The sequence below is a fragment of the Qipengyuania sp. genome, assembly GCF_048550555.1.
Taxonomy (GTDB): Bacteria; Pseudomonadota; Alphaproteobacteria; order Sphingomonadales; family Sphingomonadaceae; genus Qipengyuania.
Genome location: NZ_JBLYYF010000007.1, coordinates 1 through 55,687, shown reverse-complemented (window position 1 = coordinate 55,687; position 55,687 = coordinate 1). Strand labels below are relative to the sequence as shown.

General features: G+C 65.3%; 52 protein-coding genes and 4 tRNA genes (1 of these 56 cut by a window edge). 27 read left to right on the top strand and 29 right to left on the bottom strand.

Going from position 1 to position 55,687, the window contains the following annotated elements; all coding sequences use genetic code 11:
• From ACN4E0_RS01175 to ACN4E0_RS01155, 5 genes are all read right to left on the bottom strand, one after another.
• Positions 1-1,495, bottom strand: the beginning of a protein-coding gene (locus ACN4E0_RS01175) for a beta strand repeat-containing protein (RefSeq protein WP_419564644.1). 5,168 nt of this gene lie to the left of the window's left edge; 1,495 of the gene's 6,663 nt are visible here — the first part of the coding sequence; it begins with the start codon at positions 1,493-1,495; its stop codon lies beyond the left edge, outside the window.
• Between the two features lies 1 nt (position 1,496).
• Positions 1,497-3,317, bottom strand: coding sequence for a ShlB/FhaC/HecB family hemolysin secretion/activation protein (locus ACN4E0_RS01170; RefSeq protein WP_419564642.1), 1,821 nt, complete (start codon positions 3,315-3,317; stop codon positions 1,497-1,499).
• Positions 3,318-3,517: 200 nt separating this feature from the next.
• Positions 3,518-7,042, bottom strand: coding sequence for a beta strand repeat-containing protein (locus ACN4E0_RS01165; RefSeq protein ID WP_419564639.1), 3,525 nt, complete (start codon positions 7,040-7,042; stop codon positions 3,518-3,520).
• A 274-nt stretch (positions 7,043-7,316) separates the two neighbouring features.
• Positions 7,317-7,392 (bottom strand) — tRNA-Thr (locus ACN4E0_RS01160).
• Between the two features lie 23 nt (positions 7,393-7,415).
• Positions 7,416-7,489, bottom strand: a tRNA-Cys gene (locus ACN4E0_RS01155).
• Positions 7,490-7,613: 124 nt separating this feature from the next.
• On the opposite strand from ACN4E0_RS01155, the gene ACN4E0_RS01150 reads away from it, so the two are divergent.
• On the top strand, positions 7,614-8,393 hold the full coding sequence (locus ACN4E0_RS01150) for an acyl-CoA thioesterase (protein ID WP_419564636.1): 780 nt from the start codon (positions 7,614-7,616) through the stop codon (positions 8,391-8,393).
• Positions 8,394-8,525: 132 nt separating this feature from the next.
• Here the strand turns inward: ACN4E0_RS01150 and ACN4E0_RS01145 are convergent, their stop codons facing one another.
• The 4 genes from ACN4E0_RS01145 to ACN4E0_RS01130 all read right to left on the bottom strand — a co-directional run bounded on the left by ACN4E0_RS01145 (position 8,526) and on the right by ACN4E0_RS01130 (position 12,975).
• Positions 8,526-9,095, bottom strand: coding sequence for a hypothetical protein (locus ACN4E0_RS01145; RefSeq protein WP_419564634.1), 570 nt, complete (start codon positions 9,093-9,095; stop codon positions 8,526-8,528).
• 1,064 nt (positions 9,096-10,159) lie between these two features.
• Positions 10,160-10,954: a crotonase/enoyl-CoA hydratase family protein gene (locus ACN4E0_RS01140; protein WP_419564631.1), complete on the bottom strand. Its 795-nt coding sequence runs from the start codon at positions 10,952-10,954 to the stop codon at positions 10,160-10,162.
• Entirely contained in the window at positions 10,951-11,601 is a 651-nt protein-coding gene (locus ACN4E0_RS01135; RefSeq protein ID WP_419564629.1) for a winged helix-turn-helix domain-containing protein, read from the bottom strand. Before ACN4E0_RS01135 ends, ACN4E0_RS01140 begins: the two co-directional genes overlap by 4 nt.
• A gap of 186 nt (positions 11,602-11,787) precedes the next feature.
• Positions 11,788-12,975 carry an LL-diaminopimelate aminotransferase gene (locus ACN4E0_RS01130; protein ID WP_419564626.1) on the bottom strand — a complete coding sequence of 396 codons (1,188 nt, stop codon included), beginning with the start codon at positions 12,973-12,975 and terminating at the stop codon, positions 11,788-11,790.
• A gap of 135 nt (positions 12,976-13,110) precedes the next feature.
• Here ACN4E0_RS01130 and ACN4E0_RS01125 point away from each other — a divergent pair, with 135 nt between their 5' ends.
• The 8 genes from ACN4E0_RS01125 to ACN4E0_RS01090 all read left to right on the top strand — a co-directional run bounded on the left by ACN4E0_RS01125 (position 13,111) and on the right by ACN4E0_RS01090 (position 20,841).
• Complete coding sequence (locus ACN4E0_RS01125; RefSeq protein ID WP_419564622.1) at positions 13,111-14,976, top strand: PHA/PHB synthase family protein; 1,866 nt, start codon at positions 13,111-13,113, stop codon at positions 14,974-14,976.
• A 20-nt stretch (positions 14,977-14,996) separates the two neighbouring features.
• Entirely contained in the window at positions 14,997-16,124 is a 1,128-nt protein-coding gene (locus ACN4E0_RS01120; RefSeq protein WP_419564619.1) for an FG-GAP repeat domain-containing protein, read from the top strand.
• Between the two features lie 114 nt (positions 16,125-16,238).
• A complete protein-coding gene (locus ACN4E0_RS01115) occupies positions 16,239-17,027 on the top strand; it encodes a phasin family protein (RefSeq protein ID WP_419564615.1) in 789 nt (262 codons plus the stop codon).
• A gap of 186 nt (positions 17,028-17,213) precedes the next feature.
• Complete coding sequence (clpS, locus tag ACN4E0_RS01110) at positions 17,214-17,576, top strand: ATP-dependent Clp protease adapter ClpS (RefSeq protein ID WP_419564614.1); 363 nt, start codon at positions 17,214-17,216, stop codon at positions 17,574-17,576.
• A gap of 91 nt (positions 17,577-17,667) precedes the next feature.
• Positions 17,668-18,888, top strand: coding sequence for an LPS export ABC transporter permease LptF (gene lptF, locus ACN4E0_RS01105; protein WP_419564611.1), 1,221 nt, complete (start codon positions 17,668-17,670; stop codon positions 18,886-18,888).
• A 10-nt stretch (positions 18,889-18,898) separates the two neighbouring features.
• Positions 18,899-19,996: an LPS export ABC transporter permease LptG gene (gene lptG, locus ACN4E0_RS01100; protein ID WP_419564609.1), complete on the top strand. Its 1,098-nt coding sequence runs from the start codon at positions 18,899-18,901 to the stop codon at positions 19,994-19,996.
• Positions 19,993-20,511: a GNAT family N-acetyltransferase gene (locus ACN4E0_RS01095; RefSeq protein ID WP_419564606.1), complete on the top strand. Its 519-nt coding sequence runs from the start codon at positions 19,993-19,995 to the stop codon at positions 20,509-20,511. The genes lptG and ACN4E0_RS01095 overlap by 4 nt, the downstream gene beginning before the upstream one ends.
• 69 nt (positions 20,512-20,580) lie before the next feature.
• Positions 20,581-20,841 carry a hypothetical protein gene (locus ACN4E0_RS01090; RefSeq protein ID WP_419564603.1) on the top strand — a complete coding sequence of 87 codons (261 nt, stop codon included), beginning with the start codon at positions 20,581-20,583 and terminating at the stop codon, positions 20,839-20,841.
• Between the two features lie 95 nt (positions 20,842-20,936).
• On the opposite strand, the gene ACN4E0_RS01085 is transcribed toward ACN4E0_RS01090, so the two are convergent.
• The gene (locus ACN4E0_RS01085; protein WP_419564600.1) at positions 20,937-22,034 is read right to left on the bottom strand and encodes a fatty acid desaturase family protein; all 1,098 of its coding nucleotides are present in this window, start codon (positions 22,032-22,034) and stop codon (positions 20,937-20,939) included.
• A gap of 149 nt (positions 22,035-22,183) precedes the next feature.
• Here ACN4E0_RS01085 and ACN4E0_RS01080 point away from each other — a divergent pair, with 149 nt between their 5' ends.
• Entirely contained in the window at positions 22,184-23,350 is a 1,167-nt protein-coding gene (locus ACN4E0_RS01080; RefSeq protein ID WP_419564597.1) for an N-acetyltransferase, read from the top strand.
• A 125-nt stretch (positions 23,351-23,475) separates the two neighbouring features.
• Positions 23,476-23,907, top strand: coding sequence for a response regulator (locus tag ACN4E0_RS01075; protein WP_419564594.1), 432 nt, complete (start codon positions 23,476-23,478; stop codon positions 23,905-23,907).
• 235 nt (positions 23,908-24,142) lie between these two features.
• Here ACN4E0_RS01075 and ACN4E0_RS01070 read toward each other — a convergent pair whose 3' ends face one another.
• Positions 24,143-24,889 carry a Crp/Fnr family transcriptional regulator gene (locus tag ACN4E0_RS01070; RefSeq protein WP_419564591.1) on the bottom strand — a complete coding sequence of 249 codons (747 nt, stop codon included), beginning with the start codon at positions 24,887-24,889 and terminating at the stop codon, positions 24,143-24,145.
• Positions 24,890-25,024: 135 nt separating this feature from the next.
• On the opposite strand from ACN4E0_RS01070, the gene ACN4E0_RS01065 reads away from it, so the two are divergent.
• Entirely contained in the window at positions 25,025-25,816 is a 792-nt protein-coding gene (locus ACN4E0_RS01065) for a response regulator (RefSeq protein ID WP_419564588.1), read from the top strand.
• 69 nt (positions 25,817-25,885) lie between these two features.
• Here ACN4E0_RS01065 and ACN4E0_RS01060 read toward each other — a convergent pair whose 3' ends face one another.
• Positions 25,886-27,475 carry a CHASE domain-containing protein gene (locus ACN4E0_RS01060; protein WP_419564586.1) on the bottom strand — a complete coding sequence of 530 codons (1,590 nt, stop codon included), beginning with the start codon at positions 27,473-27,475 and terminating at the stop codon, positions 25,886-25,888.
• Positions 27,476-27,756: 281 nt separating this feature from the next.
• On the opposite strand from ACN4E0_RS01060, the gene ACN4E0_RS01055 reads away from it, so the two are divergent.
• Genes ACN4E0_RS01055 through ACN4E0_RS01045 form a run of 3 tightly spaced genes read left to right on the top strand, consistent with a single transcriptional unit; the run spans position 27,757 to position 29,802 of the window.
• Positions 27,757-27,963 (top strand): NepR family anti-sigma factor, encoded by a 207-nt coding sequence (locus ACN4E0_RS01055; protein WP_419564584.1) that lies wholly within the window; start codon positions 27,757-27,759, stop codon positions 27,961-27,963.
• Entirely contained in the window at positions 27,963-28,568 is a 606-nt protein-coding gene (locus ACN4E0_RS01050) for a sigma-70 family RNA polymerase sigma factor (protein WP_419564582.1), read from the top strand. Before ACN4E0_RS01055 ends, ACN4E0_RS01050 begins: the two co-directional genes overlap by 1 nt.
• 58 nt (positions 28,569-28,626) lie before the next feature.
• Positions 28,627-29,802 carry an AI-2E family transporter gene (locus ACN4E0_RS01045; RefSeq protein ID WP_419564580.1) on the top strand — a complete coding sequence of 392 codons (1,176 nt, stop codon included), beginning with the start codon at positions 28,627-28,629 and terminating at the stop codon, positions 29,800-29,802.
• 54 nt (positions 29,803-29,856) lie between these two features.
• On the opposite strand, the gene ACN4E0_RS01040 is transcribed toward ACN4E0_RS01045, so the two are convergent.
• Positions 29,857-30,468, bottom strand: coding sequence for a superoxide dismutase (locus ACN4E0_RS01040; protein WP_419564577.1), 612 nt, complete (start codon positions 30,466-30,468; stop codon positions 29,857-29,859).
• A 171-nt stretch (positions 30,469-30,639) separates the two neighbouring features.
• Between ACN4E0_RS01040 and glmM the strand changes: the two genes are divergently transcribed.
• Genes glmM through thiD form a run of 3 tightly spaced genes read left to right on the top strand, consistent with a single transcriptional unit; the run spans position 30,640 to position 33,022 of the window.
• Positions 30,640-31,977: a phosphoglucosamine mutase gene (glmM, locus tag ACN4E0_RS01035; protein WP_419564574.1), complete on the top strand. Its 1,338-nt coding sequence runs from the start codon at positions 30,640-30,642 to the stop codon at positions 31,975-31,977.
• The gene (locus tag ACN4E0_RS01030) at positions 31,977-32,201 is read left to right on the top strand and encodes a DUF1272 domain-containing protein (protein WP_419564572.1); all 225 of its coding nucleotides are present in this window, start codon (positions 31,977-31,979) and stop codon (positions 32,199-32,201) included. The genes glmM and ACN4E0_RS01030 overlap by 1 nt, the downstream gene beginning before the upstream one ends.
• Positions 32,198-33,022: a bifunctional hydroxymethylpyrimidine kinase/phosphomethylpyrimidine kinase gene (thiD, locus tag ACN4E0_RS01025; RefSeq protein ID WP_419564571.1), complete on the top strand. Its 825-nt coding sequence runs from the start codon at positions 32,198-32,200 to the stop codon at positions 33,020-33,022. Before ACN4E0_RS01030 ends, thiD begins: the two co-directional genes overlap by 4 nt.
• On the opposite strand, the gene ACN4E0_RS01020 is transcribed toward thiD, so the two are convergent.
• The gene (locus tag ACN4E0_RS01020) at positions 33,019-33,903 is read right to left on the bottom strand and encodes an LOG family protein (RefSeq protein ID WP_419564569.1); all 885 of its coding nucleotides are present in this window, start codon (positions 33,901-33,903) and stop codon (positions 33,019-33,021) included. The two genes, thiD and ACN4E0_RS01020, sit on opposite strands and share 4 nt — an antisense overlap.
• 54 nt (positions 33,904-33,957) lie before the next feature.
• A tRNA-Trp gene (locus ACN4E0_RS01015) sits at positions 33,958-34,033 on the bottom strand.
• An 85-nt stretch (positions 34,034-34,118) separates the two neighbouring features.
• Between ACN4E0_RS01015 and aat the strand changes: the two genes are divergently transcribed.
• Positions 34,119-34,802 carry a leucyl/phenylalanyl-tRNA--protein transferase gene (gene aat, locus ACN4E0_RS01010; protein ID WP_419564567.1) on the top strand — a complete coding sequence of 228 codons (684 nt, stop codon included), beginning with the start codon at positions 34,119-34,121 and terminating at the stop codon, positions 34,800-34,802.
• Here aat and ACN4E0_RS01005 read toward each other — a convergent pair.
• From ACN4E0_RS01005 to ACN4E0_RS00990, 4 genes are read right to left on the bottom strand one after another with little or no spacing between them, the layout of a single operon-like run.
• Positions 34,706-35,239 (bottom strand): DUF2155 domain-containing protein, encoded by a 534-nt coding sequence (locus ACN4E0_RS01005; protein ID WP_419564564.1) that lies wholly within the window; start codon positions 35,237-35,239, stop codon positions 34,706-34,708. The genes aat and ACN4E0_RS01005 overlap by 97 nt on opposite strands.
• 2 nt (positions 35,240-35,241) lie before the next feature.
• Complete coding sequence (locus ACN4E0_RS01000) at positions 35,242-35,640, bottom strand: NADH:ubiquinone oxidoreductase subunit NDUFA12 (RefSeq protein ID WP_419564561.1); 399 nt, start codon at positions 35,638-35,640, stop codon at positions 35,242-35,244.
• 49 nt (positions 35,641-35,689) lie between these two features.
• Positions 35,690-36,220 carry a DUF192 domain-containing protein gene (locus ACN4E0_RS00995; protein WP_419564559.1) on the bottom strand — a complete coding sequence of 177 codons (531 nt, stop codon included), beginning with the start codon at positions 36,218-36,220 and terminating at the stop codon, positions 35,690-35,692.
• On the bottom strand, positions 36,187-36,771 hold the full coding sequence (locus tag ACN4E0_RS00990) for a regulatory protein RecX (protein WP_419564556.1): 585 nt from the start codon (positions 36,769-36,771) through the stop codon (positions 36,187-36,189). Before ACN4E0_RS00990 ends, ACN4E0_RS00995 begins: the two co-directional genes overlap by 34 nt.
• Before the next feature lie 132 nt (positions 36,772-36,903).
• Here ACN4E0_RS00990 and ACN4E0_RS00985 point away from each other — a divergent pair, with 132 nt between their 5' ends.
• The 7 genes from ACN4E0_RS00985 to ACN4E0_RS00955 all read left to right on the top strand — a co-directional run bounded on the left by ACN4E0_RS00985 (position 36,904) and on the right by ACN4E0_RS00955 (position 44,929).
• Positions 36,904-38,637 carry a fatty acyl-AMP ligase gene (locus tag ACN4E0_RS00985; protein ID WP_419564554.1) on the top strand — a complete coding sequence of 578 codons (1,734 nt, stop codon included), beginning with the start codon at positions 36,904-36,906 and terminating at the stop codon, positions 38,635-38,637.
• A 163-nt stretch (positions 38,638-38,800) separates the two neighbouring features.
• A complete protein-coding gene (locus tag ACN4E0_RS00980; protein ID WP_419564552.1) occupies positions 38,801-39,184 on the top strand; it encodes a response regulator in 384 nt (127 codons plus the stop codon).
• 213 nt (positions 39,185-39,397) lie between these two features.
• A complete protein-coding gene (locus tag ACN4E0_RS00975; RefSeq protein WP_419564549.1) occupies positions 39,398-40,606 on the top strand; it encodes a toxic anion resistance protein in 1,209 nt (402 codons plus the stop codon).
• Between the two features lie 10 nt (positions 40,607-40,616).
• A complete protein-coding gene (locus ACN4E0_RS00970) occupies positions 40,617-41,375 on the top strand; it encodes a hypothetical protein (RefSeq protein ID WP_419564546.1) in 759 nt (252 codons plus the stop codon).
• Positions 41,375-41,677 carry a polyhydroxyalkanoic acid system family protein gene (locus tag ACN4E0_RS00965; protein WP_419564544.1) on the top strand — a complete coding sequence of 101 codons (303 nt, stop codon included), beginning with the start codon at positions 41,375-41,377 and terminating at the stop codon, positions 41,675-41,677. The genes ACN4E0_RS00970 and ACN4E0_RS00965 overlap by 1 nt, the downstream gene beginning before the upstream one ends.
• Before the next feature lie 166 nt (positions 41,678-41,843).
• On the top strand, positions 41,844-42,386 hold the full coding sequence (locus tag ACN4E0_RS00960) for a biliverdin-producing heme oxygenase (protein ID WP_419564541.1): 543 nt from the start codon (positions 41,844-41,846) through the stop codon (positions 42,384-42,386).
• Positions 42,383-44,929, top strand: a complete 2,547-nt coding sequence (locus ACN4E0_RS00955) for an HWE histidine kinase domain-containing protein (RefSeq protein ID WP_419564539.1) — start codon at positions 42,383-42,385, stop codon at positions 44,927-44,929. Before ACN4E0_RS00960 ends, ACN4E0_RS00955 begins: the two co-directional genes overlap by 4 nt.
• 20 nt (positions 44,930-44,949) lie before the next feature.
• Here ACN4E0_RS00955 and ACN4E0_RS00950 read toward each other — a convergent pair whose 3' ends face one another.
• From ACN4E0_RS00950 to ACN4E0_RS00935, 4 genes are all read right to left on the bottom strand, one after another.
• Positions 44,950-45,672, bottom strand: a complete 723-nt coding sequence (locus ACN4E0_RS00950) for an energy transducer TonB (protein ID WP_419564536.1) — start codon at positions 45,670-45,672, stop codon at positions 44,950-44,952.
• A 132-nt stretch (positions 45,673-45,804) separates the two neighbouring features.
• Positions 45,805-48,279 carry a TonB-dependent receptor gene (locus tag ACN4E0_RS00945; protein ID WP_419564534.1) on the bottom strand — a complete coding sequence of 825 codons (2,475 nt, stop codon included), beginning with the start codon at positions 48,277-48,279 and terminating at the stop codon, positions 45,805-45,807.
• Positions 48,280-48,529: 250 nt separating this feature from the next.
• Complete coding sequence (locus tag ACN4E0_RS00940; RefSeq protein ID WP_419564532.1) at positions 48,530-49,471, bottom strand: isopenicillin N synthase family dioxygenase; 942 nt, start codon at positions 49,469-49,471, stop codon at positions 48,530-48,532.
• A 14-nt stretch (positions 49,472-49,485) separates the two neighbouring features.
• Positions 49,486-50,832: a NupC/NupG family nucleoside CNT transporter gene (locus ACN4E0_RS00935; protein WP_419564530.1), complete on the bottom strand. Its 1,347-nt coding sequence runs from the start codon at positions 50,830-50,832 to the stop codon at positions 49,486-49,488.
• A 125-nt stretch (positions 50,833-50,957) separates the two neighbouring features.
• Here ACN4E0_RS00935 and ACN4E0_RS00930 point away from each other — a divergent pair, with 125 nt between their 5' ends.
• Positions 50,958-51,647 (top strand): queuosine precursor transporter, encoded by a 690-nt coding sequence (locus ACN4E0_RS00930; protein ID WP_419564528.1) that lies wholly within the window; start codon positions 50,958-50,960, stop codon positions 51,645-51,647.
• Here the strand turns inward: ACN4E0_RS00930 and ACN4E0_RS00925 are convergent.
• The 6 genes from ACN4E0_RS00925 to ACN4E0_RS00900 all read right to left on the bottom strand — a co-directional run bounded on the left by ACN4E0_RS00925 (position 51,644) and on the right by ACN4E0_RS00900 (position 55,667).
• Entirely contained in the window at positions 51,644-52,159 is a 516-nt protein-coding gene (locus ACN4E0_RS00925) for a DUF421 domain-containing protein (RefSeq protein ID WP_419564526.1), read from the bottom strand. The two genes, ACN4E0_RS00930 and ACN4E0_RS00925, sit on opposite strands and share 4 nt — an antisense overlap.
• A 50-nt stretch (positions 52,160-52,209) precedes the next feature.
• Positions 52,210-53,055: an S-formylglutathione hydrolase gene (gene fghA / locus ACN4E0_RS00920; protein WP_419564524.1), complete on the bottom strand. Its 846-nt coding sequence runs from the start codon at positions 53,053-53,055 to the stop codon at positions 52,210-52,212.
• Between the two features lie 2 nt (positions 53,056-53,057).
• Positions 53,058-53,699 (bottom strand): CoA transferase subunit B, encoded by a 642-nt coding sequence (locus ACN4E0_RS00915; RefSeq protein ID WP_419564522.1) that lies wholly within the window; start codon positions 53,697-53,699, stop codon positions 53,058-53,060.
• Complete coding sequence (locus tag ACN4E0_RS00910; protein ID WP_419564519.1) at positions 53,699-54,424, bottom strand: CoA transferase subunit A; 726 nt, start codon at positions 54,422-54,424, stop codon at positions 53,699-53,701. Before ACN4E0_RS00910 ends, ACN4E0_RS00915 begins: the two co-directional genes overlap by 1 nt.
• A complete protein-coding gene (locus tag ACN4E0_RS00905) occupies positions 54,424-55,536 on the bottom strand; it encodes an S-(hydroxymethyl)glutathione dehydrogenase/class III alcohol dehydrogenase (protein WP_419564517.1) in 1,113 nt (370 codons plus the stop codon). Before ACN4E0_RS00905 ends, ACN4E0_RS00910 begins: the two co-directional genes overlap by 1 nt.
• 55 nt (positions 55,537-55,591) lie before the next feature.
• Positions 55,592-55,667 (bottom strand) — tRNA-Lys (locus ACN4E0_RS00900).
• Between the last annotated feature and the right edge of the window lie 20 nt (positions 55,668-55,687).

Sequence of the window (55,687 nt, the reverse complement as noted above, 5' to 3'; positions counted from 1 at the left end):
TGCCGGCGTTGCGCGCGAGCAGGCGGGTGGTTCCGCCGAAACTGTCGCCCAGCGTTCCGGTACCGAAGAAATCGTTGCCCTCGGCGCGCAGCCAGACGTCTCCATCGATCGAGAGCGTGCCGCCATTGGCGTCGAGGTAGACCTGGCCGCCGGTGGTGTCACCATTGTTCTGGGTAGGCGTCGCGTCGGCGAAGAGGCCCCCGCCGATCGCCAGGGTCGAGCCGTTGCGGGCCAACAGGTTGATGGTCCCGCCCACGACATCGCCCGTCCCGAGGATCGTGCCCTGGGAATGGAGTTCGACTTCGCCCGCGATCGTCAGGTCGTTGCCCGATCCGGCGGTCAGCGCGATCGATCGCGCAGCATGGGCGATCAGCCCGTCGGCGAAATCGATCGCACCGTCATCCGAATTGACCCTGAACGAGCCGGTCGCCCCGGCAAAGACGCTCGAGGAGAAATTCGAAGATCCCAGGAGCAGGATCGTTTCATCGAGCGCGTTGCTGTCGACCGCGCCGGTCGAGACCGACCGGCCGAAGACGTCGTAGCCGGCCGACAGGATGATATCGCCATTGTCGATCCCGGCCGTCGCCGCCGGGTCGAAGCCCAGGTTGCCGCGCAGCAGCATGGTGATCGGGTCGGTAGCGGCCTTGGCGACCGCGTAGATCAGGTGGTTGTCGCCCGATCCGGTGCTCGACGGGCCGCCCGTCGTGCCGTTATGATCGAACGGGCTGGCCACGCTGGTCCCGACGGGTATCTGTATGTTGAACAGCCCGTTGGCGTAGGACAGGTTGACCTGTTCGCCGACGATATAGGCCGACGAGCCGTTGATGTAGGCATTGCCGCGCATGGCGATCTGCGGCGCGGCCACGGCAAAATAGCTCCCTTCGCCGGGCGCGCCGATCTGGGCCCCGCTGGAGATCGTGACGCCGGCAGTTGCCCCCGATGCGCCGGCCAGCAGCAGCGTTCCCCCTGCTGCGTAGCTATCGAAACTGTCGAGATCTGGATCGAGCGTGGTCAGCAGGAGCTGCCCGACATCGAACACGGCGTTGGCGCCCACGATGATCCCGGTGGGCGAGTAGAAGGCGACCATCCCGCCGTTCGAGAAATTGCCGCTTCCGTCCTGCAGGCGCGAGATCACCGAGCCCTGAAAGACGACGACGTTGCCGTTGGTGGAGGGCAGGATGCGGTTGAGCACGGCGAAGCCGCCCTGGCCCGGACCGTCCTGGAAATAGGCCGTGTTCCCGTTCGGCAGGAAGGTCAGCGCATTGCCGAAATTGTCTTCGTAGATGGTCCAGTCGAGCACCGCGGAGGAGGAGGTGATCGTGATGGTATCGACGTTGGAGACCGAGCGGTCGACATTCCCGCTGCCGCGGACGAACACCGGCGTGCCGTTGAAGGCGTCGGCCTGCGCGGGTGCGGGAAGCGCGAGCGCGGCGGCCATGGCGAGGCCCGCCCCGCCAAGGAGCAGCGACGCACGGCGGTTTATCGAACGGACCATGTCAGAACCTCCAGGGAAGCAGGCGCGTGGTGAGCGAGAAGAGGACGCGCACATCGCCGCGGTCGGCGGCAAGATCGGGTTTTTCGAGCGGGACGGCGACCGCGACATCGGCTTGCAGCGCGCTGCCATAGGCGAAGCGCAGGCCGGCCCCGGCCGACCACAGGCGATCGGGATTGAGCGGCGAACGGCTCGGATCCTCGTTCCAGGCCCAGGCCATGTCGGTGAACAGATAGCCTTCCCAGGCAGTCGCGTTCGGTCCCGTTGGCGCGGTCGAGCCGTAACCGATCTCGAAGGAGAGCGCGTAGCCGTTGTCGCCCAGGACGCTGCCCGGATCGTAGCCGCGGCCGATCGAATAGTTGCCGGCGGCGAATTCCTCGAACGCGGGCAGCGGATCGCCGGTGAACTGCGCGCTCATCCCGAGCGAGAAGCGCAGGTCGGGGATCGGGCGATAGTCGGCCTCCCCCTCGATCCGGACCAGCAGCGGGGTGGGGTCGGCCTCGATCCGGTTCGGCGCGACGCCGGCGGCGATACAGGCCAATGCAGCGGTGCGGCAGTCGGGACTGGCATCGAAGATATCGATCCCCTGGCGCAGCTCGACCGAGCTGCGCGCCCAGAGCTGGGGGGCGAAGGCGCTGTAGCCGCCCGTCCCCGCGACGCTCGCGGGATCGACATAGTCCGATTCCAGCCGCAGGAAGGCGGTGCGGACCCGGTCGCGGGTCAGCCGCAGATCGTTGACGGTCAGATCCTGGTCGACATAGTCGAGCCCGCCGCTCAGGACATGGGTGACGCTGCGGCTGCGCAGGATCGGATAGGCCAGCCCCGCCGTGGCGAACAGCGTCTCCGATTTCACGTCGAGCCCGGGCAGGTCGAGATCGGGATCGGTCCAGCTGTAGGTGAACTGGCCGAACATCCTCAGCCCGTCGGCTCCCAGCGCGAAGTCGTGGCCCAGCTGGATCGTCTGCTGCTCGTCGAAATCGATTGTCGAGAACAGCGCCAGACTGGTACGGTCGCCGAGCCCCGTCAGGTCGTAGACCTCGCCGCGCAGCAGCCCGCCGAACCGGCCGAGCGACTTCGAGCCGAGGTTCTGGAAGTTGAAATCGAGCGCACCGCGCCTGCGTACGACGGCGATGTCGCCAACCAGGTCCCCGGGTTCGCCACCCGAGGCGGGGCGCAGCGAGAGGCGCACGTCGACCCCGGGCAGATCGTCGGCCAGCAAGAGGTAGCGTTCGGCCCGGCGGGTGTTGAACACCTCGTCCTGCGTCAGCGGTTCGAGATAGCCCGCCACCAGCTGTTCCGAAGGTCCGGCATCGCCGCGCACGCGCAGCGCGGTGACCCGGCCGAAGACGATGCGCATTTCGGCATCGCCGTTGGACAGGCGCTGCGCCGGGATTTCGACCGTCGCGAGATAACCCGCCTGCTGCAGCCGCTGGTTGGCGGCGGCGCGGACGTCGCACAGCACCGAGATCGGCAGTTCGCGACCGAGATAGTCCTGATAGGCCCCCGTCAGCGCGACGTCGGGCGCCTTCTCGGCTCCGACGAAGCGCACGGAGCTGAGCGTCACCTTGATATCGGCAAGGTCGGGCGCATCGAGCGCGCAGGGCGCACGCTCCATACCCCCGTCGATGGTCAGCGTGGTATCGGGCCGCACCGGCTCGCGCGCCTGCGGCGGCGCCAGTTCACTGCGGCTCGGCACCGACTGGGCCTGCGCCGCGGCGGGAAGCCCGAAGGCCATTACACCCGCGAGCAGGCTTGCCCGCGCGGTGCGCAATGCGGCGCCATGGCCGCGGATGATATGCGTGTTGATTCGCTGGCCAAAGCCCATTCGGATCGCCCCCTCAACAACGCGCTCTTGCGCGTTTGCCGATGTTTACAGCGATCCGGCGAACCCGTGAAATCGGGTTTCTTCTCAATTGCTAGAAGCTTGCCTAACACCGTCTTGACGACGTTGTCATGTATATTTCCGACTCCGGCCGCAAAATCTCGCTCCCCGAGCTTGGGGCTGCATCAGCATCGGTTGCTCGATCACTCGTCGTCGGGGGCCTGCGCGGTCGGCACGTTGGAGGTGCCGATCTGGATGGTGCCCCCATCTTCGACGATTTCATACGAGCCGTCGCTCGTCGTTCCGCTTACATCGACGATGAGATCGCCGATATCGATCAGGGCACCCGAACGCGCAACGAGGCTGGCGGATCCGCCTTCACCCGTGCCCGACCCCGTGTTGACGGCGCTCGCATCGAGCACGAGCGCGACCGCGCTGGCCGTACCGCCATTCAGCGCCTCGACCGAGACAGTGCCCCCGGTTGCACTGCTGCCGGATGAAGTGGCACCAGCAGTGAATTCGGCCGCCTGCATCGCCACGGTAGCATTGTCGACCAGCAACGAGACCTCTCCGCCTGCAGCATCGCCCCCACCGGCCGGACCTCCCTTGCCCGTCGCACCGGCGTCGAGCCTCGTCGAGCCGGCAATCGAGAGCTGACCTGCATTGCTCACGGTCACATCGATCGATCCTCCGTTTGCTGCCCCACCCGATGCATCGCGCGAAACTCCGCCGCTCGCGGTCGCAGTCACGTCGAGGTCACCCGGGCTTGAGCTGTTGCCGATCGTGAAACTGCCTGTCGAACGGATGGCCACCGTTCCGCCCGTCGCGATCCCGCCATTTCCGGTCGTGCCGAATGCACCCGATCCGTTGGCGTAAATCAATGCGGAGTTCGCATCGAGAGAGCCGGAAATGACATCGATGGTCGCGCTTCCGCCGGTGCCGTCGCCCCCGGAGGCGCCGCGATTGCCGGATCCGGTTGCGCGGATCTCGATCGCTCCAGCGTCGACATGACCTCCGTCGACGACAAGCTGAGCCGTGCCGCCGATACCGTTTCCGCCTCGCTCGCTTTCGCCATCCCGGAAGCCGGAGCCGTTGACATTGATGGAGGTCAGGCCCGTTGAGACTTCGCCATTGCCAATCGAGCCATCGCCCAGCCCTGCGAAGGTCCCTACGATCGCTGTTCCGCCTGTACCAGTACCATTGAAACCTTCGCCACGAGCGAAGGCTTGAATTTTCTCTGCGCTAATCATCCCGGTATCGCGACCAGCGAGCACCTTGATCGTCCCACCCGTCGCGTTGCGTCCCAATGCATTGGCGAACAACTGCGCATCCTCGCCGATCGTGATCGTCGCAGGGTTGGTCAGGGAACCGTCGGCCTGGATAAAGGCAATCCCGGCTTGCGCCTCGCCCCATTTGGCCATTTGTTCAGCCCTACAGCATGCGCGCGGCTGAGCGCTCGCCAGCAGGGTGACCCGATGGTCGACGTCGATCGTTCCACCGAAAGCGTGGAGGCCCGCTCCCACCGAGGTGGCCAATCCTCCATTCGTACCGACGCCACCATGACCTTGCGAATCCATGTAGAAATTGGTCGCATGGATCAGCGCGGTGTCATACGTCGCGACCAGCGCTTCGCCGCCCGCGCCCGTGCCACCATAACCTCCCTCCCGGACAGCTTCGCCACCGAAAGCCCAGTTTTCGATGCTACCTCCTCCGAGGGTTAGCACGCTCGCCCCGGAACCCACGATCGTGGCCTTGCCCCCATAGGCGGCTCCGCCATCGGCGCCATTTCCGGCAATCGCGATTGTATCGATGTTGAAGTCGAAGGATATCGATCCGTCGTGCGCGGTGACAAGGACCGTCCCTCCCCGGGCGGTTCCGCCGCGATCGATGGCATCACCTGGGACGTAGCCATTTTTCTGGCTGACGCCGCTGCCGCTTGTAGCTCGCGCCGACAACGTCACCCTGTCGCCGGCGGAAATAGAGCCTCCATCGGCCTCTACCCTGATGTACCCGCCGATACCATTACGTCCGTTGAGCAGTCCGAGCTCCCGGCTCCCGCTGCTCCCATATCCGCCAGCAAAGGCGCTGATTAACTCCGCAACATTGATCGTCCCGCCACCTTCGGCCGCAATGACTATGCTGCCTCCCAGCCCATCGCGGGCGCGCCCATCGCTGCCTGAGCCTTGCGCCCTAAGAAGAAGATCCGTGCCCACATCGATCGTGCCGGAATTTTTCGCCACAACCTTGGCGAAGCCGCCGTAGCTGTGTCCGCCATCTACCCAATATACTCCGTTGGCCGCATAAACGAGGTTGGCATCGGCCTGGAGTTCGAGCCGTTTTCCGGTTTGGAAAGTGCCACCGTCCGCGAGGACGATCGCGCTGCCGCCGGTCGTATCTCCGGTGCTGTAGGTCGCTCGGGCATCCGCGTCGTAGCTGCCGGCCACGGAAATGGTAGCGCCGCTTAGCGCTTCCGAGCGTACTTTCCCCCCGAAGCTGTTTCCGCCCGCGTCGACATAACCATAAGAAGTCAGGCCCGGGCTGCCGCCGATCAGCAGGTCATTGCCGCTTTGCGCCAGCAGCAAGATACCCCGAGCAGCCCAGGCGTCGAGGGTCGCGCGGAAGTTGATTGAGCCATGGTTGGTATTCGCAGTGAACCATCCCGTCGCGGCAATCTTCGTACGCGATTTGAACAGCGCCTTGCGCACGACGCGGATCGTTTCCTCCGGCGCGTCATGGGCGACCGGGCCCACACTCATCGTCCGACCATGCACGTCGTAGCCCGCGGACAGGATGACTTCGCCGTTGTGGACGCCAGCGGTCACCACCGGGTCGAAGCCCAGATTGCCGCCGAACAGCATCGCGATCGGATTGCCCTGCCCCTTGCCGACGGCGTAGATCATGTGGTTCTCGCCGGTCGAGGTGCGCGCCGGGCCGCCGGTCGAACCCGCGTGCCACATCGCGTTGTCCACCGCGGTCCCGACCGGAATCTCGATATCGAACAGGCCGTCGTCATAGCTGACATTGACCTGCTCGCCCGCGATATAGGCGGTCGAGCCGTTGACATAGGCCGTGCCGTTCATCGCCACGCGGGGGGCGGCGACGATGAAGGAACTGTCCTTGCGCGGAGCCGTGATCTGCGCACCGCCTGCGATGCGCACGCCCGCCGTCTGTCCGGACGAGCCGGCCAGTTCCAGAGTGCCGCCGTCGAGGTAGCTGTCGAAACTGTCGAGGTCGGGTGCCAGCGTCGTGAGCAGGAGGTGCCCGACGTCGAACACGGCCGAATTGCCGATCAGCAAGCCATTGGGCGAGTAGAAGGCAACAGTTCCGCCACGCGAGCTATCGCCGGAACCGTAATTCACCCTCGAAATGACTGTGCCGTCGATGATCGCGACGTCACCATTGCTCGACGGCAGGATGCGATTGAGCACGGCGAAATCGGTGGTCCCCGACGCGGAGCGCAGGTTCTGGAAGATCGCCGTATTGCCGCGCGGAAGGAACGTCTTGGCCTTGCCCGAACCATCCTCGAACGGAGACCAGTCGATCACGGTCGTTCTTGTCGAGACGGTAATCGTATCAGTCTTGGCCACCGAGCGGTCGATCGTGGCACTGCCCCGAACCACCGAGGGCGTACCATTGAAAGCCTGCGCCTGCGCGGCCGAGGGCATGAGCAGCGCAGCCGCCATGGTAAGGCCAGCGCCCGATAGCAGCAGCGAGTTGGAGCGGGTCATGGTGTGTTCTCCGGGGCCACAAATGGCCGGAAATGGGCGAGAGGAGGAGCAACCTCGTGGCCGCGTTGTGGGTCCGATTTGCCGATATTCGCCCGAAAAGACCGCACCGCCCATTCGAATCACCCTCCCGCCCGCGCAGCGCGCGGCCGTCCGATCGACGATTTCCTGCGATCCGGAGAACCCGTTCTGTCGGGCTTCTTCCCAATACTTGGGCGTAGGCCTAACACATTGAAAAGCGGAAGGCCATCACACAGCTTAAGGATAAAGAAGTGAGTGGTGCCGCTTACAGGACTCGAACCTGTGACCCCATCATTACGAATGATGTGCTCTACCAACTGAGCTAAAGCGGCACTCGTCGCCGACAAGCGAGAAGTGGAGGCCCGAGCCGGAATCGAACCGGCGTGCAAGGATTTGCAGTCCTCTGCGTAACCACTCCGCCATCGGGCCTCGCCCGCCCTCTCGGACAGGAAGCGGCGCACTAGCGATTCTCCGGGACAAAGGCAATCGCCTCGTAGCCCCTTCCGTAACGTCAGTCTGGACGCGTGGCCACGGAGCGGCAATGACCCGTTGCATGAGCATTGCCAATCTCCTCGACCCGATCACCGCAGACGGCGGCCGGACGCGCTTTTCGGGCCTCGATGGCTGGATGCAGGGGCGCACGCTCTATGGCGGTGCCTCGGCGCTGATCGCCTATACCGCCGCCGCCCGCGCCTTCCGCGATCTGCCCCCGCTGCGCGCCGCCCAGGTCGCCTTCGTCGCGCCGACCGGGCCCGAGGTCGAATTGCGGCGCGAGATCGTCCGCCAGGGTCGCAATGTTGCGCAGGTGCGCAGCGAGATCTGGTGCGAGGGCGCGTGCACACTGACCGCCTTCTGGCTTTTCGGGACCGAGCGCGAGGCCAATGCCGAGCACGAGGCCGCGCCGGTATCCGACTGGCCCGGCGGCCCGGAGCAGGCCGAACCCGCGATGCACGGCAAGGGGCCGGCCTTCATCCAGAACAATTTCGAGCTCCGCCGCGCGCAGGACCTGCAGGGTCCCGGCGAACCGGTGGTGCGCCGCTGGGCGCGACTGACCGAGCGCGAGGGGCTCGATCCCGTCAGCGAGCTGATTCTGCTGGGCGACGTGCTGCCGCCGGGCGCGATGCGCGCGATGCAGCGGCAGGGCCCGATCAGCTCGATCAACTGGAGTTTCAACCTGCTCGAGCCCGCGCCCGAAACGCGCGACGGCTGGTGGCTGTCGGAGAACGCCAGCCAGCATGCGGCGCATGGCTATTCCTCCGAGCGGCTGCGGCTGTGGAACGCCGAGGGCAGGCAGGTGCTCGACGGGATGCAATGCGTCGCGGTGTTCGGCTGAGGCGATCCGGGCGACAATCGGGCGACGAAGGCGACACGTCGTCGCCCGTGGCGTAGTTTCACAAACCCCTGTTATCGCTCGAAAATCCTCCGGGTACGGAAAGGCGGCACCGCGCGCGGCGCCCCCCGCCCCCTACTCGTCTTCGCCCTCGGCCTCGTCGCGCGCATCGCGTTCCTCCTCGGCATCGTCCAGCCAATGCGCGGGCCCCCGCTCGACCCGGTCCGCGAGCGCCGCGAGATCGCCCGTCGCATAGGCCGCCTCGGGCAGGAAATCGTATTTCGGCTTGCGCACCAGATCGCGCCGCAGGGCGAGCAGCGCCAGCGTCAGCCGCTCGTCATACTTGCGCGAGGTGCCGACCAGTTCGCCATTGTAATAATGCGGGACCTCGACCCCGTTCAGCGCCCGGTCGAGCGCCGCTTCGGCCAGCACGTCGAAGCGCGTGGCGAAGGCTGCCTCCCACGCCATGTCGAACGGCGTCCCGCGCAGCCGCGCGCGCAGCTTGTAGGCCGACTGCCGCCCCATCCCCACCGCCCTGGCCGCGGCAGAGACATTATGCGTCGCCGCCAGCTCGCGCAGGAAGGCCGCCTGCCGCGCGGGCGTCCAGCCGTCGTGGCGGGCCGGATCGGCTGTTTGGGGGAGAATCGCGGGCGCGGCGTCGTCACCGGCCTGCGCGAACGAAGCGGGGTGCGGTTGGTCTGTCATCCGAAAGGATAAGGCAGATTTGGCGCGTGTAGGAAAGGGGGTTCGGATAAACGTGTCCGTGGATCGATTATTTGCAGCCTTCGCTCGTCCACTTTTGGGTGGAAAGCGGAAGTTGAGTAAGTCATCCGCCCCAGTCGATTGCCCTCGCAGACATGACAGGTTCCAAGCCGACGCCGAGCCAAAGGTTGGCCTTAGTCGCTTGTTCAACGATGCAGTTCAATGCTCGATTGTTTTCCTTCACGAGAGGGACGCGGGTTGCGTCAACGCCATCTGAACCAAAACCCGGCATCATCTCAAAGGAACGTGCTCCACAGTCGCGGGCAATCTCGGCACCTCGCCACACGACCGCCCCCCGCGCCGTGTTTTGCGATTGCCAATCTTCCGCCACCCTTAGAAACCAAGCGTCCTCAGCCGGTGCACTGCGCGTCGCTAAATGTGCGCTTACAGTGATGATCGAACTACACGCCGCTCCAGCAGCAAACCATATCAAGCGAAGGCGATTCATCGGCGCGTTAGATAGGGTTACGGCAATGTCCGCAATGGCGTCGTCAACTGACGGTCCGCATCTGGCGCATCGTCACCTCGGTGAAAGCGTCGTTAGATGGGTGGTTATCTGACATTCCGTTCGTTACGGTTTTAAGATGCGCCGCACGATCATAGCATTGGCCGCCGCTGCCGTCGCTTCCGGCTGTGCCACGGTGTCTTCTGAGACTGTTGAAAACAGAACCTTGTCCTACGGGTGCAGCGATATTGTCGCCATCGGAAGACTTGAGAACGGGACTTACAAAGCCTCCCACTCTGCCGATGACCTTATCGGCCATGGATGGATCAACGCGACGCTTCATGTGCGAAGGGTAGTCAGCGGAGGAGCCGTCCCCACCAACTTAGCGGTAAGGTATTATGCGCACACCTACATCCGGGACGACCGCGACTTCATGTTCGTCTTGACGCCAGTCGATGGGGGTTTCGAGATCGCAACAGCACAGTTGATGCACGCGAGGCCCCGCGCTGTGCGCGACTGCCCCTAATGTCCGCAAAGGGGTCGTTAGCGGACTTCGACCTCCTCACCCGAACTTCGGTGCGCGCTTCTGCATCTCCGCCATCACCGCCTCGACCTGGTTCGGCGTGCGGATGATGCCGTCCTGTTCGACGCTCTCGGCCAGCAGGATGGCGTCCTCGCCTTCCTCGTGCATGACCTTGAACAGGCGTTTTGCGCCGCGGATGGCATCGGGGTTCTTGTTCGCGATGGTCTCGGCGAGAGACGTGGCGCGCGCGTGGGGATCGTCCTCGACCATGGTGGCAAAGCCGAGGCCGAACGCTTCCTCGCCAGAGAATTCGCGGTTGGTATAGGTCAGCTCGCGCAAGATATCGTCGCGCACCAGGCCGCGCCACAGCGCATAGCCGCCCATGTCGGGGACCAGCCCCCATTTCATCTCCATCACCGCCATGCGGGTCTGCGGGTGGACCACGCGGATATCGGCGCCGCTGGCGATCTGCAGCCCGCCGCCGAAGCAGACGCCGTGCACCGCGGCGATCACCGGGACGGGGCATTTGCGCCAGGTCATCGCGGCTTCCTGCGCGCGGTTGGCATTGCCATGGGTGCGCTCGGCGAGCTTGGCCTGCGGACTCGATCCGCCCGCCGCCATGCTCGACAGATCGAGCCCGGCGCAGAAGGCGCGCCCCTCGCCCGAGAGCACTGCGACCCGCAGCCCCTGCATCGTGCGCAGCGCCTCGCCCGCTTCGAGGATCGCCTCGAACTGCGCCGGGTCGAGCGCGTTCATCTTGTCGCCGCGGGTGAAACGTACCTGCGCGACGCCGTTGTCGCCCAGATCGATGGAAACGCGGTCGTTGAAATTCATGGAACTGCCTCTCGCCCAGGGAATGCCTTATCCCCTTCGTAGCTCACAGGCGGGACAAGTCCAGTTGCTCCGCCGCCCGGCTCACGCGGGCAACTTGGAGCGGCGAGGCGGTAGCCGCCAAGCGGATCTGTTTCGACCAGCCAGGCGCAGCGCGCGACATGGAGCTTGGCACGCAGGCGCGAGACATGGACATCGAGCGAGTTGGTTTCGGGAATGTGATCGAGCCGCCACACGTCACGCAGCAGCTGCCTTCGCCCCACCCTGACGCCCGGAGTTTCGGCGAGCCGCCAGAGAAGCGCGAATTCGCGCGGGTGAAGACCGAGCCAGCGCCCGGCCACGCGCCCGTCGCGATGGAACAGGTCGAGCGTCACCGGCCCGGCCTCGAGGCGGCGAGGCAAAGCGCGGGCCCGGGAGGCGAGGCGGGCGATCCGCGCGCCGAGTTCGACGAAGCCGACCCCGCTGCCGATCGCATCGCCGAGCCCCTGGTCGAGCAGCCGGGCCCGCTCGCCCGCATCGTTCACCCCGACCGCCACGATCCGGCCGCGCCGCGGCAGCTCGCACCAGTCGGCCGGCCGGCTCGCCGCGCGCCAGTCGAGCATCACGGGGAGGCCGTGGACCGCGTCCGTTGCAGCCGGTGCGTGCCGCATCGACCAGTCCGCCAAGCGGAGATCCCACCGGACTGGAACATCCGGGCTGCTGGACAACCACAGGAACTCCGCTCCCCCCAACGAATCGCCCCTCGGTTCTGCGCAGTGTCACCGAGATTAAGTGAAGGGAATCGTTTGGAAACCGTATCGGCGGGAGATGCTACCGATATGGATGCAATAGGACCGCTAGCCGCCTGCGTGCTCGGCGAGGAAGCGTTTGACGTTGCGCGCCGCCTGGCGGATGCGCTGCTCGTTCTCGACCATGGCGATGCGCACGAAGCCCTCGCCCTCCTCGCCGAAGCCGACCCCCGCAGCCACCGCGACACCGGCGTGTTCGAGCAACTGCTTGGAGAACTCCAGGCTGCCCATCTCCTCGAACCCGGGCGGCAGCTTGGCCCAGGTGAACATGCTGGCGGGCGGGTTGGGGATGGGCCACCCGGCACGGGTGAAGCTTTCGACCATCACGTCGCGGCGGTTCTGGTAGCGCAGGCGGTTCTGCTCGACCACGTCCTGCGGACCGTTCAGCGCGGCGCAGGCGGCCGCCTGGATCGGGGTGAAGGCGCCGTAGTCGAGATAGGACTTCACCCGCGTCAGCGCGGCGACCAGTTCGCGGTTGCCGACACAGAAGCCGATGCGCCAGCCGGCCATCGAGAAGGTCTTCGACATCGAGGTGAATTCGACCGCCACGTCCTTGGCACCCGGCACTTCGAGGATCGAGCGGGTCGGCTTGCCGTCGTAATAGAGTTCGGAATAGGCGAGGTCGGACAGGACCCAGACCCTGTTCTCGCGCGCCCAGTCGACCAGCCGTTCGTAGAAGGCGAGATCGACCGTCTCGGCGGTGGGATTGCTCGGATAGTTGACCACCAGCACGGTCGGACGCGGGACGGTATAGGCCATCGCGTTGTCGAGCGCCTTCCAGTAGCGCTCGTCGGGCGTGGTCGGCACCGAGCGGATCGTGGCGCCCGCGATGATGAAGCCGTAGGTGTGGATCGGATAGGCGGGGCTGGGCGCGAGGATGACGTCGCCCGGGGCGCTGATCGCGGTCGCCATCGACGACAGGCCTTCCTTCGAACCCATCGTCACCACCACCTCGCGCTCGGGATCGAGATCGACGTTGAAGCGGCGGCCGTAATAGTTGGCCTGCGCCTTGCGCAGTCCGGGAATGCCCTTCGATTGCGAATAGCCATGCGCCGTCGGCTTGGCCGCGACTTCGCACAATTTGTCGATCACATGCTGCGGCGGCGGCTGGTCGGGATTGCCCATGCCGAGGTCGATGATGTCGCGCCCCGCCTGCCGCGCGGCATGCCGCATCGCGTTGACTTCGGCGATGACATAGGGAGGCATGCGCTTGATACGGTAGAAATCGTCGGACATTCGCTCTCTTTCGGGCGTTGGATGAGTCACACTGATTACCCATTCACCGGGCAGGTGCCAACGGGACGGATGCATCGGGACACGCAATCTCCTATTGTTTCCCCAAGAGGCGCTTGGCACCAAGCAGGAACGATGATGACCGACGACGGCCCCGACCCCTTCACCAACATGTTCGAAGCCCCGGCCAAGCTGGCGCGTGCGCTGTTCGCGCCGATGGCCGAAGCGACCGCGGGCACGCCGCTGTCCCCCGAGGACATGCGCCACTGGGCCGAGGTCGGGGCGAAGCTGCAGGGCATGTGGCTGCAATACCAGACGGAACAGCTGGCCGATCCGCAGGCGCTGGCGCCGTGGTTCGATCCGGCGCGCTGGATGCAGCTGGCGCAGGACTGGTACCGGCAGATGCCGCTGGCCGATCCCGCGCAGCAGCAGGCGCTGATGCAGGATGGCATGGCGCTGTGGCAGCAGGTGATGGGCCAGTATACGCTCGGCGCCGACGGCCAGCCGGAAGCAAAGGGCGAGGCCGACTTGCCGCGCCGCGACCGCCGTTTCGCCGATCCGCGCTGGCGCGCGCACCCGGCCCATGCGCTGATCCACCAGACCTACCTCTTCCTCGCCGAGCGCGTCGCCGAGATGGTCGACCGGATGGAGGGCCTGTCGGAGGACAAGCGCGAGCAGCTGCGCTTCACCACGCGCACCGTCACCGACGCGGCGAGCCCGGCGAATTTCCCGTTGCTCAACCCGGTGGTGATGGAACGGACGCTCGAGACCAGGGGCGAGAACCTCGTCAAGGGCATGGAGCACCTGCTGGCCGACCTGCGGCGCGGGCAGCTGAGCCATACCGATGCGAGCGCCTTCACGCTGGGAGAGAACATCGCGGTGACGCCGGGCAAGGTGGTCCACGAAACGCCGCTCTACCAGCTGATCCAGTATTCGCCCTCGACCGAGGAGGTGATGGAGACGCCGCTGGTGATCTTCCCGCCATGGATCAACCGCTTCTACATCCTCGACCTCAACCCGAAGAAGAGCTTCGTCAAATGGGCAGTCGCCCAGGGCGTGACCGTGTTCATGGTCAGCTGGAAGTCGGCCGATGCGAGCATGCGGGACGTGGTGTGGGATGATTACGTCCGCGCGCAGATCGACGCGATCGACCACATCCGCGCGCGGCTCGACGTGCCGAGCGTGCATGCGATCGGCTATTGCGTCGCGGGGACCACGCTCGCCGCCACGCTCGCGCTGCTCCACCGCCGCGGCGAGCAGGACAAGGTCAGGAGCGCGACCTTCTTCACCGCGCAGGTCGATTTCGAGAAGGCGGGCGAGCTGCTCAATTTCGTCGACGACGGCCAGCTCGGCATGGTCAAGGCGCTGAGCGCCGACGGCTATCTCGACGGGCGCTACATGGCGGCGACCTTCAACCTGCTGCGCGGCACCGACCTGATCTGGAACTACGTCGTCAACAACTACCTGCTGGGCGAGGACTATCCTGCCTTCGACCTGCTCCACTGGAACGGCGACGTCACCAACCTGCCCGCCAAGTGGCACGAGCAGTATCTGCGCGACCTCTATCGCGACAACCGGCTGGTCGAACCCGACGCGTTGAGCGTGGACGACACGCCGATCGATCTCGGCCTCGTCGAAACGCCGACCTATGTCCAGGCGGGCAAGGAGGACCATATCGCGCCCGCCGAAAGCGTGTGGAAGATCCGCGACCACTTCAAGGGCCCGATCAAATTCGTGCTCGCGGGCTCGGGCCACATCGCCGGCGTGGTCAATCCGCCCGAGGCGAACAAATACCAGTACTGGCTCAACGATGGCGACGCCCATACGCTGGCCCAGTTCCGCGAGGGCGCCGTCGAGCACCCCGGCAGCTGGTGGCCCGACTGGATCGAATGGCTGCGCGCCCAGGACGGCGCGCGTGTCGCCGTCACGGGCAAGCGCAAGCCCGGCGGGAAGGGCGACAGGACGATCGAGGACGCTCCCGGCCGCTACGTCGCCACGCGCTGACACGCCTGTTGGAGAAATGCATGAAAATTCGCCGAGCCACGATGCTTGCCGTCGCCGGGATCCTGATCGCTGCCACCACCGCCCGGGCGGACGAGATCGAACTGCGCGATAGCGTCTTCTTCGAGTTCGAATTCGAAGCGCGCATGACCGCCGATATCGCGCTGGCCGATGTCGACGGAGACGGCGATCTCGATGTGCTCGCCGCGAACGGACGCCACTGGGCGCAGCCGGATTTCGTCTATCTCAACAATGGCGACGGCCGGCTGCTCGAAGCCCTCCCGATCGGGCGCGGCCCGTCGGCGAGTTATCGCGTCCAGCCGGGCGATTACGACGGCGATGGCGACATCGACATCGTGGTCGTGCGCGACCTGCTTGCGGCGGTCGTTCTGGTCAATGACGGCAAGGGGAATTTCGCCGAGGCCGGCACACTCGAGGGTAGCGGAGGCTCCGCGCGCAATGCGGTCGGCCTCGATGCCAATGGCGATGGGCGCCCGGACATCGCCATCGCGCGACGCCGGGGCCCGGACCTGCTGTTCCTCGGCCTCGGGGACATGCGGTTTTCGCCCGCGATCGAACTGACGGGCACCGACGGCCCCTCGACCGGGATGGCCACCGGCGATTTCGACGGTGACGGCGATACCGACATCGCGATCGCCCGGCGCGAGGGTGCGGCGAGCCTGGTCCTGCTCAACGATGGGACGGGGAACTTCTCCGCCACCCCCCTCGCCGGGACCCAAGGCGACAATCGCCAGCTCGTTGCAGCCGATATGGATGGCGACGGCGATGCCGACATCGTGCTCGGCCGCGACGATGGGGCGGTCGCCCTTCTTGCCAATCGGGGCGACGGGAGCTTCGCCGCCCCGCGCCCCATCGCCGCGGGCACGCAGCCCGTGCAGTCGATGGCGGCGGTGGATTTCGACGGCGACGGCCGGGTCGATCTCGCGCTCGGCACCGAAGGTAGCAACGCCGTCCTGCATAATCGCGGCGAAGCGGGCTTTGCCTATACCGAGCTCGAGGAGGAGCATGCCGACACCTACGGCATTGCGGTTGGCGACATCGACGGCGACGGCCGCCCCGATCTCGCCATCGCCAATTCCGAAGCAGCCAACAAGATCATGCTCAACCGCACTCAAGGCGAAGAGCGCTGACCCTCAAGTCATTGGCTGGACAAGGGTTTTTCATTTATTGTGCACTGCACAAAAATCGCTTGACTTCGCACCTGCAATGCCTATTTTGTGCAGTGCAGCAAAACGAGGTTTCCCATGTCCGAGAGCAAGATCGACGCCGCCGCCGAGAAGGCTTTCGCCGAGGCAGCGGAAAAGAAGACCGCCGAGGCGGTGAACGTGAAGAAGGTCGAGCAGGCCGTCGACGCGGACGCCACGGCTCCGGTTAAGGCCGAGACCGTCGCCAAGGCCGTCGCCGCGGAACCGAAGAAGGTTCGGGCCAAGAAGGCCGCGCCGAAGAAGGCCCTCGCCAAGAAAGCCGCACCGGCCACCAAGCCGACTGTGGCGAAAAAGACCAAGTCGGCCCCCAAGAAGGCCGCTCCGACCAAGGCGGAAGCCGCCAAGACCACTCCGATTTCCCAGTTGAAGGACACCATCATGGCCACTGCCAAGAAGACCACAACCACCGATTACACCGCCAAGGCCAAGGAACTGGCTGCCGACATGCAGACCCGCGCCAAGGCCGCCTATGACAAGGGCACCGAGATGACCAAGGACGCCGTCGAATTCCAGAAGGGCAACATCGAAGCCCTCGTCGCTTCGGGCAAGATCCTCGCCGCCGGCATGCAGGACATGGGCCGCACCTATGTCGAAGAAGCCAAGTCGGCTGCCGAGACCGTCCAGGACGACGTCAAGAAGTTCACCGCGATCAAGTCGCCGACCGAACTGTTCCAGCTGCAGGGCGAAATCGCCCGCCGCAACTTCGACACGCTGGTCGCGACCACCTCGAAGAACGCGGAAGCCATGCTCAAGCTCGCGAACGAAGCTTTCGCGCCGGTTTCGACCCGCATGAGCCTGGCCGCCGAGAAGGTCCGCACGGCCGCCTGAGGCGAATTACAGCTTCAATCCGCCGGGCACTCTCTCCTCTCTCCCTCGCCCGGCGAATTGGACACCGTGGGCCGGATGGTTTCGTGCCATCCGGCCCTTTTTTTCGTCTTCTCGCCACCCCGCCGCCCGGGGCAGCGCTGCTGGCGCCTTGCGATTTGGCCGAGCGTTACGATAATGGGCCCTGAAATGTCCCAGATTCCGACTCCCCTCCATATCCTCGCCACCGATGGCGACGACGATGCGCGCGACGGCGAAGGCCAGGTCGGCATCGCCACCAAGACCCGCGCCAAGCCCAAGAAGCCGAGCCAGTACAAGGTGCTGTTGCTGAACGACGACTACACCCCGATGGAATTCGTGGTGATCGTGCTGAAGCGCTTCTTCCGCATGGACATGGAGGAAGCGACGCGGGTGATGCTGCACGTCCACCAGAAGGGCGTCGGCGTCTGCGGCATCTTTCCCTACGAAGTCGCCGAGACCAAGGTCCACCAGGTGATGGATTTCGCCCGCCAGAACCAGCACCCGTTGCAGTGCACGCTGGAAAAGGCCTGAGCGCCTGCCCTTGAGCCGCTTCCACAAGGGGCATGACCTGCGCCGAAAAGCGCGCTAGGGGCAGCGGCGGAGACAATCTACCGGCGGCACCTTGTTCAAGTTCATTCCCAGCATCGATCGGTATATCTTCCGGCTCGTGATCGTGCCGATGCTGGCCGTGTTCGCCATCGCCGCATCGCTGCTGGTGCTCGACAAGATGCTGCGGCTGTTCGATTTCGTCGCGGTCGAAGGCGGCCCGGTGGGCGTCGTGTTCAAGATGCTGATCGCGCTGGTACCCGAATACGCCAGCCTCGCCATCCCGCTCGGCCTGCTGCTCGGCATATTGCTCGCCTTCCGCAAGCTCGCCACCAGCAGCGAGCTCGACGTGTTCCGTGCGGTCGGGCTCGGCTACGGGCGGCTCCTGCGCGTGCCCTTCGCGATCACCGCCGTGCTGATGGTGATCAACATCGCCCTGGTGTTCTTCATCCAGCCTGTCAGTCGCTATTACTACGAGCAGATGGAATACGAGCTGCGCTCGGGCGCGCTCGGGGCCTCGATCAAGGTCGGCGAATTCACCACGCTGGCCGATCGCATGGCGCTGAGGATCGAGCAGAGCGAGGACGACGGGCGGCGCCTCAAGGGCATCTTCGCGCGCGTCGCCAACGACAAGGGCCAGGTGCTGTCGATCTCGGCCAAGGAAGGCGCGTTCCTCGCCACCACCGACAATCCCGACACGATCATCCTGCGGCTGACCGACGGCACGATCGTCCAGGATACCGGCAGCCAGACCCCGCGCGTGCTCACCTTCACCCGCCACGACCTGCCGATCGACCTGCCCAAGATCGAGCAGTTCCGCGCCCGCGGCGATGCCGAACGCGAATACATCCTGCCCGAACTGCTGCGCATCGGCTGGAGCGCCACCCAGTCCGACGAGAAGCGCGACGCCAGCCAGGCGAGCTTCAACTTCCGCCTCGTCGAAGTGGTCATGATGGCGCTGATGCCGCTGCTGGCCGTGGCGCTGGGCATTCCGCCCAAGCGATCGACCAGCGCGCTGGGCGTGTTCCTCTCGATCGTGATGGTGGTCGCCTATCACAAGGTCAATCAGTACGGCGAAGACATCGCCGCGCTGGGCCGGGTCGATGCGATCCTCGCGCTGTGGGGGCCGTTCCTGCTGTTCGCCGCGCTCATCACATGGATGTACTGGCGCGTCGCCCACGTGCCCGGCGGGCAGGCGATCGGCGCCCTGGAAATCTGGTTCGGCAAGATGACCAAGCGCGTCGGCAAGCTGTTTCGCCGCCGGCGACTGACGATAGACCTCGCGGCCGCCGAATAACAGGAATTCCATGCAGCTCGACTTCTTCCCCTCGCGCACGCTGACGCTCTATCTGGCCAGAATCTTCGTCGCGCGGATCGCGGCCATGCTGTTCGTGCTGGTGCTGGTGCTGCTGATGCTCGACCTGCTCTCGACCAGCGGCGAAATCCTCGCCGTTCCGGGCAATGGACAGGGACAGCTGCTGACCTATGCCGGGCTCCGCATCCCGCAGCTGATCGCGCGTTTCATGCCCTATTCGGTGTTGCTGGCGACGCTGATCACGCTGGTCACGCTCAACCAGAACAGCGAGGTCATCGCGATGAAGGCGGCGGGGCTTTCCGCCCACCAGGTGCTGGCGCCGCTGCTGCTGACCGCAGGGCTGGTCTCGCTCGTCAGCTTCGGTTTCAACGAGCGCGTCGTCACCCGCGCCACCGAAACGCTCAAGGCCTGGGAAGCGGTCGATTACGGACCGATCCCGACCGAGAGCCGGGTGCGCACGAACATCTATCTGAGTGACGAGGGCAACATCCTCACCGCCGCTTATCTGGCCGGCCGGGGCGAGGCGATCGCCATGCGCAAGGTCACCTGGTACCGCCGCAATGCCGACGGGATGATCGTCGAGCAGATCGCCGCCGACAGCGCGCGCTATGCCAATCCCGGCTGGAAGCTGGAAGGGATCACCCGTTTCAGCGTCCAGAGTGCGATCACCGACAAGCCCCGCTCGCTCGTGGTGGGCGAAGCGCTAACCCCCGACCAGATCGACCTCGCCAAGATCGATCCCGATGCCGAACCCTTCTGGACCCTGACCGGGTCGATCGCCGAATTCGAACGCGCCGGGCGCCGTACCGCGGAACTGCGGGCGAAATGGTGGCACAAGATCTCCGGGCCGCTGTCGGCCTTCCTCATGCCGCTGCTCGGCGCGGTGGCCGCCTTCGGTCTCGCGCGATCCGGCCAGCTGTTCGTCCGCGCGGTCATCGGCATGGCCCTGGGCTTCGCCTATTTCGTGGTCGACAACGCCGCGCTCGCGATGGGCAGCTTCGGGGGCTATCCCCCGTTCCTCGCCGCATGGGCCCCGTTCTTCCTGTTCCTGCTCATCGGCGAGACGGTGCTGGTCCGCACCGAGGAATGAGCGGGTTCTCGATCCGCCTCGCACGGGTGGCGGATGCCCGGCACCTCCCCGCCATCGAACTCGCCGCAGGACAGCTCTTCCGTTCGATCGAAGGGCTCGCCGGCGTGGCCGGCATGCATGCCCTCCCCGAAGACGAGCAGGCGGCCCTCATCCGCAAGGGCCATTCGCTGGTCGCTGAATCGCAGGAGCGGCTGGTCGGGTTCATCTCGACAGAGCCCTTCCGTCGCGAGCTGCATATCCGCGAGTTTTCGGTGCATCCCGCAATGCAGCGGCAAGGCGTGGGGTCCGTTCTCCTGCGCGCGCTCGCCATCGATGCACGCAACAGCGGGTTTGCCGCACTCACCCTCACCACATTCGCCGATGTGCCGTGGAACGCACCCTTCTACGCGCGACATGGCTTCGAGACGATCGCCGATCTCGAGGCCCACCCACGGCTGGAGGCCGATATCGAGCAGGAGGTCGCCCATGGCCTGCCGCGCGAGCGGCGCTGCGCGATGATCCGCTTCCTCGACTGAACGACTTTCCGGGAACCTCCCCCGACGCGGGCTGTTCTTGCCACAATGTTGCCACAAAGGAGACGTGACATGACCAAGTTCGCCCTTCCCGCGCTCGCCGCCGCTCTCGCGCTCGCCGCCTGCGGCGAAGCCGATGCGCCCGAAACCGCCGACACCGCGGCGACCGACAGCGCCGACACCACGGTGATCACGCCGACCGCCACCGAAACCGTCGTCCCCGACGAACCGACCGACACCGCTACCGAGGGCAGCAGCGTCACCATCGACGGCGGGGACGTCGATGCGACCGTCGGCGAAGACGGCGTGAAGGCCGACATCAACGTCGACTGACCGGAATGAGTTTACCCGGCCCATTGCCGGGTGAAATGCGAAAGGCCGCTCCCACCCACCGAGGGGAGCGGCCTTTTTGTCGTCCGGTGGGGGCGTCAGCCGCGCGGACGCATGGTGCTGCGCGCGATCCGCGCGACGAGCACCGCCATCCCCGGGTGGTTGGCCCCGTGATAGCTCGACTCCGCCTCCAGCTCGGCGACCAGCCGGCGATGCGCTTCGGGCAGCGAGTGATAAGGCATCGAGGGCATAAGGTGATGGAGCGCGTGGTAGCGCAGCCCCACCGGTGCCCACAGTTCCGCAATACGACCGGGCGGCGGCACGTTGACGCTGTCGAGGAACTGCGCGGTGACGGTCATCGCCTCGCCCTCGTTTTCCCACAGATGCGCGACCAGCGTGCGCAGCTGGTTGAGCAGCGCAACCACCGAAGCGACCGCGAAGGCGACGAGCAAAGGCTTCCAGCCGAAGGCGAAGACGCTGCCGATCAGCGCCCAGCTCCACAGCATGCCGCCGAGTTCCTGCAGCAGGACGCGCCGCGTCAGGTCGCCTTCCGGCGGGCGGCGGCGGAATTCGGGATTGATCGCCAGCGCGCTCAGCCGCTGCCAGGTCAGGCGGCGGATCGGCGGGATGATGGCTCCGAGCGGAACGAGCACGGCGAAGCGCAGCAGCAGCGCGGCGGGCGCGAGCAGCGCGATCAGCACGAATGCGGGCAGGCTCCACGGCTTCATCAGCGCCAGCGGGAGATATTCGGGATCCTCGATGGTCCCGTATTGCGTGCGCTTGTGGTGCAGCGTGTGGACCTGTTCATACATGAAGGACGGGGTCAGCATGGGAATGCCGACAAACGCGTTCCAAGCAGCGCGGAAGCCCGGCAGCGCGCCGTTGCGGAAATGCGAGATCTCGTGGATGAACAGCAACGCGCGATAGAGCGCGAGCACCGAAAGCGCCGCCAGCGCGACGGCCACGGGAACGCCGTCGACCAGAATCGCGCCCGCCAGCGCGGCATAGCCGGCCAGCGCCGAACCGATCATGTCGGGCCAGTAGATATCCGCGCGATGCGCCGCGATATCCTTGGTCAGGTCGCGCGCGGCGCGCAGCATCGCCTTGTCGTCGGGGATCTGGGCGTGCCAGCCCGAACCCGCGTCGCGACGCGAGACGATGTCGACAGCCGGAATCGGTTTCTGTTGCACATTCATGGTCGAATTTCCTGGGAGGCCCCTAGCCGAAAACATGCGCGCGATACAGCGCGCGCTGTCGATCATAGTGATCGCGGTCCCGCGTTTCCTTGACAAAGATCAGCTAGCGCACACAGGGCTAACCCGAACTGAACGAAGGTAATGCGCGAATGTCCGAAGCACATGTGGTGGTCGAGCCGGTCCGCGGCAAGAAGGGACGCGCCGAATTCGTCGACCTCGGCCGCACCTTTGCCGCGCGCGAGCCGCATTGGGTGCCGCAACTGCGCTCCGAACAGCTCGAACTGGTCGATTCCGACCGCAATCCCTTCTTCGGCCACGCCTCGCACCAGCTCTTCATCGCCCGCCGCGGTGGCCGGGCGGTGGGCCGGGTCTCGGCCCATATCGACCATCTCGCGCTCGAACTGCCGCGCGAACAGGGCTTCGGCCCCGGCGCGGGCATGTTCGGCTATTTCGATGCCGAGGACGAGGGCGTCGCGCATGCGCTGCTCGCCAAGGCCGAAGAATGGCTGCGCAGCCAGGGCATGACCCGCGCCATCGGCCCGATCTCGATGTCCATCTGGGAAGAGCCGGGCCTGCTGGTGAAGGGGCAGGACCACGATCCGATGATCATGATGGGCCACCACCCGGCAGCCTACCAGGGCTGGATCGAAAGCGCCGGATATGCACGCGCCAAGACGCTGCTGACCTACGACCTCGACGTGACCCACGACTTCCCGCCGCTGATCCGCCGCATCGTGCAATCGGGACAGCGCAACGAACGGATCAGGGTGCGGCCGGTGGACAAGCGTCGCTGGGACGAAGAGGTCGAGGTGATCCTCACCATCCTCAACGATGCCTGGTCCAACAATTGGGGCTTCGTGCCCTTCACCCCGCAGGAAATCGCCTATGCGGGGAAGAAGCTGAAACCGATCATCCACGAGGAGATCAACCTCGTCGCCGAACTCGACGGTCGCCCGGTCGCCTTCATGCTGACCTTCCCGGACGTCAACGGCGTGCTGCGCAAGGTCGATGGCAAGCTGCTGCCTTTCGGCTGGTTCCACCTGCTGCGCTGGATGCGCAAGCCCATGGGTAGCGATATGCGCGTGCCCTTGATGGGCGTGCTCAGGGAATTGCACAATTCGCGCCTCGCCAGCCAGCTCGCCTTCATGATGATCAGCCAGATCCGCGACACCGCTACGCGCCTTTACGGCACGCGACGCGCGGAAATCGGATGGATTCTCGACGACAATCAGGGGATGAAGGCGATCGCCGACACGATCGAGAGCACGGTCAATCGCGAATACGCGATCTACGAGCGGCCGCTGGCGCAGGCCTGACCCGATCGGGTTGTCGCAATTCGGCAACGCCGCACGGACGAACCGCGCGGGGCGGGAACTGCGGGAGCAGCCGCCCCGTTGGCAAGTGAGACGGCGGATTGTTCGCCGGGGCCTCGCGAGAACCTATGACGCAGCATCCAAAATCCACCGCGCGCGCGCAATTGCCGGCCCATGTGCTCGTGGTGGAGGACGACGCCGTCCTCGGGCTGACCATCGAGCAGGCGCTGCTCGATGCCGGGGTCGCCCGGGTCGCTCTGTCGCCCTCGACCGAGGAGGCGCTGCGCCTCCTGCGCGAAGAGCGGCCCGAGGCGATCGTGCTCGACGTCCATCTCGCCGATCGCGACGATGGCTGGGCGATAGCCGAACTGGTTCGCACGCTCGGCCCCGACAGCCCGCGGATCATCTTTTCCACCGGCGCGCCGCAGGACATCCCAGAGGACATCGCCGCGCTCGGCGATATCCTCGAGAAGCCCTATGACGCGGCGGTCCTGATAGATCTGCTGCGGCAGCCGAGGCGCCGCGGGATCATGTCGCGCCTGCGCGGCGCGCTGCGCTAGACACAGCAGAAAACCCCACCGATCAGCGCGCGTGCGCTCCCACGCTGGCCGCGCACTCACTCTCCGAAGCACAGAAAAAAGGCCTCCGTTGCGGAACAACGGAGGCCTTTCGGGATCGTATCACCAGCCGCTTGGACGGGAGGGGGGGGTCTCGGCGGTGACATAGGGAATACGCGCCGCAAGAAATAGGGTTCCCAAGGGGTCGCACTTTTTTCGATCCCGGGAGAAAACCCTTTCAAATGAAAGGCCTGCACCTGTCGGCCTGGTAATCGAACTGCGCGTATTCGGCGGCGCGCGCGAGGTCCGGAACGTGGATCGTACGCGATTTCCACTCGACCAGCCCCTCCCGCTCGAGCTGGCGCAGCGTGCGGTTGGTATGCACCAGCGACAGGCCGAGCATGTCCGCGATCTGCGCCTGGGTGATAGGCAGCGACACGATGTTCCGATCATCGGCGAGACAGGTCGCCTGCGCCCGATCGAGCAGCCACACCGCAAGATAGGCGAGCCGCTCGCGCGCGCTCCGCTGCCCGAGCGAGACGATATGCCCCTCGAGCGCGGTTTCCTCCTTCGCCGCCAGCCAGGTGATGTCGTAGCCCAGTCGCGGATGGGTTGAAATGAGTTCGACGAAATCATTGCGCCGGAAGCGGCACAGGCGGGCGTCGATCAGCGCCGCGACCGCATGGCTCGACGGCTCGTCGAATGCCCCCTGCAGGCCGACGAGATCGCCGGGGAACATGAAGTTGACGATCTGCCGCCGCCCGTCGTCGAGCGAACGCGACCGGATCAGGACGCCGTCGAGCACGGTATAGAGCCGATCGTGTGCCGCGCCTTCATCGATCAGTACATCGCCCCGCTCGAGCCCTATTTCGCCATCCTTGAAGCCCTGCATATAGGCAAGCTGGCGCTCCTCGAGCGAACGCAGGCCGGGACATGCCTGCAACGGGCAGTTGGCACAGGCGACCGGATCGTCAATTTCGTACAAGGCTGTCCCCCTCGGAAGAAGGCGGGGATGCCCCCGAAAAGGCGCGATTGTCAAACGCTTCGCTTGCGACGCCGTGGATTGGAACCTAACCCTTTCGAGGACGTTAGAAGCGCGCACCTTAAGGAAGGGGTCTAAATGTCGCTTGGTGATCAAATTGCCCGTAACCTGCCGTATTTGCGTCGCTATGCGCGCGCGCTGACCGGTTCGCAGGCTACGGGAGACGCATTCGTCCGTGCCACGCTCGAAGCCGCGCTGGCGGATAGCGAACTCAAACAGTCGCTCGAAGGCGGGCGCGTTCCGCTCTACCGTGCCTTCAACAAGGTTTGGTCGAGTGCCTATATGGATATTCCCGAAACCGCCGGCGGTGACGGCCACGAGAGCGCGGCCCATGACCGCCTCAAGTCGGTCACGCCGCTCAACCGTCAGGCCCTGCTGCTGACCACGCTCGAGGATTTCACCTCCGAGCAGGCGGGCGAGATCATGGACATGTCGGCCGACGAAATCGAGCAGCTGGCGCAGGAAGCGGTGGCGGAGATCGACAAGGAATCGGCCACCAGCGTCCTCATCATCGAGGACGAGCCGCTGATTTCGATGCAACTCGAAGACCTCGTCACCTCGCTCGGCCACGATGTTTGCGGCACCGCAGCCACCCGCACCCAGGCGCAGGAAGTGGTCGCCGACAAGACCCCGGGCCTCGTGCTTGCCGACATCCAGCTGGCCGACGGCTCATCGGGCCTCGATGCGGTCGACGATATTCTGGCGATCAGCAGCGTGCCGGTGATCTTCATCACCGCCTATCCCGAACGGCTGCTGACCGGCGACCGTCCCGAGCCGACCTATCTCGTGACCAAGCCGTTTCAGGAACAGACCGTACGCGCGGCCATCAGCCAGGCGCTGTTCTTCGGTTCGAGCCGCCCGCTCGGCTGAGCGCGGTCGGGCATTTTCGGAAAGGAACGACCCGGGCCGCGAGGCCCGGGTTTTTTCTTGCCCGCGCCGTCAGTGGCCGCGGCCGCCGGGACCCTTGCGGCGCAGCTCAAACTCGCTCGGCTGGCGTACCGGGACCAGCAGGATGCACCGCACGCCTTCGGGCAGGAAGTCGAGCTCGACCGGGTGCCGCAGTTCGTGCGCGACGATCTTTTCGATCAGGTCGGTTCCGAACCCGCGCCGCTGCGGCTTGGTCACGGCTGGCCCACCGCTCTCGATCCACTCGATCCGGGCAAGCGTATCGTTGACCTGGGTCCAGCTTACCGCAACGCTTCCCCCCGGCACGCTGAGCGAGCCGTACTTCGCGGCATTGGTCGACAGTTCGTGGATGGCGAGTCCGAGCGACAGCGCATCGTTGGGGGCGAGTTCGGTATGCGGACCGATCAGGTCGAGCGTGTGAGCCTCATCGGTGGCATAGGGGGACAGCTCGACCTCGACCACCGAGCGGATCGGCGTGGTTCCCCAGTCCGATTGGGTCAGCAGATCGTGCGTCGCGGAGAGGGCGCGGATGCGACCGTCGAGACCCTCGGCGAATTCGTCCAGGCTATTGGACCGGCGCCGCGTCAGCGAAACGATCGACAGCACGTTGGCAAGCGTGTTCTTCACCCTGTGGTTGAGTTCGCGGGTCAGCGAATTGCGGATCGAGTTCTGCTCCTCGAACCAGTTGATCGCTCTCCGGTCTTCGAGCGACTGCTGGGTCAGGAGCCGCGAGACCAGCATCAGCAGGCTGGCCACCGCGAGGCCGAACAGCAGAGTGATCATCGACATCGAGGACAACCCTTCGGCGCGCGTCGATTGCACCTCGAGTATCATCCGCCGGTTGGCCAGCTGGAGCTCGCGCTTCACCGCCCGCCTTCCGTCGACCCATCCCTCGCTCTGCGCCAGGATCGACTGCGCGGCCGCCTCGCCATCCGTCAGCCGCGCCCCGACGACGTCGTAACTGACCAGTTCCCCGGCCGAGGCGAGAAACTGCGAGGCGTTGAACGGGCTGTAGACGAAGCCCTTGAGCCTGCGCGTGCGATTGAGGCCTTCATAGACCGGCATGTAGATGAGAAAGCCCGCCGAATCGCCCCCGCCCTCCTGAACCAGGACGATCGGGCCACTGGCGGTCGGCCGGTCGTCGCTGGCCGCAAGATCCATCGCTGCGCGGCGGACCGGTTCGGAGTACATGTCGTAGCCGAGCGCGCGCCGGTTGCGGACGGTGTCGGGCTGGAGATAGAGAATCGGCGCGAGCGTATCGCGGGGCTGTTCCTCGAGACTGGGGGTGACCCGCTTCTTCTCGACCCGGCCCTCGCCGAGACGCGCTTCGAACTCGCCAATTTCGTCGGCTTGAATGATCGGCGCCCAGCCGATCCCCTCGGCCCCGCGGTAATTGGCGTCGAGCCGCAACTCGGAAACGAACCGGCGGAACAGGTCGGGTGTCACCTGATCCTGCGTCGCCAGCAGGGCCGCACCGGCGCGTAAATAAGCGGAACTGGTATAGGCACGGCGCTCGATGGCGGAGGTCATCGACTGAGCCTTGCGCGCGACATCGGCCGCATCTCGCTGCTCTTCGCCGCGCTCGACGGCGAACACGCTGAGCACGGTGATCGCGCTAACCAATACGAATATCAGCACCGGAATTCCGCGCGGATAATCGATCAACCAACGCCTGCGGCGCCATTTGCGTTGGAGTTTTTCGCTTTCCAGCCTTCTGCCCCTGACGATTTGCCCGCCTCTTGGTATGCCATACTATGCCGCGCGCCGGGTTTGGTTCCGATCCGCGAATGCGGGAACCGCATCTGATCCCGCGCGTTGTGCAAAGCACATTCCGGGATCGATCTTCTCGCCAGCGCGTCCGATGACAGTGGCGAGAAACCTAAAAGGGTACAATTTTTCAAGCCATGAAATCCGACACGCCGAAAAATCCGCAGCGGTCGACCGCGGGCGGCCCGCCGCCAGCTTCCGCGTCACACAGCAAGGAAGGCCACAGCAAGGAAGGCGAGCCCGAATGGGCCAACGGGCTGCGGCAACTCTACGATTCGGTGGTCGATGAGCCGCTTCCCGACACATTCCGCAACCTGCTCGCCCAGTTGGATGCCAAAGACTGATGTCGGACGAGCAACGGACGGCCGCCGAAAAGGCCGATTTCAAGCGCGAGTTGACCGAAGTGGTCCCGCATCTGCGCGCCTTCGCGCGCGGGCTCTGCGGACGTGCCGACATGGCCGACGACCTGGTCCAGGAAACCTTGCTCAAGGCGTGGGCGGCGCAGGACCGGTTCCAGCCGGGCACCAGCATGCGCGCCTGGACCTTCGTCATCCTGCGCAACGCCTATCTCACCGACATGCGTCGCAACCGCTTCCGCGGCGAATATGACGAGACCGTCGCCGAGCGCGTGCTCACCGCACCCGCAGGGCAGGAAGAACCGATCCATCTTTCCGACATGCACCGGGCCTTGCTGACCCTGCCGCCCGAGCGGCGCGAGGCGCTCTTGCTGGTGGGGGCCGGCGGCTTTTCCTACGAGGAAGCGGCGACGATCTGCGGCTGTGCCGTGGGCACCATCAAGAGCCGCGTCGGTCGTGCCAGAGCTGCGCTCAACACGATGCTGACGGAGGGCAACATCCCGCGGCGCTCGATCGACGATCACGCCGCGCATCGCGCGATCCTGGAGGAGCTCGACGAGGTTGCCGCAGGCCAGGGCTCCGGTCGGGGGTAGAAATTCTACCCCCCGGCACCGCTTGTCTCGTTTCGCCGTGAAGGGCAGATAGACGCTGATGAGCGATCGCGAGAGACCCCTGCAGAGCGCCCCGCCGCCGCCGACGCGGCGGCCGAGCCGGCTCGCCTTCGCCGAGCAGGAACTGCGGCTCATTTCCTCGCTGGTCCTGCTGATCGGGCTGGGGCTGTTCTTCGCCCTGCCCTTCGTGTTGTCGATCGGTTCGGTCGTGTTCCTGCCGGTCGTGACCGCGGTCGTGCTGACGGTGATTCTGTCCCCCTTGGCGGACAAGCTGAACGGCTGGGGCCTGCCCAATGCGCTCGCCTCGATCGCCGCGCTGCTGTTCTTCTTCGCCGTGCTGCTGCTCGCGCTCGCGCTCATCCTCCAGCCGGCGGTCGCGCTGTTCGACGACGTGCCGACCATGGTGCGCCAGGTCATGCAACGCTTCGGCGAGGTGCGCGCGCAGTTCGCCTGGATCGCCGCGATCAACGAACAGCTCGCCACGCTGATGAAGAACGACGGCGCGCGCGAGGTGGTGCTCGCCGCGCCGAGCCTGCTCGAACAGGTAGCCTTCGCGACCCCGAGCGTGATCCTCGAAATCGTCCTCACGCTGCTGATGGCCTATTTCATGATCGAGGCGCGCGTGCGGCTGCGCCAGCGCCTGCTGTTCGGTCGCGCCAGCTTCGGCACCAGCATCAAGGCCGCGCGGGTGATCCGCGAGGTACAGGACCGGGTCGCCGCCTATATTCTCACCGTCGGCTGGATCAATGCGCTCGTCGGCGTGGTGGTCGCGTTCGGCGCCTGGGCGCTGGGCGTGGATGCGCCGATCATGTGGGGCGGTCTCGCCGCGCTGCTCAATTTCCTGCCCTATGTCGGTCCGATCGTGATGATCGCCCTGCTCGGCCTGTTCGGTATCGGGACTGCCGACACCATCGTCATCGGCCTCGTCCCCGCCCTGGCCTATCTCGCATTGCATACGATCGAAGCGAACCTCATCACTCCCTCGATCCTTGGCGCGCGGTTCACCATGAACCCGGTGATGATCCTTATCGCGCTGTCCTATTTCACCTGGATCTGGGGCGTCTTCGGAGCGCTGCTCTCGGTCCCGATCCTGCTGATGCTGACCGCGCTGTTCGATCATGTCGGGCGGCCCAATCTGGTCGGCTTCGTGTTCGGCGAACCGCTGTTCGCGACCAATCCCTTCGACGAACCGTCCGAAACCCAAACGGGCGCATAGAAAACCCGCCGCCATTGCTGGCGACGGGTCTTCGAACGTCAGCTTCGGAACTGCTCAGGCCGGATAGGCCCAGGTGGTCCCGCGGGCCAGGTTCTCGCTGGCGAACTTCCAGTTGAGCTTGCCGTTGACGGCATCGAGATAGGCCGGGCGCGCATTCTGGTGGTCGAGGTAGTAGGCGTGTTCCCACAGGTCGATCACGAGCAGCGGGTTCACCCCGTCCTGATCGGCCAGCGTGTCGCCATCATGGGTTTCCGCAATGGTCAGCTCGCCATTCTTGACCGCTAGCCACACCCAGCCGCTGGCGAAATGGCCGGCGCCGCTTTCGGCCAGCTTCTTCTTGAGGTCGTCGACCGAACCGAAGGCGCTCTCGATCATGCTCTTGAGCTCGTCGGAGGCGGTGGTTTCCTCGGGCGCCATCGAATGCCAGTAGAAGCCGTGGTTCCAGCTCTGCGCCGAATTGTTGAACAGTCCCTGGTTGCTGTCGCGCGCCGCCGCAATCACGTCTTCCAGGCTCTTGTTCTCGAGGTCGGTCCCCTCGATCGCGGCGTTGGTCTTGTCGATATAGGCCTTGTGGTGCTTGCCGTGGTGGAACGAGAGCGTCTTGGCCGACACGGCGGGTTCGAGTGCGGTGTCGTCGTAAGGCAGGTCGATCAGCTCAAAAGCCATGGATAGTCCCCTCTGGGTTCGTGTGAAAAGATTCCGTACTCGCGTCCCTAACGCGCCGCGTGACGCGAGGTTGCACATAGCGGCGATATTGTAAGCGAAAAGGGGCCCGACGGACTTTTATTCGTCGCCCAACCGCGCCATGGGGGGCGAGCACAAAGGAGAGTCCCGTCAATGGCTCGCAAATTCTTCGGTACCGACGGCATTCGCGGCCGCACCAATGAGGGGGTCATGACCGCCGGCATGGCGATGCGCGTGGGGCAGGCGGCCGGCACGCATTTCCTGCGCGGTGGGCATCGCCACCGGGTGGTGATCGGCAAGGATACGCGCCTGTCGGGATACATGATGGAAAGCGCGCTGGTGGCCGGTTTCACCAGTGTGGGCATGGACGTGATCATGACCGGACCCCTGCCCACGCCGGCGATCGCCATGCTCACGCGCGAGATGCGCGCCGATCTGGGGGTGATGATCTCGGCCAGCCACAACCCGTTCGAAGACAATGGCATCAAGCTGTTCGGTCCCGACGGTTTCAAGCTGTCCGACGAGGCGGAGCTGGCGATCGAGCGGCTGCTCGAGCAGGAGCCGCTGCTGGTCGAATCCGACCGGATCGGCCGTGCCCGCCGTATCGACGATGCCCGAGGCCGCTATCTCCATGCGGTCAAGCAGTCGGTCGCTTCGGATATTCGCTTCGACGGGCTCAAGGTGGTGCTCGATTGCGCCAATGGCGCCGCCTACCAGGTGGCACCCAGCGCGATCTGGGAACTGGGCGCCGAGGTGATCGCCATGGGCGTCACTCCCGACGGAACCAATATCAACCGCGAGGTCGGCTCGACCGCGCTCGACGCGATCAAGGCGCGCGTGGTTGCCGAAGGCGCCGACATCGGCATCGCGCTCGACGGCGATGCCGACCGGCTGATCGTCATCGACGAGAAGGGCGAGACGGTCGATGGCGACCAGATCATGGCCCTCATCGCCTCACGCCTGCACGAGCAGGGCCTGCTGACCGGCGGGGGCGTGGTCGCCACGGTGATGTCCAATCTCGGGCTCGAACGCTATCTCTCCGGCCGCGGGCTGACGCTCGAACGCGCCAAGGTCGGCGACCGCTATGTCCTCGAACGGATGAAGGAAGGCGGCTTCAATGTCGGCGGCGAGCAATCGGGCCACATGATCCTGCTCGATCACGGGACCACGGGCGACGGCACCGTCGCGGCGCTGCGCGTGCTCGCCAGCCTCGTCCGCTCCGACCGCCCCGCTAGCGAGCTGCTTCACGTCTTCGACCGGGTGCCGCAGCTGCTCAAGAACGTGCGCTATGCGGGCGGCGCGCCACTCGAGGCGGACAGCGTAAAGCAGGTGATCGCCGAGGCAGGGAGGGAGCTCGAAGGCAAGGGACGGTTGGTCATCCGCCCGTCGGGCACCGAACCGGTCATCCGCGTGATGGCAGAGGGCGACGACGCGGCGCAGGTCGAGGCCCTGGTCGACCGGATCTGCGACGCGGTAATGGAAGCCGCCTGATGCTCGAAATGCGCCCCGACTGCGAACGTTGTGGAACCGACCTGCCGGCCGAGGCGCCGGGAGCCTTCATCTGCAGCTTCGAATGCACCTTCTGCGCGAGCTGCGCCGAGCGTCTCGACGACAGCTGCCCCAATTGCGGCGGCGAGCTGATGGACCGCCCGACGCGGAGCAAGAAGCTGCAGGAAAAATTCCCGCCGAGCGCCACGCGGAAATTCGAGGGGTGAGCGACACCTTCGCCCCGCCGCGCATCCTTTCGATCGCCGGCTCGGACAGCTCGGGCGGCGCGGGTATCCAGGCGGACATCAAGACCATCACCATGCTCGGCGGCTATGCCATGACCGCGATTACCGCCGTCACCGCCCAGAACACGCGCGGAGTCCAGGCGGTGGAAGCGCTCAGCCCGCAATTCGTGATCGACCAGGTCGACAGCTGCCTGTCGGACATCGGCGCCGATGCGATCAAGATCGGCATGCTCGGGTCGAGCAGGACCGCGCAAATGCTGGCGGAGAGGCTCGACACTTTCGCCGGCCCCATCGTGTTCGATCCCGTGATGGTCGCCACCAGCGGCTCGGTGCTCGCGGATCCGGACACCGTGGCAGGATTCGCCGCGCTGATGCGGGTCGCCACCATCGTCACACCCAACCTGCCCGAGCTCGAAGCCCTCACCGGACGGGAGAGTCTCGCAGACGAGGACGTCTTCGCGGCGGCACAAGAGCTGGCCGAGCGTCACGGTGTGCAGGTGCTCGCGAAAGGGGGGCATGCGGGCGACGAAACGCAGGTCGTCGACCGCGTGGCTTCACCCGGCGGGCGGCTCGGCAGTTTCGCCCATGCGCGGATCGCCACGCCGCACACCCACGGCACCGGCTGCACGCTGTCCGCGGCACTGGCCACGCTGCTCGGTCATCGCCAGCCGATGACGCATGCGATCCGCATCGCGCGCGCCTTCACCTTCGCGGCGATCGAGAACGCCCCAGGCTTCGGCGAAGGCTCGGGACCGCTCGGGCACCAGGCGGTGCGGCGGCTGGAGCCCGCCGAAGAAACCTAGCGTTCGAGCTTGTAGAAGGCGCTGATGTGCTCCCAGGCCTCCTCCGCGGTCTCGCACCAGCGGAAGAGCTCAAGATCCTTCCTCGAGATCGTGCCTTCGTCGGCCAGGGCGTCGAAGTCGATTACCCGCGTCCAGAACTCCTTGCCGAACAGCAGGATCGGCATGGGCTTCATCTTGCCCGTCTGGATCAGCGTCAGCAGTTCGAAGAATTCGTCGAAGGTCCCGAAACCGCCCGGGAACACAGCCACCGCGCGCGCGCGCAAGAGGAAGTGCATCTTGCGCAGCGCGAAATAGTGGAAGTTAAGCGACAGATAGGGTGTCACATACTGGTTCGGGGCCTGCTCGTGCGGCAGAATGATATTGAGCCCGATGCTTTCGGCTCCCGAATCGCTGGCCCCCTTGTTGGCCGCCTCCATGATCGACGGGCCGCCACCCGAGCAGACGACGAACTGGCGCTTGCCGTCCTCGATGATCGATTTGTCGCTCGCGATCCGCGCGAGCTTGTAGGCTTCGGTGTAATACTTGCTCTTCTTGACGAGGTTCTCGACCACGCGGCGCTCGTCCTCCGGCAGGTCCCTGGCGCCTTCGAGCGCAGTCTCGGCGGACTCGGGCGGGGGAATGCGCGCCGAGCCATAGACGACCAGCGTCGAGCCCACGCCGGCCTCGTCGAGCAGCATTTCGGGCTTGAGCAGTTCGAGCTGGAAACGCACCGGCCGCAATTCGTCGCGCAGCAGGAAATCGGTGTCCTGATAGGCCAGCTTGTAGGCCGGATGCGCGGTCTGCGGGGTCTGGTTCTTCAGCGATTTTTCGAACTGGGCCTCTTGGTCGGCCGGGTAGAACTTGCGATCCGAAAGGTCGCGTTCGCTTTTCTTGTCGGTCATGCCCGCCCGATAGGGCCGGCACGGGCGGCGCACAAGCGCCCACGGAAAAGGAAATGGCAGGGGTGACAGGATTCGAACCCGTGGCCCTCGGTTTTGGAGACCGATGCTCTACCAGCTGAGCTACACCCCTGCAGGAGGGCGCGCATTAGTATGGCCTTCCGCGCTTGGCAAGGCGCATATCGCTCCACCCGATCCGGTGATATATCCCGTCACCGATGCATGCCCCCGCAACCACCCGCATTCCGGTCGACCTGCTGCTCCGCGCCTATCGCGGCGGCGTCTTCCCCATGGCCGACCATCGCGGCGATCCCGAGGTCTATTGGGTCGAGCCGCGCGAACGCGCGATTATCCCGCTCGGCGGCTTCCGTCTCTCGAAGAGCCTCAGGAAAGTGCTGCGGCAAGACCGGTTCCGCGTCACCTGCGACGCCGACTTCGCAGGCGTGATCGCCGAATGCGCAGCCCCGCGCGAGGAACACGCCGAGAGCTGGATCAGCGACCGCATCGAGGCAAGCTACCTGGGGCTTCATCAGGCCGGTCACGCGCACTCGATCGAGTGCTGGCAGGGCAGCGAGCTGGTCGGCGGCCTCTACGGCGTCGCCTTCGACCGGGTGTTCTGCGGCGAGAGCATGTTCAGCCGCACCACCGATGCGAGCAAGATCGCGCTCGCCTGGCTCGTCGCCGCAATGCGCAGCGCAGGATATGCGCTGCTCGACTGCCAGTTCATGACCGATCATCTGGCGCGGATGGGCGCGGTGGCGATTCCGCAGGCCCGCTACATGGAGCTGCTCAACGCTGCCGGCGGCTATCCTGCGGCGTCACTACCCGAATCGGTGGCGCGATTCGGCGCGTCCTCATCCCCCGGGAAGGCCATCGCACAGTCCTTGACCCAGACGTCGTAGATCGGGTGTTCGACCACGTTGAGGCTGGGCGAGTTCTTGAACAGCCAGCCCGAAAAAACCTTGCGGAACGTGTCCTCGGCCCCGCGCTCCTTGACCAGCAACTGCACGAAAGCACCGGTTTCTTTGGGCATTTCCCAGGGCGCGGTGCGCTCGCAGGCCTGGAGGCGGACGATCACGTCGCCGACGCGCTGCTGCTCGCCCGGTTTGAGCTCGAGATCCTGGCTGACGTTGTTGCGCTTGTTCAGCAGCCCCAGCGTCGCAACCCGCTCGGCCATCGGCGTGCCTATCCCCGCTTCGGCGGCAGGCTGGGCGGGCAATGCCGATTGCTGCAGGTCTTCCGGAATCGCGGTGGCCACCGCATCGGCAGGCTCTTCGGCCTCCTTCTCGCAGGCCGCGAGCAGCGTCAAAGGGACGAGGAGGGCGAGCGCCCCGCGCATCGTCACGCCTCGGGCGACCAGGCTTCGTAATCGCCCGTCGCACTGGCGCGTCGGCCACCGCGCTCGAGCGCACCGGCGGGGCGATAGGCGCCAGCCGTGCCGGTGGCATTGGGCGTATAGTCGGCCTCCCAGATGCGCGCGGGCGGAAGGTGGCTTTCGGGAATGTCGTCGAAAGCGCCGTGCAGCCAGCCATGCCATTCGCTCGGCACGCGGCTGGCGTCGTTCGCACCTTCGTAGATCACCCAGCGCCGCTCGCGACCGTCGCCGGTCTTCTTCTTCGAGCGGTAGTACTTGTTGCCCTGCGCGTCGGTGCCGACGTGCTCGCCATTGCGCGACGACCACAGGAGCGTGCCGATCGTGGCACCGTCCCACCAGGTGAAAATCTTGCCGAGGAAGCTCATGGCCGCGCGGTTAGCGGATTCGCACGCGCGGGCCAAGACTGTTCGACACTTACCATTCGACGCGGTCGCCCGGCTCGATGCCCAGTTCCTCGGCCCGGCCGCCGCGCAATTCGAGCACGCCGAGCACATTCCCCACCGAATAGACCGGATCGAGCGAATAGGGCTCCGCCATCGCGGCGATATTGCTGATCGTGTTGTCCGGCCCGATGAAGATGATGTCGAGCGGCAGCGGCGTGTTGCGCATCCAGAAGCTCTGCGCGGTGGTGCCGTCATAAGGGAAGATCATCCCCTCGAAATCGCCCAGCTCGGTGCGGAACATGAGGCCGCGCGCCTGCGCTTCGCGGGTCTCGGCCACTTCGACGCGGAAGCCGATCTTCTCTGTGCCGCTGGTCACGGTCAGGGGAATGATCTCCAGTCCGGAGACAGGGTGCACGTCCGGAGCGGCGGTTTCGGCGGCTTTCACCGATTGCCCGGCCGGCGACTCGGCCTGCGTTTGCGGAGAACAGGCGAGCAATGCCGCCAGTCCGGCGAGTACGCCGATGCCTTTCAGGGCGATCCGTCCGGTGCTTCTGCGACCCATTCTTCGAGCTCCTCGATAGTGCGCGCTTCGATCACGCGCCTGGCGTGGCCGAACTCATGGCCCGCCCGGACCATGGCGGCAAGCCGCTTTTCCCTGAGCTTGCGCACCTCCTCGGGCGCCCCGCCCAGCGCCTGTCCGAAGGGGCCGAAGCGGCGCCTGCGCGCGAGCACCAGCACCGCCCGGCGCTTCGCCCCCTCCCCCGGTTCGAGATCGTGGCGCAGGCCCTCCCCGATCCCGGCGGCGCGGAGGGTCTGCTCCACCCGCCGCGCGCCGTAGCCCCGCGCCGTCAGTTCGGACGCGCGCGCCCGGCCATAGGCCTCGTCGTCGATATAGCCCTTCTCGGCGTATCTCGCGACCAGCCCCTCGACATCCGCCTCTTCCCCCTCAACGTAACCGCGTTCGCGCAATTTGCGCTCCAGATAGGTCCTCAACTTGCCCGTGCTGGTCGCGAAACGCGCGACGTAAGCCAGCGCCAGTTCCTCGAGTCGCGTGCGGTCGAGCGGTTTTGCGCGGCGACGAATGCGCCCGGATGTTGCACGTTCATCATCCATGGGCCATATTCCTGCCACAGTCCTTTAAGAATGGGAAACGCGGGAGAACGCGCGACCTTACGGTTCGCGCGACATATCGAGCAATGAGGGAGGCCGCAGGGCCCCAGCTATTCACGGGTATCGCCGAACATTATGACCGACGCCGCACTGATGCCGACGCCGAACGATTGCGACCTACCGCGTCGCCGCTCGGACTTCGCGACCTTCAACGAAGCCATCGACTACGCTGCGCGCAGCGCCAAGGGGCTCAACTTCCACGATATGCGCGGGATGCTCGAACGCGTCTATCCCTATGCGCAAATGCGTGAGGACGCGCTCGACGCGGCTCGTCGGCTTGTCGCGATGGGCATCGAAAAGGAAGACCGCGTTGCGCTGGTCGCCGATACAAGTCCCGAATTTGCCGCGCTTTTCTGCGGTTGCACCTTGATGGGCGCCTGGCCCGTTCCGCTGCCGCTGCCGACCACTTTCGGCGGCAAGGAAAGCTATATCGACCAGCTTTCGGTCCAGCTGCAGAGCTCGGATCCGAAGATCCTCATCTACCCGGGCGAGATCGCCGAGATGGCCAAGGCCGCTGCCGACCGGCAGGGCTGCGGCGGCGAAAGCTGGGCCGAGTTCGCCGAGCGCCCCGCCCCCGACTGCGACCTTCCCGAAGCCCGGCCCGACGACATCTGCTATCTGCAATATTCGAGTGGGTCCACGCGCTTCCCGACCGGGGTGGCGGTGACGCACGAGGCGCTGCTGCACAATTTGCGCGGCCATGCCGAATCGATGAACATCGGCATGAACGACCGCGTGATCAGCTGGCTGCCGTGGTATCACGACATGGGGCTGGTCGGCTGCTTCCTCTCGCTGATCGCGAACCAGGTCTCGGTCGACTATCTCAAGACCGAGCATTTCGCGCGCCGTCCGCTTGCCTGGCTCGACCTCATCAGCCGCAACCAGGGCACCACGCTCAGCTATTCGCCGACCTTCGGCTACGACATCTGCGCGCGCCGAATTTCCAGCCAGAGCCATGTCGCCGAACGCTTCGACCTGTCGCGCTGGCGCGTGGCGGGCAATGGCGCCGACATGATCCGGCCCGACGTGATGCAGAATTTCGTCAACGCCTTCGCCGATGCCGGCTTCCAGGCGAGTAGCTTCAATCCCAGCTACGGCCTCGCCGAAGCGACGCTGGCGGTGACCGTCATGCCTCCGGGCGAAGGGATCCGCGTCGAGCTGGTCGAGGAGGAGCGCCTGTCGGGCCGCCCGCGCGATCTGTCGAAGCCCGCGCGCTATCGCGCCATCGTCAATTGCGGCAAGCCGATCCCGGGCATGGAGGTCGAGATCCGCGGCGAAAACAGCGCGCTCAAGGGCGACCACCAGATCGGCAAGGTCTGGTGCCGCGGCAAGAGCGTGATGCATTCCTATTTCCGCAATCAGGAAGCCACCGACGACTGCCTCGTCGATGGTTGGCTCGATACCGGCGACATGGGCTACATGGCCGACGGCTATCTGTTCATCGTCGGCCGGGCCAAGGACATGATCATCATCAATGGGAAGAACCTGTGGCCGCAGGACATCGAATGGGCGGTCGAGCAATTGCCAGGATTCAACCATGGCGACATCGCGGCCTTTTCGATCGATACCGAGAGCGGAGAGGAAGCCCCGGCGGTGCTCGTCCACTGCCGCGTCTCCGACCCCGAGGAGCGGATCCGGCTGCGCGACCAGATCGCCGACAAGGTCCGCGGCGTCACCGGCATGAGCTGCGTGGTCGAACTGGTCCCGCCGCGCACGCTGCCGCGTACCAGCTCGGGCAAGCTCAGCCGCGCCAAGGCCAAGAAGCTCTACCTCGCCGGCGAAATCCAGCCGCTGGACCTCGCCGCCTGATCGCAATCGCGAGGCGTCAGCCCCAGGGCCGGTGCAGCGGACATTGCAACAGTCGCCGCAGATGCTAGTCAGGTTCGTCGATTTTCCCGGAACCCGAAGGCGTGTCGGGAATTTCACGAAAAGTCGTGCGGGTCGCTACGCAGGCTGAAACGTAAATTCCGAGATGTCGCACCCCCTCCCCGGCAAGCGTGTCCTGATTGTCGAAGACAATCCGATCATTGCATATGATATCAGCGATCTGATCGAGGACACCGGCGCCGAGCCGGTGGGGCCCGCGCTCGATCTCGCGTCGGGCATGCGCCTGGTCACCGAGAACCACCTCGACGCCGCGCTGCTCGATATCGATCTGGGCGGCGAGTATGTCTGGCCGATCGCCGAGGCGCTCGATCGCCACGCGGTGCCCTATGCTTTCGTCAGCGCCCAGTGCAGTGCGGACCTGATGCCGGAAAGCTTCCGTTCGCGCCCCTGCATCTACAAGCCGGCCAAGCCCAGCGACATCATCGATGCCTTGATGGGGTTCGCAGCGAGCCCGAAGGACGCGGGATAGCCCCGGCGAATTCGGATCGGCATCGGGCTCGAGAGCCTCAAGCTGTTATCACAACTACCGAAGTCCGGAGGGCGCGGCTCGCGAGGGCCGATAATTGCCTTGCCCCGCCCCCGGTCCAGGCGGCATGATCGAGCGATAGGACGACACCGTGCTTGAAGATCGTGTATTGCAACCCTAATACAGGATCAGAGCCGCCTGGAGAGACAGCCACCCATGAGCGAAACGAAAACGCAGACCGCAACCGAGACCGCCCTCGATCTCACCCCGCCCGATCCGGTGCCCGAGGTGAAGCCCGAGAAGGCCGCGGGTCTGGTGCCCGTGTCGGACGAGGTGAAGAGCAAGCTCGAAACCAAGGTCGACGGTTTCGTGGCCGATCTCATTGCCGAGGATGCGAATTCGCCCGAATTCGGCAAGAAGGTCGACCAGCTGACCAATATGGGACGCAAGGAAATCATGGCCGCGGCGGGCATGTCGAACCGTTTCCTCGACCGCCCGGTGCGCGCGATGGACAAGGACGAAGGCGTCGGCGCCAATCTGGCCGAGCTGCGCCGCGTGGTCGAGGACCTCGACCCGGGCAAGCGCGGCAAGCTGTCGGGCACGCGCAAATTCCTCGGCATCATCCCCTTCGGCAACAAGCTGACCAACTATTTCCGCAGCTACCAGAGCGCGCAGACGCACATCCAGTCGATCCTCAACAACCTCGCCAGCGGCAAGGACGAGCTGATCATGGACAATGCCGCGATCGACGTGGAGCGGCAGAAGCTGTGGGAGGCGATGGGCAATCTGGAGCAGATGATCCATATCTCCAACACGCTCGACGCCAAGCTCGAGGACAAGGCCGCAGAGCTCGACGCGACCGACCCGGCCAAGGCCAAGGCGGTGCGCGAGACCGCGCTGTTCTATGTCCGCCAGCGGACGCAGGACCTGCTGACCCAGATGGCGGTGAGCGTACAGGGCTATCTCGCGCTCGACCTGGTCAAGAAGAACAATGTCGAACTGGTGAAGGGTGTCGACCGCGCCAGCACCACCACCGTGGGCGCGCTGCGCACTGCGGTGACCGTTGCGGAGGCGATGACCAACCAGCGGCTCGTGCTGGGCCAGATCACCGCACTGAACGAAACCACGGCGGGGATCATCGATTCGACCAGCACGCTGCTGCGCGACCAGACGGGCAAGATCCACGAGCAGGCCGCGGCTTCGACCATCCCGCTCGAAACGCTGCAGCGCGCCTTCCAGAACATCTACGACACGATGGACGAGGTCGACAGTTTCAAGCTGCGCGCGCTCGACAGCATGAAACAGACGGTCACGCTGCTCAGCAACGAGGTCGAAAAGTCGAAGGGCTATATCGCTCGCGCAGAGGGCCAGTCACAGGCGCAGAAGCAGGTTTCCGAATCGAGCCTGCTGAGCATCGAGGGCTGAGGGTAACCGCGTGAACGACCTCACCCGAGACAGCGACCGCATCCTCGCCGAGAGCAGGGCGCTGGTGCGCGACAACCGTGAAGGCGGTCGTCATCGCCGCGCGCCCTCGATCGGCGCAGGCTCTGCCAAGGTGAAGCGCGATCATCTGATGAAGAAGGTCCGCAACGTGGCGATCGCGCTGTTCGCACTGTGGGTCGGCATGGGCGTGCTCGGCCTCATCGTCGACGGAATCGGCTTCGTCGGGATCATGGCGCTGGTCGTGGCCAGCGTGGTGGCGGTCGGCGTGCTCGGAAATTATCCGAAGATGCGAACCCCCAAGCGCGCCGACATCAACAAGGGCAATGTCCAGCAGCTGGTCAGCCGGACCGAGCTGTGGCTCGAGGCGCAGCGCCCCGCGCTGCCGGCCCCTGCCGCCAGAATCGTCGACGACATGGGCGTCCAGCTCGACGCGCTGGGCCTTCAACTGGAAGGGCTGGATCAGAACCACCCCAAGGCGCGCGAGGTGCGCAGCCTGGTGGGCGAGCAGCTGCCCGAGATGATCGACAGCTATCGGCGCATCCCGGCGCATCTGCGCACGGAAGAGCGCGCCGGCTCGACCCCCGACCGGCAACTCACCGACAGCCTCGACAAGATCAGCGGCGAGATCGATTCGATCACGCGCCAACTCGCCGAAGGCTCGCTCGACGATCTCGCGATCAAGCATCGCTATCTCGACTATAAATTCGGCAGCGGCGCCGAGACCAGTCCGCAACTGGAGCACAAGAGCTGATGCGCGTTCCCATTCCCCACGATCTCGAAAAGGAAGAGGTGCGTCGGCGCCTTCGCGAGCACAGCCACGAGATCGGCCAGTTCGTTCCGGGAGGGCTGGCCGACGTGACCACCCATTGGCCGAACGAGGACCGCATGGATCTCTCGGTCAGGGCCATGGGCCAGGGCGTGGACGGCTGCGTGCTTGTCGAGGACGGGCAGGTCGTGTTCGAGGTCAACCTGCCGCCGGCCCTCTCCTTCGTCGAGCCCATGGTCGCCAGCGCGATCCGTCAGCAGGGCCAGAAGCTGATCGCCAAGAAATAATCCGGCCCGCACCCTCCGGGAAGAATTTCCTGTCTCAGGAACGAAATCGCGCTCGGGACGCTGGGTAGGGAAGTACGTCGTCGGTCGGGCTGACCGGCGAGCGTTCAGGCCTTGCGAGGCGGACGGTAGGGAAAGCGAGGCCGATCAAATGCCGGCAGCAGGTGGGATGGGTCGCACCATCCGTAAATATCTCAAGAGCGAAACTGCTGGCGTGCATGCAAGGCTCGACGAGCGGCTTGGCGCGCTGGTGGCCGACGGTACCGGCAATTACGCCGCCTTTCTCGCCATTCAGTATCGCGCCCGGAAGGGTATCGAACGCTGGCTGGAACAGCATTGCTCCGCCGCATGCCCCCCACCGCAGACCGGGCTGATTGCGCGCGATCTGGCCGAGCTTGGCCACCCGCTTCCCTCGGCCACGCCCGATTTTACGCCCCCGGACGGTGCGCGGACCCTCGGCGTGTGCTGGGTTCTGGCTGGCTCGGCGCTTGGCAATCGGGCCGTCCTCGCACGCATGACGAAGCAGCCGACGCCGCGGCCGGTGGCGTTTCTTTCCGACCCGCGGATGGGAGACTATTGGCGCAATATGCTTCCGGTACTGGAGCGCCCCGCCACCGAGAATGAGCGGTCATCGCTGCTCGGCGGCGCAATCGCCGCTTTCGCCCATTTCAACGCGGTGGCTGCAGAGAGCCTCGCCCTCGAGGCGGCATGATGCAACCGCAGGACGTCAACCTCACCAATTGCGATCGCGAACCGATTCATCAGCTGGGCCGGATCCAGGATTTCGGCGCGCTGATCGCGGTCAACTCCGACTGGTTCGTTTCGCATCGCTCGACCAACCTCGAGGCGATACTCGGCGAGGGTCGCACTCTCGAGCTCGGCGACGCGCTCGAGGGGTTCTTCTCGCCGGTAGCCCTGTCGGAGCTTCGCAGTTCCGCTGCCGCCCTCGGCATCGACGACCAGGTCGAGCGGTTGTTCGGCATGCAGTTGTTCGGCACCGACGAACTGTTCGATTGCGCGCTGCATACCTCGGGCCAGAACACGATCATCGAGGTCGAACGCCACGCTGCGGGCGACCTCAACCGCCAGCTCGGCAATCTGCGGCCGATCATGGCCCGGCTCGAGAGGCACACGGATGTGCAGCAGCTGGTTGCGCAAGCGGCGCGACAACTGCGGCATGCGCTCGAGATCGACCGCGTGATGGTCTATCGCTTCCACGACGACCTGTCGGGCGAGGTCATCGCCGAGGCGGCGCGCGAGGACCTCGAGAAGTTCTACGGCCTGCGATATCCCAAGACGGACATTCCCCACCAGGCCCGCGCGCTTTACGTCCGCAACCGGTTCCGCATCATCGCCGACGTCGAGGCCGAGCCGGTGCCGATCGAGCCCGAAATGTCGCTGGACGGCGAACCGCTCGACCTCAGCATGAGCTCGCTGCGGGCGGTCTCGCCGATCCATATCGAATATCTCAAGAACATGGGCGTGGGCGCCTCGCTGTCGATCTCGATCATCGTCGGGGGGAAGCTCTGGGGGCTCTTCGCCTGCCACCATTACGGACCCAAGCTGCTGCCCTATTCGAGCCGCACGGCAGCCGAGCTGTTCTCCGACTACTTCTCGCTCCTGCTCGACCGGACCATCGGCCGCGAGGCGTCGGAGCGGAAGGAACGCGCACGCGAGATCCATACCAGGCTGATGCGCGACATCGCCGGGGGTGCCCCGCTGCCGAACAGCCTGCCGACGATCGAACCGGTCATCCAGCAGGTGATACCGCACGACGGGGCGAGCATCTTCGTCGACGGCGTCTACGATGCTCGCGGGGCGGCGCCCAACGAGGAGGAATTCCGGGCGATCATTCCCAATCTCAAGGGAGGTGCGACGAGCAGGATTCTGGCGAGCGAATCCATCTCCGACCACCTGCCCCTGGCGGGACGCTTTTCCGATCGCGCAGCTGGCGCACTGATCATTCCGGTGTCGCGCACCCCGCGGGATTATCTCATCCTCTGGCGCAAGCCGCTGGTGCGCACGGTGACCTGGGCCGGCAATCCCGAGAAGCCGGTCGAAACCGGCCCCAACGGGGACCGCCTGACCCCGCGCAAGAGCTTCGAAGCGTGGCAGGAAACGGTCGAGGGCCGGGCGGAGAAATGGTCCGCCGCCGAAATCGACATCGCCGAGAGCCTGCGCGTCACCCTGCTCGAGATCATCCTGCGCCTGACCGACGAGGCAGTGACCGAGCGCAGCAAAGCACAGCGCCAGCAGGAATTGCTGATCGCCGAACTCAATCATCGCGTGCGCAACATCCTCAACCTGATCCGCGGGTTGATAAGCCAATCCAAGGGCGACGCGCGCGATATCGAGAGCTTTGTCGACATCGTCGGCGGGCGCATCTCGTCACTCGCCTCGGCCCATGACAACATCACGCGGGGCAACTGGTCGCCCGCGCCGTTCTCCGAACTGCTCGAGACCGAAGCCAACGCCTATCTCGCGGGCAAGAAGGACCGGCTCCACCTCTCCGGCCCGGAGGCGATGATCGCGCCCGAAGCCTATACCGTCCTTTCGCTCGTCATCCACGAGATGATCACCAACTCGGCGAAGTACGGGTCGCTCAGCGATCAGGCGGGGAAGCTTGCGGTCGAAGTCAGCCAGAACCCGGAAGGCAATTTCTGCCTCGACTGGTGCGAGACCGGCGGGCCACCCGTCAAGCCGCCCCAACGCCGCGGGTTCGGCAGCACCATCATCGAGCGATCGATCCCCTACGACTTGGGTGGCTCGGCCGAGATCGACTACCGCCTGGAAGGTGTCGTCGCGCGCTTCTGCATTCCGGGACGCTATGTCGAATGGGGCGCACGCGGAGACGACGGTTTCCCCGCGCCCAGGAAACGAATGGAGACGCGCTTGGAAAACCCGCCCGCGAGTGTCCTGCTGGTCGAAGACAGCATGATCATCGCGCTCGACGCCGAAGACTGTCTCAGGGAGCTGGGGGTCGAGACGGTACGTACCGAAAGCTCGGTCGCGACGGCGCTTGATGCATTGTCGAAAGCGCGCCCTGCGCTGGCGATTCTCGACTACAATCTGGGCAAGGAAAACAGCGAGCCGGTAGCCGAAAAGCTGCGCGAGATGGGCGTGCCCTTCTGGCTCGCGACGGGCTATGGCGAGATGGCCGACCGGCTCGAGAAACTGGGAGCGAGCGGCCTGCTCACCAAGCCCTATGGCAAGGACGAACTCGAGCAGGTCCTGGCGAGCCATGCCCCGGACTAGGCGGCGCCGGCAAGGCGCGATCAGTTGAAGAAGCGCTGCTGGTAATAGAAGGTCGCCGCAACGGGCGCGCCGCGGGCATCGCGCGCAGGCTCGAAGCGGATCTGCTCGTAAGCCAACCGGCACACCACGGCATCGGTTTCCGGAAAGGGGCTGGGCCGATAGACGCTGCACCCCGTCACCCGCCCTGCGGCCGAGACCGACAGCTTGACGATGACCGATTTGCCGATCCGCGCCTGCCGTCCACCCGGCGGCACGGGAAAGGCGCTCGCATCCGTGATCGCCTGCACGAGCACCGGCTTGGTCGCCGCCCCGCCGCCCTGGCCGCCCCCACCTTCGCCGCTCCCGGTACCTTCTCCCTGCCCCGAGCGGCCAGTGCCCTGACCATGGTCGGTGGCCCCGGCGCTGTTCGCGGTACCGGTCGATGAGGCGCGCGGCGCGGGGGGATCCTCGCGCAGCTGGCGCTTGGGTTCGGGCGCGGTCACCGCATCGGGGACTGCCTCGCGTCCCGGATCGCCCTGCGCGCCCTCCGGTTCGGGAGCGGTCGGCTCGGGTTCTTCCTCGGGGGCGGAGACGGTGACGGTGAAGGCCGACACCACCGTGCGTTGGACATTTGCCACCGCACTCGGCGCGAGTGCCCGGACGAGAATGTAGAACAGGGCAATGTGGATCAGGACGATCAGCGCGATCACCCATGGATTGGGCCGCGGTTTCGTCTGGCTGTAGCGAGTACCCTGCTGATCCATTCAGGATCAACGGGAATGCCCGCCGCCCTGTTCCGAGCGGTCGGGGGGCGAGAATGAAAAAGGGCGGCCCTCCGCGAGGAGGACCGCCCTGGAGTTTGCGCGCGGGGCACGCGGCCCCGCACCGGTTATCGCTTAGTAGCCGAGAATGAACGACAGGCTCGCCGCACGCGGCGCGCCGATCTGGACGAACGGCGAGCTACCCGCATCGAGGCTGCCACCGAACCCGCCAACGTAGAGTTCGTCGAACAGGTTGGTGATGTTCAGCTGGATCGCCGCCTGATTACCCCAAGGGGTTTCACCGATGTTCCAGCGAGCATCGAGATCAACCAGCGTGTAGCCCGAGACCGTTGCCGAGCCATAGGAGGCCAGCTCGAGGTTTTCGTCGTTGATGTAACGCTTGCCGGTACGCTTGGCCTGGATGCCGAACTGGAACGCGTCGGTGGTGTACTGCGCGCGAGCACCGAAGGAATGCGTCGGAGCGCCCGACTCACGCTTACCGCCGGTCACGAAGAAGGTGGGATTGCCTGCGCCATCCACACCGGCCTGCACGTCGTCCTTGATCTCCGACTTCAGCAACGAGCCGAACACGTAGAACACGATGTTCGGGGTCGGCTGCCACGAAACCGAACCATCGATGCCGTACTTGTCGACGCGACCGAGGTTACGGTAGATCGACCGTTCGGTAACCGGATCGTACGCCGAGGCAAGACGGTTGTTGTAGCGGGTGTACCAACCGGTCAGCTGCATCTGCACCGTGCCGGTGCGCAGGCGACCACCAAGGTCGAACGAGTCGGTGGTTTCCGGAACCGGCTGCACGCTCGTTTCCGAAAGCGGGAAGTAGATCGAGTTGTACAGGTTGTCGGTACCCGGGACCTGAAGGCCCTTCGAGTAGTTGGTGAACAGCGACGCATCGCCAAAGTCGTAGGTGAAGCCGACGTTCGGCAGCAGCTTGTCGTACTTGTAGGTGCGTTCCTGCGGCGCTGCGGCAGTCGGGTTGGCAGCCGCATAGCGAGCCACATCGGCGCCGTACACGCAATCGACGAAACCGTTCGACGAAGTGGTGAAACACCGCTGGTCGAGGTCACGCTTGAAGAACGGTGCGCGCACACCGATGTCGACGGTGAGGCCGCCGAAGTGGCCGAGGTACTGACCCGAGATCTGGTTCAGCGTGGCATAGGACTGGCGGTCGCGCTTCTGCAGCACATTGCCGTTGACATCGACGATCCCGTCATTGACCGGGAACACGTCGAACGGCTCACCGAGATTGTCGAGCAGTCCAACCTGGCCGGTCTGACGGTGGTTGGCACGTTCCCAGGTGTAGGCGAGGCGAACGCTGTGGTCCTCGTTGATCTCGTAGGCGATGTTCGAAATCACCGCGAAGCGATGCGTGCGGGTCTGGCTGGGCGCCAAGACGGTGACCTGATCGAGCAGATCGCCGTCACCGTTGAGGTCGACGCCTGCATAGGGACGGCCGCTGATGTAACCGAAGAACGGCTCGCCGCCGACGCTACGCGAATATTCGTAGCCCGTGGTGGTGCCGCCGCCATTGGCCTTCACGTACTGATAGCTCGGCTCGACCGTCAGGGTCAGGCCGTCGGTCAGCGTGAAGCGCGAGGTGCCGCGGATGTTACCGGTGTTCGACGGGTTGAAGCGACGGTCGAATTCGGTGCCGCAGCTGTTCGGCGTATCGGCTACACCGGCCTGGGCCTGGTCGACGGTGCAGGGCCAGTTGATCGAATAGAAGCGATCGGCCTTGGTGGTCGGGAAGTCAGGCAGACGGAAGGAGCCGAAGAAGTTATTGCGGTTCTGGTTGTAGTGACCTGCGATGGCAATGAAGTCGCCGTTGTCGCCGATGTCCTGCCAGATGCGCGCGTTGTACTGCTGCTTCTCGTTCGTGCCGTAGTTGTTGAACGGGTTGTTGTAGCGGGTGAAGCTGGCCGAGACGAACGCCTTGGTGCCCATGCCGGTCAGGTCGCCGGTGTCGAGCATGGCGAAGCCGCGCATGTAGATGCGGTCGCGATCGGTGGCGCTGTTACCGCTGGCGAAGACGTCCCCGAAGGTCATCGTTGCCGTAATGCCCGCTTCGTCGCTCGGCTCGCGGGTGCGGATGTTGATGGTGCCGCCGGATGCCGACGCGGTCGGGCTGTCGACGTCGGTCGAACCCAGGTTCACGTTGACCGAGGCCAGCGTTTCGGGGTCCTGCTGCTGGTTGGTATAGAGCGCATAGTTGCCCGAGTCGTTCAGCGGAACGCCGTCGACGGTCTGCGAGATGCGGTCCGAGCTGAAGCCGCGAATGGTGAACGAGCCACCCGACGAACCCCACGGGTCGTTGTTCTGGAAGTTCACGCCGGGGACGAGATTGACGATATCGTTGACCGTCTGGCCAGGCCGCTGGGCGCGGATGATTTCTTCGGTCAAGACCTGCTTCGCCTTGGGCGAATCGGGCAGGTCGACGCCGCCGACATCGCTGGCGCGCGCGCCCGAAACGATGATGACGTTGCCTTCTTCAAAGTCGACCGAGCCGGTCGACTGGGCGGCGGCAGGGGCGGCAACCATGGCGCTGGCGGTGCTGACCACCGATGCGGCCAGGAGATATTTGAACTTCATCGAGATGATCCCTTCGGTCTCGTTAAAGGTTGGCTGGAACTGGAAAGCCCGCTCCCTCTGGCGGGAGGACGTTGCGCCAAAGCTATCTTTTTGTGACAAGATCAAGACGTATGTTGCAGGCGCGAGACGCACATGCAGCGCAAATCAGAAAGTCACTGATTTTTAAGAGAAAAAATGCGTTGCAAAATAGCAACTAGTCGGAAAAATCGGGTCTCGCGCTGGAAACCCGATCATTCGACCCCGGCGATCGTCAGGCCAGGTTGATCTCGCGCAGCCGCTGCATCAGGAAATCGTGGCTGCTGATCGGCGCGGGATGATCCTCGGGGCGTTCGGGATCGATGCACGATGGCAGCGTCTCGATCACGTAGTCGGGCCGGAAGTGCAGGAAGAAGGGCATCGAATAGCGCGCCCGGTAGGCCGCCTCGCCGCGCGGATTGACCACGCGATGCTGGGTCGATTTGAGCCGGTGGTTGGTCAGGCGGTCGAGCATGTCGCCGATATTGACTACCAGCGCCCCTGCGGGCGGCGCCACGGCTTTCCACTCGCCCTGCGCGGTCAGCAGTTCGAGCCCCGCCTCTTCCGCGCCGAGCAGCAGGGTGATGGTGTTGATGTCGCCATGCGCGGCTGCGCGAATCGCGCCTTCCGCCTCCTGGCCCTCGAGCGGCGGGTAGCGCAGCAGGCGCATGACCGAATTGCCGTCTTCCACCGTGGGCGCGAAGAAGTCGCGATCGAGGCCGAGGTGGAGCGCGATCCCTTCGAGCACGCGGCCACCGGCGGTCTCGAATGCCGAATAGAGTTCGGAAAAGGTTTCGCGGAAGCCTTCGACTTCGCTCGGCCAGACATTGTCGGCCATATATTCGGCGAGGGGGTGGCCTTCGGGGAGCTCGCGCCCGACGTGCCAGAATTCCTTGAGATCGTGGACCTTGGCGTCCTTGGCCTTCTCGGTCCCGAAGGGCGTGTAGCCGCGCGCTCCGCCGCCGCCGGGGATGTGATAGGCTTTCTTGATGTCGTCGGGCAGCGCGAAGAACGCCTTCGCCAGCGTTTCGGCGCGGTCGATCAGGTCCTGAGGGATGCCGTGATCGCGGATGACGGCGAAGCCGTATTCCTCGAAGCTGCGGCCGAGCTCGTCGGCAATGCTGTCGAGCGGCTGTGCCAGCGACACAACCGCGATATCGGTGTTCGAATCGGTCATAATGGGTGCGCCCTTTAATACGGGAGGAAGAGGCCCGCCAGCGCCGCGCTCATGAGATTGGCGAGGCTGCCGGCGGCGAGCGCGCGGATACCCAGCTTGGCGATCACAGGTCTTTGATTTGGAGCAAGTCCGCCGGTGACCGCCATCTGGATGGCGATCGAGCTGAAATTGGCGAAACCGCACAGCGCGAAGGTGATGATCGCGCGGCTGCGGTCGGACAGCGTGCTCGCATCCATCGCGCCGAGATCGATGAAGGCGACGAATTCGTTGAGCACGATCTTGGTGCCGAACAGCCCGCCCGCCGCACCGGCCTGCTCCCAGGGAATGCCGATCAGATACATCACCGGGGCAAAGACGAAGCCGAGCAATTGCTGGAAGCTGACCTCGGGATAGCCGAACCAGCCGCCGATGCCGCCGAGAATGCCGTTGGCGAGCGCCACCAGCGCAACGAAGACCATCACCATCGCGCCGACGGCAACCGCCAGCCTGATGCCGGTCTGCGTGCCCTGCGCGGCGGCCTCGATAACGTTCGCGGGCTTGTGGCCCTCCTCGAAGGTCTCGGCGACCTCGACCTCGTGCGGGCGGCCGCTCTCGGTCAGCGCGGCGGGACCTTCGGCACTGATGCGCGAGGTGGGCAGTACGATCTCGCCCTCCGGGTCGACCCCGGCCATTTCCGCGGCATCGCGGGCCAGCAGGCTCTCGTCGTCGGGCATGATGATCTTGGCCATCAGGATCCCGCCCGGCGCCGACATGAAGGCCGCCGCCAGCAGGAAGGGGACGGCTTCCTCACCGATGAAGCTGGCATAGGCGGCGAGAATGGTCCCCGCGACGCCCGCCATGCCCACCGCCATCAACGTGAACAGCCGGCTCGGCGTCAGCGCGGCGAGATAGGGGCGCACCACCAGCGGGCTTTCGGACTGGCCGACGAAGATGTTGGCGGCGCTGCCCAGCGCCTCGACCTTGCTGATGCCGGTGATCCAGCCGATCGCCCCGCCGACCCATCGCACCAGCCGCTGCATGATGCCCCAGTGATAGAGGATCGAGACGATCGCCGCGAAGAACACGATCACCGGCAGCGCGGCGATGACGAAAGTGTTGGCGAAGGGGTTGGCGTCCATCGGCCCGAAGACCGATTCGATGCCGACCTTCGAATAGGCAAGCAGCGCGATCACCCCGCTCGACAGCGCCTGGATCAACTCGACGCCCCAGGGGGTGCGCAGCACCAGCAGTGCCATCAGCGCCTGCAGCGCGAAGGCCGCGCCGACCACCCGCAGCTTGATCCGCCGCTTGCCTGTCGACAGGAGAAAGGCGATCAGCAGGATCGCCAGTACGCCGGCGAGGTTGATCAGGATGGGCGACATCAAGGTCCCTTCGGGAATACAAGTTGCGGATGAAATCAGCCGCTGTCTTGCTTGCGCCGCTCCATTAGTCAATTTTCACCGCAAGCCGACGGCCCAGCCGTCCCCGAATTGTACGAGACCGATCCATGACCGAACCTGCCAACGAGACCCGGCTCGCCGCCGCAGCCATGCCGCTGGGCCTGTTCGTCTATACGCTGCTCTATGGCGGGATGACCGTGCTGGCGGGCGTGCTGGCCTACAAGCAGGTGCAGCTGTGGCCGACCGAACTGGCGGTCGAATCGGGCATTTTCGCCTTCCTGCTGCTGGTGGTGATCTCGAGCACACTCGCCCAGCTCTACGGCGAGAAGATCGCCAACCGAATCGTCTGGTTCGGGTTCATCCCGCTCCTGATCGCGTCGGCACTCATGCAGCTCGTCCTACATCTTCCAGCGTCACCCGAGATGCTTTCTAATCCCGATCGCCTAGAGGATTTAGCCGCATTTGAGCGCGTCCACTCAACTCTTTGGCGGATTTGGATGGCGGGGCCGGCCGCCTATATCGTCTCGCTGCTGCTCAATGTGTGGATCTTCTCGCGGCTGCGCGGATCGTCCGAGGGCGCCTCGACGCTGTCGCTGATGGCGCGCGGCGCGGTGGCCTCGGCGCTGAGCCAGGCGATCGATTCGGTGATCTTCATCACGCTCGCCTTCTACGGCCAGTTCGACATCACCAATCTGCTGATCGGCCAGGTCATCGCCAAGGTCGCGCTGAGCCTGGTGCTGGTACCGTTCCTGATCACCGGCGGCGTGGCCTTCGCGCGCTGGCTCGACAGGCGCTAGAGCCGCTTCACATTCTCGATCAGGGTCTCGTCGAGACCCTCGCCATGCAGCACCGAGACATCGCCGGTGGTCTCGAGCACGACCGCCCGCACCCGCGACAGGTCGAGCGCATTGGCCTCGCGCAGCTTGGCGATCAGATCGCTTTTCGCAACGCGGGTCTTGTCGAGCGCATCGTCGAGAAACTTGCCGTCGCGCATCAGGAAGACGGGCTCGTTCTGCATGACGCTCTCCGCCGCGTCGACCGACTTGCGCAGGCGGGCCGCCGTGTACTGGACGAGGAACAGCCCGGCCATGGCGACCATGGCTTGCGCGAAGCCTTTCCAGTCGCTCGTCTGCGCCGCTCCGGCCACGAGGCTGCCCAGCGCCACGGTCATGACGAAATCGAAATTCGTCATTTTCGACAGCGAGCGAAGCCCGTTGATGCGGATCAGCAGCACGATCCAGAAGATCGCCGCGGCGGACAGAAGCACGCCGCGAAGGGCGATATCGAGCCAGGTGTTGTCGACGAACATGGTGCACCAACGCACGAGCACCGTGCGTTGGTCCCGGGCAGGAGCCTGCCTTAGCGCTTCAGACGCTTCGCATGCCACCCGACATGCTCGGCCAGGAAGGACGAGATGAAGTAGTAGGAGTGGTCGTAGCCCGGCTGCATGCGGATTTCGGCCGGGATCCCGGCCCTCTCGCAGGCTGCGGCCAGGAGTTCGGTCTTGAGCTGGTCCTCGAGGAAATTGTCGCCCGTGCCCTGATCGACGAGCAGCCCGTCGAGCCGCGCGCCATCCTCGATCAGCGCACAGGCGTCGTATTCGCGCCAGGCCTCGCGGTCGGCGCCGAGATAGCCGCCCAGCGCCTTTTCACCCCATGGGCAGTTCAGCGGGCTGACGATCGGCGAGAAGGCGCTGACCGAGCGGAAGCGGTCGGGGTTGCGCAACCCCACGGTAAGCGCGCCGTGGCCGCCCATCGAATGGCCGGTGATCCCCTGCCGGCCCATATCGACGGGGAAATGCTCGGCGAGCAGCGCGGGCAGTTCCTGCTCGACATAGCGGCGCATCTGGAAATGCCGCGCCCACGGCTCCTGCGTCGCATCGACGTAGAATCCCGCCCCCTGCCCGAAATCATAGGCCTCGTCGTCGGGCACGCCCTCGCCGCGCGGCGAGGTGTCGGGGGCGACGAAGATCACGCCATGCTCGGCACAGGCGGCGCGGTACTCGCCTTTCTCGGTGACGTTCGCATGGGTGCAGGTGAGACCCGATAGGTACCACAGCACGGGTAGGCGGGCGCCCCCCGCATGCTCGGGCACGAAGACCGAGAAGGTCATATCGGTGCCGGTGCTGGCCGAGGCGTGGCGATAGACGCCCTGCACCCCGCCGTGGCTGCGGTGCTCCTCGAGTGTCTCCAGCGCCCCGGTCATGGTCAGAGCGCGACCTCGTATGCCGCGGTGGTCTTTTCGGCGACTTCCTCGGCCGTCACGCCAGGTGCCAGCTCGATCAGGCGGAACGGGCTGTCGTGGTCGGGCCGGTGAAACACCGCGAGATCGGTGACGATCATGTCGACCACGTTCTGTCCCGTCAGCGGAAGCGAGCATTCGGGAATGAACTTGGGGCTGCCGTCCTTGGCCGTGTGCTCCATCACCACGATGATCTTCTTGACCCCGGCGACGAGGTCCATCGCGCCGCCCATGCCCTTGATCATCTTGCCTGGGATCATCCAGTTGGCGATGTCGCCGTTCTGCGCGACTTCCATCGCGCCCAGCACGGTCAGGTCGATATGCCCGCCGCGGATCATGGCGAAGCTCGCCGCGCTGTCGAAATAGGCGCTGTGCGGCAGTTCGCTGATGGTCTGCTTGCCCGCGTTGATCAGGTCCGCATCGACCTCGTCGGGATAGGGGAACGGCCCGATGCCGAGCATGCCGTTCTCGCTCTGCAGCGTGACATGCATGCCTTCGGGAATGTGGTTGGCGACCAGCGTCGGGATGCCGATGCCGAGATTGACGTAATAGCCGTCTTCAAGTTCCTTGGCCGCGCGGGCGGCCATCTGGTTGCGATCCCAGCCCATTATGCGGCCTCCCTTTCGCGGGTCGTCGTGAATTCGATCTTCTTGTCGTAGGGCGCGCCAACGATCATCCGCTGGACGTAGACGCCCGGCAGGTGGATGCAGTCGGGATCGAGGCTGCCCGTGGGCACGATCTCTTCCACCTCGACCACGCAGACCTTGCCGCAGGTCGCCGCCGGCAGGTTGAAATTGCGCGCGGTCTTGCGGAAGACGAGATTGCCCGTTTCGTCGGCTTTCCACGCCTTGACGATGGCGAGGTCGGCGAAGATGCCGTGTTCGAGGATGAATGTCTCGCTCACGCCATCGCGATTGACGAAATCCTTGTGCTCCTTGCCTTCGGCGACCTGCGTGCCGACGCCGGTCTTGGTGTAGAAGCCGGGAATGCCAGCGCCGCCGGCGCGCATGCGCTCGGCCAGCGTGCCTTGCGGGCAGAATTCCACCTCAAGCTCGCCCGAGAGGAACTGGCGCTCGAATTCCTTGTTCTCGCCGACATAGGAGGAGATCATCTTCTTCACCTGCTGGGTGCGCAGCAGCATGCCGATGCCTTCATTGTCGATCCCGGCATTGTTGCTGGCGAAGGTCAGGCCTTTCACGCCGCTGTCGCGGATCGCGGTCAGCAGGCGCTCGGGAATGCCGCAGAGGCCGAAGCCGCCGCTGGCGATGAGCAGGTCGTCGCGCAGCACGCCTTCGAGTGCGGCGGCGGCATCGGGATAGAGCTTGCCCGCCATCAGAACACCACCACGCTACGGATGCTTTCGCCTGCATGCATAAGGTCGAACCCCTTGTTGATTTCTTCCAGGCTGAGAACATGGGTGATCATCGGATCGATCTCGATCTTCCCGTCCATGTACCAGTCGACGATCTTGGGCACGTCGGTCCGGCCCTTGGCCCCGCCGAAGGCGGTGCCCCGCCAGTTGCGGCCCGTCACCAGCTGGAACGGGCGCGTGGCGATTTCCTTGCCCGCTTCGGCCACGCCGATGATGATGCTGGTGCCCCAGCCGCGGTGGCAGGCCTCCAATGCGGCACGCATGACCTCGGTATTGCCGGTGCAGTCGAAGGTGTAATCCGCCCCGCCATCGGTCATCTCGACGACCTTCGCGACCACCTCGTCGCGGCTCATCCCCTTGGTGTTGAGGAAGTGGGTCATGCCGAACTTGCGGCCCCATTCCTCGCGGTCCGGGTTGATGTCGATCCCGACGATCATGTTGGCTCCGGAAAGCCGCGCGCCCTGGATGACATTGAGGCCGATTCCGCCGAGGCCGAAGACCACGACGTTGTCGCCGACCTGCACCTTGGCCGTGTTGGTCACCGCGCCGACCCCGGTGGTGACGCCGCAGCCGATGTAGCAGCTCGTTTGGAAGGGGGCGTCCTCGCGGATCTTGGCGACCGCGATTTCCGGCAGGACGGTAAAGTTCGAGAAGGTCGAACAGCCCATGTAATGGAAGATCGGCTCGCCCTTGTACGAAAAGCGCGTGGTCCCGTCGGGCATCAGCCCCTTGCCCTGTGTCGCCCTGATGGCGGTGCAGAGATTGGTCTTGCCGCTGAGGCAGGATTTACACTGGCGGCATTCGGGCGTGTAGAGCGGGATCACGTGGTCGCCCGGTGTCACGCTCGTGACGCCCGCGCCCACTTCGCGCACGATCCCGGCGCCTTCGTGGCCAAGCACGCTGGGAAAGATGCCCTCGCTGTCGAGCCCGTCGAGCGTATAGGCATCGGTATGGCAGATGCCGGTGGCCATGATCTCGACCAGCACTTCGCCCGCCCTGGGCCCTTCGAGGTCGAGCTCGACGATTTCGAGCGGCTGCTTCGGGGCGAAGGCGACGGCGGCGCGGGTCTTCATGGGCATTGCTCCGGAAGTGGGTGCCGGCGCACCGGCCTCGGGGCGAAAAGGGTAGTGGTGAGCCGTGCTGGGTTCGAACCAGCGACCTACTGATTAAAAGTCAGTTGCTCTACCGACTGAGCTAACGGCCCGACCACGGCGTGCCACCTAG

Bases quoted from the DNA above. Each gene is read 5' to 3' on its own strand.
- ACN4E0_RS01135 (WP_419564629.1), bottom strand. From the start codon at position 11,601: ATGCGGCACGCACCGGCTGCAACGGACGCGGTCCACGGCCTCCCCGTG.
- ACN4E0_RS01140 (WP_419564631.1), bottom strand. From the start codon at position 10,954: ATGAATTTCAACGACCGCGTTTCCATCGATCTGGGCGACAACGGCGTC.
- aat (WP_419564567.1), top strand. From the start codon at position 34,119: ATGCATGCCCCCGCAACCACCCGCATTCCGGTCGACCTGCTGCTCCGC.
- ACN4E0_RS00950 (WP_419564536.1), bottom strand. From the start codon at position 45,672: ATGGATCAGCAGGGTACTCGCTACAGCCAGACGAAACCGCGGCCCAAT.
- ACN4E0_RS01065 (WP_419564588.1), top strand. From the start codon at position 25,025: ATGTCGCTTGGTGATCAAATTGCCCGTAACCTGCCGTATTTGCGTCGC.
- ACN4E0_RS01000 (WP_419564561.1), bottom strand. From the start codon at position 35,640: ATGAGCTTCCTCGGCAAGATTTTCACCTGGTGGGACGGTGCCACGATC.
- ACN4E0_RS00980 (WP_419564552.1), top strand. From the start codon at position 38,801: ATGTCGCACCCCCTCCCCGGCAAGCGTGTCCTGATTGTCGAAGACAAT.
- ACN4E0_RS01030 (WP_419564572.1), top strand. From the start codon at position 31,977: ATGCTCGAAATGCGCCCCGACTGCGAACGTTGTGGAACCGACCTGCCG.
- ACN4E0_RS01075 (WP_419564594.1), top strand. From the start codon at position 23,476: ATGACGCAGCATCCAAAATCCACCGCGCGCGCGCAATTGCCGGCCCAT.
- ACN4E0_RS01040 (WP_419564577.1), bottom strand. From the start codon at position 30,468: ATGGCTTTTGAGCTGATCGACCTGCCTTACGACGACACCGCACTCGAA.
- ACN4E0_RS00910 (WP_419564519.1), bottom strand. From the start codon at position 54,424: ATGGCGGGCAAGCTCTATCCCGATGCCGCCGCCGCACTCGAAGGCGTG.
- ACN4E0_RS01145 (WP_419564634.1), bottom strand. From the start codon at position 9,095: ATGACAGACCAACCGCACCCCGCTTCGTTCGCGCAGGCCGGTGACGAC.
- ACN4E0_RS01170 (WP_419564642.1), bottom strand. From the start codon at position 3,317: ATGGGCTTTGGCCAGCGAATCAACACGCATATCATCCGCGGCCATGGC.
- ACN4E0_RS00975 (WP_419564549.1), top strand. From the start codon at position 39,398: ATGAGCGAAACGAAAACGCAGACCGCAACCGAGACCGCCCTCGATCTC.
- ACN4E0_RS01095 (WP_419564606.1), top strand. From the start codon at position 19,993: ATGAGCGGGTTCTCGATCCGCCTCGCACGGGTGGCGGATGCCCGGCAC.
- ACN4E0_RS00945 (WP_419564534.1), bottom strand. From the start codon at position 48,279: ATGAAGTTCAAATATCTCCTGGCCGCATCGGTGGTCAGCACCGCCAGC.
- ACN4E0_RS01045 (WP_419564580.1), top strand. From the start codon at position 28,627: ATGAGCGATCGCGAGAGACCCCTGCAGAGCGCCCCGCCGCCGCCGACG.
- ACN4E0_RS00930 (WP_419564528.1), top strand. From the start codon at position 50,958: ATGACCGAACCTGCCAACGAGACCCGGCTCGCCGCCGCAGCCATGCCG.
- clpS (WP_419564614.1), top strand. From the start codon at position 17,214: ATGTCCCAGATTCCGACTCCCCTCCATATCCTCGCCACCGATGGCGAC.
- ACN4E0_RS00905 (WP_419564517.1), bottom strand. From the start codon at position 55,536: ATGAAGACCCGCGCCGCCGTCGCCTTCGCCCCGAAGCAGCCGCTCGAA.
- ACN4E0_RS01055 (WP_419564584.1), top strand. From the start codon at position 27,757: ATGAAATCCGACACGCCGAAAAATCCGCAGCGGTCGACCGCGGGCGGC.
- ACN4E0_RS00960 (WP_419564541.1), top strand. From the start codon at position 41,844: ATGGGTCGCACCATCCGTAAATATCTCAAGAGCGAAACTGCTGGCGTG.
- ACN4E0_RS01085 (WP_419564600.1), bottom strand. From the start codon at position 22,034: ATGAATGTGCAACAGAAACCGATTCCGGCTGTCGACATCGTCTCGCGT.
- ACN4E0_RS01020 (WP_419564569.1), bottom strand. From the start codon at position 33,903: ATGACCGACAAGAAAAGCGAACGCGACCTTTCGGATCGCAAGTTCTAC.
- ACN4E0_RS00935 (WP_419564530.1), bottom strand. From the start codon at position 50,832: ATGTCGCCCATCCTGATCAACCTCGCCGGCGTACTGGCGATCCTGCTG.
- ACN4E0_RS00965 (WP_419564544.1), top strand. From the start codon at position 41,375: ATGCGCGTTCCCATTCCCCACGATCTCGAAAAGGAAGAGGTGCGTCGG.
- ACN4E0_RS01005 (WP_419564564.1), bottom strand. From the start codon at position 35,239: ATGCGCGGGGCGCTCGCCCTCCTCGTCCCTTTGACGCTGCTCGCGGCC.
- lptG (WP_419564609.1), top strand. From the start codon at position 18,899: ATGCAGCTCGACTTCTTCCCCTCGCGCACGCTGACGCTCTATCTGGCC.
- ACN4E0_RS00995 (WP_419564559.1), bottom strand. From the start codon at position 36,220: ATGGGTCGCAGAAGCACCGGACGGATCGCCCTGAAAGGCATCGGCGTA.
- ACN4E0_RS01090 (WP_419564603.1), top strand. From the start codon at position 20,581: ATGACCAAGTTCGCCCTTCCCGCGCTCGCCGCCGCTCTCGCGCTCGCC.
- ACN4E0_RS00915 (WP_419564522.1), bottom strand. From the start codon at position 53,699: ATGGGCTGGGATCGCAACCAGATGGCCGCCCGCGCGGCCAAGGAACTT.
- ACN4E0_RS00990 (WP_419564556.1), bottom strand. From the start codon at position 36,771: ATGGATGATGAACGTGCAACATCCGGGCGCATTCGTCGCCGCGCAAAA.
- ACN4E0_RS01115 (WP_419564615.1), top strand. From the start codon at position 16,239: ATGTCCGAGAGCAAGATCGACGCCGCCGCCGAGAAGGCTTTCGCCGAG.
- ACN4E0_RS01130 (WP_419564626.1), bottom strand. From the start codon at position 12,975: ATGTCCGACGATTTCTACCGTATCAAGCGCATGCCTCCCTATGTCATC.
- ACN4E0_RS01080 (WP_419564597.1), top strand. From the start codon at position 22,184: ATGTCCGAAGCACATGTGGTGGTCGAGCCGGTCCGCGGCAAGAAGGGA.
- ACN4E0_RS00985 (WP_419564554.1), top strand. From the start codon at position 36,904: ATGACCGACGCCGCACTGATGCCGACGCCGAACGATTGCGACCTACCG.
- ACN4E0_RS01050 (WP_419564582.1), top strand. From the start codon at position 27,963: ATGTCGGACGAGCAACGGACGGCCGCCGAAAAGGCCGATTTCAAGCGC.
- ACN4E0_RS00925 (WP_419564526.1), bottom strand. From the start codon at position 52,159: ATGTTCGTCGACAACACCTGGCTCGATATCGCCCTTCGCGGCGTGCTT.
- ACN4E0_RS01165 (WP_419564639.1), bottom strand. From the start codon at position 7,042: ATGACCCGCTCCAACTCGCTGCTGCTATCGGGCGCTGGCCTTACCATG.
- ACN4E0_RS01150 (WP_419564636.1), top strand. From the start codon at position 7,614: ATGAGCATTGCCAATCTCCTCGACCCGATCACCGCAGACGGCGGCCGG.
- ACN4E0_RS01125 (WP_419564622.1), top strand. From the start codon at position 13,111: ATGACCGACGACGGCCCCGACCCCTTCACCAACATGTTCGAAGCCCCG.
- ACN4E0_RS01120 (WP_419564619.1), top strand. From the start codon at position 14,997: ATGAAAATTCGCCGAGCCACGATGCTTGCCGTCGCCGGGATCCTGATC.
- glmM (WP_419564574.1), top strand. From the start codon at position 30,640: ATGGCTCGCAAATTCTTCGGTACCGACGGCATTCGCGGCCGCACCAAT.
- ACN4E0_RS00940 (WP_419564532.1), bottom strand. From the start codon at position 49,471: ATGACCGATTCGAACACCGATATCGCGGTTGTGTCGCTGGCACAGCCG.
- ACN4E0_RS00955 (WP_419564539.1), top strand. From the start codon at position 42,383: ATGATGCAACCGCAGGACGTCAACCTCACCAATTGCGATCGCGAACCG.
- fghA (WP_419564524.1), bottom strand. From the start codon at position 53,055: ATGACCGGGGCGCTGGAGACACTCGAGGAGCACCGCAGCCACGGCGGG.